Below are 57,671 nucleotides of genomic sequence, written 5' to 3'. Positions count from 1 at the left end.
GAGGCTCGAACAAGCAGAGATTCCCAACCACCTCCTTAATACAGCTGGGGTGCCCGGCCATTCTCCGTTGATGAAGCCAGCGCATGATATCATCGACGCGAACTTCCGCATCCTTGAAAAGCGTCTGCCGGATGTCGCCATCGCTCTGAATTCAGGATCTCTGCATGGGGCGCAGATGCCCTTACCGGAGAGCCACTGGAGCAGGCAAGCAACTGGGGTCAGCCGATTCGATCGCTCCCTCGAAGCCACGGTCGCCGGCGGAGCAACTGCACTCGTTGACCTTGGCCCCTCGCGCCATTTGGCGCGTTTCGCACATGAGGCGATCAATTCTAAGGGTCGGAAGACGAGTATCCCAGCGATTGTCCCAGCCGCGCGTGACGAGAACGATCAAGACTCCACCGACCGGCATGTCCTTTTGGAATGCCTTGGGGCACTCTGGGCCAAAGGTGTTGCGGTGGATTGGAAGCGGGCCAGTGATCAACTGGAGCCATTCGGAACTCGCCGACGCATCCCCCTTCCAACGTACTCGTTTGATGGCCACCGTTGCTGGCCGGACGGTCAGCATGCGGGCGCGACGCTTCCACGGCAGCCTGGGGAGCGAGAACGTCACAGGGGGGAAGTGTTCACCTATGCGCAGACCTGGACAGAGAAAATGCTTCCCCGCGCGCTCCCCGGTGGCGGAAGAACCAAGGCTCTACGTTGGTTAGTGCTCGCCGATCGGCCGTTTGGTGAGGTGGAGCGCGCGGGGGACGCGCTGGCAAACAGCATCACACGGCAGTTGGAGGATGCGGGTCACGAAGTAGTCCGTGTTTGCCGACGGGCCAAACCATCGAATTCGCCCGTGAAAATCAAGGGGTCTACAATCTTTATTGATCCCACCCGAGAAGGCCTAAAGGCGCTCTTCGACGCCGAGATCGCTTCAGAGCGTGCCGCTGACCGCATTCTCTGCCTCTGGCACCTCAACGGTGCTGCGGAAGCCAATGAGGATCCGAACACGGTACAGACCCATCTTTTGCGGAGCTACGAGGCCATACTCGACTTGGCGCGAGTTCTTTCCACATTGCCATTCCAGACTCCGGTTGACCTCTGGATCATTGGTGACCGGATCGTGCAGGTCGGTGATGAACCTGTAGATCCCGAAAAGGCGTGCGTCTTCGGCCCGGCCATCGTGTTACCGCAGGAAAACCCAATGGTTGATTGCCGGGTTGTGGATCTGAATATTGAGGACCCGGATGTAGGCCATCAGCTAGAGGCTGAAATCGGACGTGACGTGCCCAGTCCCGATGCGATAGTTGCGCTCCGCAGGAACCGACGGTGGGTGCCACATTTTCCCGAGGTAACCCTCACCGCACGAGTTCCCGGTGAGGAGATTTTCCGACCCGAAGGAGTCTATCTGATCACTGGAGCTCTCGGGCGAATCGGTCTTTCCTTGACCGAACACCTGGTAAAACTTGGGGCGACGGTCGTAGCGGTAACCCGCCGTGCTGCACCCGCCGCTTTGAGTTCCGGGCGCGTTGGTTTCCATGAGGATGGCTGGATGCGACGACTGGCCGCGCTTGAGAATGCGAACGGCCGGGTGATCCTTCGCCAGGCGGACGTATCAAATTTCGACAGCTTGTCGGTCGTGCTCGATACGACGGTTCGGGAATTCGGGAGGATTGACGGGATCTTCCACGCCGCCGGATTGGGCAACTTGAAGTTCCTTTCGGAGATGACGGACACGACCTCTGCCAATGAGTTCGCCACCAAAATCGTAGGGACACGCAATCTTTACGGTGCGATCCAGTGGGTACAGTCCGTCCACTCGCAATCTCCGGAGTTCGTGTTCCTTTTCTCGTCCCTTGGGTCCATTCTCGGTGGGCCGGCTATGGCCGCTTATGCCGCTGCCAACAGGTTCATGGACGCATTTGCGCGCCAGGTGCTGGGCAGACTTGGGGTTCGGTGGATCAATTCCAACTGGGATGACTGGGATTACTCCTACGATGAGCAGGTGACTGCCGCCTACCGCACATCTCAAGCCAGGGATCTGGCGCTCAGTTCGGGCGAAGGGATCGACGCTATCGAGCGCATCCTGGCGACCGTTGAGGACGGCCAGGTGATTGTAGCGACGCAACCCTTGCCCTCGCGCATAAGACAGTGGGTGGATCAGGCCCGGACAATAACGCCGGACGAGCAAGCTTACGAAAGGAAAATATCTCCGCCAGAAGAAATCGTAAATAGCAATGCGAACATAATGAGAGATGATGATCCGAGGAGCTTATTCCTACGAAAAGTCAAGCCGGTTCTAGGCGTCAAAGAAATAGGTCTGGGCGACAACTTTTTTGATTTAGGCGGCGATAGTCTTATCGCCACCGAAATCCAGATCTGTTTGAGGGGGAGTAATCTCTGGAGGTCGCCGCAATTGGAAGAGATATTCAACGCGGTAACATTCGAAGATTTATATGAGCGAATTTGCATGCGTAAACCACCGTTGCAATAACCAAAGCAGAAAGTGGTTAGCAGAGCTTTATTTCGCCCAGGGCGCCGAAGCTTATGCCCGTATACGGACCGCAAAGGCCGACCCAGCCAGGCGCAAAGCCCCGACGACCCTGTCGGGGCGCCTTCAGCGTCGACCGGTACTATGGCTATGGCGAGATACTCGACCTTTGTCGGGCGCTTCGTCCAACGTGCGTCGGTGTGAAATGACTTTTTCGATTGTGCTTCGAACTGCAGAAGCGCAGAACCCGACAGGAGCCATGACCGTAGGAGTATCAGAAGTCTTTGATCCTTACGGCGCGCGCATATCGTCCAAAGTGCGGGCATTATCGACCCTGCATGTTCGCACTAGCTCTGTTAACCGCATTAGTGTGCGCACCATCAAACCCGTGCGCTCGACCACCCACAAATGGCCATCTCGCCTTGTCGTCCGCGTCGGCATAACTCGGAACTGATGATTCCGCTTCGCCGACGCCGGCAGTTGATCGCCAGTTAGTTAGGAAGGCCAATTAGGTGGATGTTATAAGATTTGATCAGCAAAACATCCTCGTAGGCATTCGTAGGATAGAACGCGTGGACGAGGCTGCCTTGTTCGCTTCCGAAGTTGCTCCACTGGAGCACGCTGTTGCAAAAGTCCGTCGCCAAAGCGGTGCAGCACGAATTGTAGCCCGAACACTCCTTGGCACACTTGGACTTCCACTGATGCCTGTCTTAAAGACGCAATCTGGTGTTCCGATCTGGCCACCCGGAATTGTTGGCTCCTTGGCCCATCACGACACAGTGGCAGCCGCCGCCATTGCAGAGAAAAAAGCAATTCGAGCGCTTGGCATCGACATCGAGCCTAATAAGGCTCTTCCGGACGAGTTGATTGACTTAGTCGCAACTTCTAGAGAGAAAACCATTTATGATTCGCATCTGCTCCGGAGGCGAACCCTGTTCGTTCTTAAGGAGGCTGTCTACAAGGCATACTTCCCGCTAAGCAATGAAAATCTTGATTTTCAAGAGGTAGAGATTGATATCGATTCCAAAGTAGGTTACGTGCCAAAGGCAAATTGTCGGTTTTCCATTGAGCTTTACAATTCTGAAAACCTAATTGGGTTGGCGTATATAACTGGAGCAGAACACTAGCTTCAACTTAATGATGACTAAAAGCGGTGTGGCTGAGACTTGCGATTGAAGCGTCCTCGGTATTATTTTTTGATACCCACTATGCAGGCGAGTTAGTTATACTCGTTTCGGCTGGCAAGTTGGAGCGGGGGACCAATGTCCGAAGTGTCTGCGGATACGGTCTATGGTGGGGTTGCTTGTCTTTTGGAAGGTTGCGGGCCTGCTTTTCCATCCAGTCCAGCTCGTATTATGTGACGCCTCAGGCTCGCAATTTGTTGGCGGGCAGGCCAAGCCTTTGGTTCTAGGACCGCCCGCTGGGCGATGCCGTTTATGAACGCTATGAGATCCTCCGCCTCCATTTTCTCTTTGCTAAAATGAGAAGATTGTCCGCTTAGACCTGCGATGCAGGTTTTTACCTGATCCAGCCAAGCAGCATGCTCGGCAGCCTGCACTTTGCGTACCGTTGGATCTCTCAAGGACCGCGCCCAGAAGTGGTACCTCACCACGCTCTCGCGAGCGGCGATTGGATTGATAGGTAGAGCCTCGCATAACGCTAGGAAATAGTCTTTAGGATAGATAGACAAGCGCTGCTCAATCCTTGCGCTCATACTCTTCATTGCAAAGCGCAACGCAGCGAGCAGGAGGGTATTTTTGTCAGGAAAATAGTGGGTTAACGCACCGGTGGTCACGCCGGCCGCACGTGCTATTTTGACTAGGCTGACTTTGTCGAGACCTAACTCTGCTATAACCTCGCACGCCCTCGCAGCAAGTTGTTCACGTCGTAGATCATGGTCGACTGTTTTAGGCATACGTTTGGATCTAGTCCCAATAAACAACTCTGATTCCGCCCTTCACAACGCTACATCGTCCATCTCCCCGAAACTGCCTGCGCAAGCCAAGCGACTTTTTCAATGCATCAGAAAATGCAGGCATCACGATCAGGAAAGGCGGTTTGGAAGGCTACCGTTACGAGCTTTGTGACTATGCTTTGATCGCCTGACTCACTCCGGGAAGCACCGCAGCCGCACCGAACATGGCTGCAGGGATATGGAGCCAAAGCTCAGAGAGGGGGGTACCCTTGCGAAGAGCGGAGGACTTGGCGAGCGGACCCAGTTTGCAGAAAAGTCAGGAACCTTGATTCCGGTATGATGGATTGCAACCAGGGTCAGACCGACCACCAGCGCGGTGGCTGCGTCTGTGCGTGTCGTGCAGTCGTGGATCACAGTCACAATGGGGAACACACGTTGCCGGATGGCCTCCACGGCGTTCTGGGCGGAAACCACCGGCGGAGATATCGTATCCTGGGCCTCCCCTGCCAAAATCCCGTAGAGCACGACCGCCAAAACGACCGCGGCGAAGTTCCGGGCTATGACTTCGCCGGCGAGGTCGCCCGATCCAAGCCGCCCTAAACACCAAAATCCTGGCCCAGAGCCAGCTTGAGATGCGCGCCCGAGATTGGGCCGGTCAAATAGAGAATAGCCACTGAAGGCAGACCAAAAGCCGAAAGCGACGCCGGAACGCCAACCTCTCCAATGCAGGAAAGGAATCGAGCAGTATCGGGTTATGTTCCTCTCGATTGACAAAAGCTTAGAACAGGCTGTCCGTTCCCTACCTTCAAATACGATTTCCGGCCGAGGTTTTCGGCGTCTCCGGAAGTCGCGCCTCAGCGCGAGCTTCGTTCGCGGCAAGATCGATTGAGCTTGGTCAGTCACCAATTTGATCTTTTTACCCTTGGATGAGACACATGGTTTGGCTCAGGCTAGCGCTAGATAGGCGATTCGCCACCTCGATTGGCCGTTGTGATTTCGCGGCGGCAATGCGTCTGTTCAATCCTGACCATGTGGTTGTTTTCCTCAGCACGTCCTTTGGCCTGTTTGCGAATGGCACTGCACATTTGGTGCCAAATGAGAGACCAGTTTAGAACAACCAGATGACCTGGGGTACGTTGGGTTAATCCAGATCATATACTGCAACCTTGAAGTAGTTTGCGCATTCCGAAGTGATGGAAGCGCCGACGGCGTCCCACGGCCTAAACGGCTCTGTGTCGCATTTCCGACTTTGAGGGAAATCCGACACTGCACACCGGGGCCGGTAGGAGTTTCAGGCGCCAGCAAGCTCGCTTTCGCCTGTCAACTCCGCGTATCTTTGGCAGTTGGGTGCAGGTCTGGTTATGACGCATGTCGATCTTTGATCCACGACGGCGGAGGCCGCATGGCTGAATTACTCGACCGCGATCATGCGGGGACATCGACCTTGCCGGCTCACGTGACGCGCAGGACCAAGTTCACCAAGTCAAGGCGCGTACCAATTGACGCCAGCGTCACCTTGTGCTTTCGCGTACGAGAATCCGCGGGCGCTACGCTGCGTACGGGCGGATGCCTCCTTGTTCGTCGGCGCGTCAGTGGAGGCGCCAAGTTCACTGAGGCCGAAACAGCGAGAAACCCGCGACGCCTCGGCCGCTGCTAATAATCCCTCTGTTCAAATAACTGCGGTTGAATTGATCCGCTCTGCGGTTTGCATGGCACAGGCAGGGTGTGCGCCGACGGCATCTTAAGACCCGGATGCAGCGGCCGCCGGCCAATTGGCGAACCGGCAATATCTCCGTTGCTTGCAGAAAGCTGCCCTATTCGGCTGCGACGACAGGTGTGCAGGTGCCACGTCGCGAACAGCTCGATTCGCCTGGACGTCAGTATTGGGACTCAGAGCATTTCGCCTGGTGGTGCGGAGATGTAGCAGGACGCGTAGATATAGCCGGTCGTGCGCTCTAGTCGATCCTCCATGCCGAGCTTGCTCATAGTAGTCAGGATCGCCTGCCGTTCTGTTGGTGCGGAGAAGCGTCGCTGGCGTTGTCTGAACCGATTTACCAGCCTGGTTTCCAAACCGAAACCGCGAAGCGCAGCAGCAATGTTCTCATAACTGAAGGGATGCATCGCGAATGCTGCGACCCAAGGGCGTGACGCCGCCGATGCCTTATACACATGTGCAAAGGTTCGCTCCGTGGCGTAACCCACGCAGCCGGTACTGATGACGATATCCGCATCTGCGAGGGCGCAACGTTCCTTGTCCGTTAAGTCACGGGCTTCCAGATCAGCGGTGATGCCGACGTCCAACAGACCCAAGTCCCGCGCATAGCGGACAGCCCGGAACGACGGGTCCACGCCAGCGAACTGGATGTCGTCACGGAGACCGTGATTGTGAAAGAAGGCGCGATGTTCGATCTCGTCTCGGCGCGAGAGCGATCCTCCGGGTCTTAGATAGGCAGCATACAGATCGTCGAGATTGAGATCGGTGCGCAGCAAGGCAGCATTGATGCCATAGGAGCAACCGATATCAATGATCTTTATCTTGGTCTTGTTTCGAACGCGTCGATAATCGGCGAAAATCTTTTCGAAAACCGGTTTCGCCCGATCTGGAATTATATAATCTAGGGCCAGATGCGCGCGAAAATACGCGTGCGGCCACCTGCGATTATAGGCCACCGTGAAATCGTACTTCGCACCCTGAATGCTGCTGTGCACTGCACGTGCCGGTCCCATTGTCCACCTCACTGCCTCGCAGATTGCGGGTGAAAGCGCTTCTTCCATTCATGCGTTTGGTGTTGTCGAACTCCAGCGTCGAAGATGCGTGGCAAGCAAGCGCTCCGTCCGACTGAAAAAACCAATTCCTGCCAGGAGATGATCCCTACGTGTGGCTCGCACGGCGATGACCTTGGCCAACCGGTCTCTCTCCGATCCCAGTCGGGTGTCGGGTGTCTGCCTGAAGTAGGCGCGTAGCATTTCTTCCTCCATATCCGGCTCGGGGGGCAGTCATGATCTTGCCGGCGCTCTTGTCGGGCCCTGCGGCCAGGGAAGCTCAAAAATAGTGCCAACTACGCAGCCAGTGAGCCTCAGAGAGACATTGCACCGGGTAATCAAAGGCTTATCAAAGGTGAGCACGAAACAAAGCCGAACAGAACGGTTGCGGACTCGACCAAATCCGACAATAGGCGTCGGTTTCTCGGGAGGAGACTGATTCCTCGGGGGAACCGGAATTCATGCGCCTGCCCCGCGTGCCATACCCAATGTACGACGATGTCGGAAACGACTTAGCAGGCTTGGAGCTATCATATTTCTGGATGTGAAGAATTTGCGGGCCTCCAATCGGCTCGCAAATAACCGCGGCGCAGCTTGAGATTGCACTATTCGCCGACGCTGTGGCGCACTCGTGGAAGGTATCGGCTCTACTCAACCGCCCCGGGTTTGCCGAGGCCGTTTCGTTTGAGTCACGCCGCCATAGCTGGGTCTTCGAGCATGGCGTAGTAGCGTTCCTCGGCTTCGGCCGGTGGGATGTTGCCGATAGGCTTAATCAGTCGACCCAGCATCGCCGACGGCTAGGAAGACGCCGCCCGGCGGCCCTCCAAAATGACTGCCGTGGGCAAAATGTTTGCGAGCCGTTCCTTGCCGCACAGCTGCGAAGACGCAGAAGGTGGCCAGACTTTGTTGATCCGGCCCGCTCGGGGCGACGCAGCCTTGTCGAGGTGGGTGGACGATCGAACCGAGCGCTCCATAGGCGCTCTGGATGAGACCGCTCAGTTGTGACAGATTCCGATATGAAGTTTCTTTTAATAGTAATGTAACAACAACTTAAAGATCATCCTGTAGACAAACACCTCTGGGCCGCATATTGTAGTGCGGAGGAAGAACGTACTGTCCAGCCATTCTTAACGACAATATATATTATGACGGCTGACGGTGTGAATTTATCCTAATAGTTTATAGGAAACGGAAAGAATCGGAGTCAACGCATGACCGTGCTACCGAAAATATCACTGGCCAAACTCGCAGCAGATACAACGAGCAACGAAGAGCGCGCGCGCCTTCGCCTAGCCTGCGAGGAATACGGGTTTTTCTATCTTGAGCATGGCATACCGAAAGAACATATCACAGAAGCCATCCGAGCTTCCCGGCACTTCTTTGCGCTGCCGCAGTCGACAAAGGAGCGTTACGGTCACGCCGCCCAAGACGTGTACCCTGCCACCGCCCGTGGATACAGCCCGTTGCACGGCGAGGTGCTCCATCCCGAGGACGGCCCCGATCCAAAGGAAATGTTCGACCTCGGAATCGAGAACGAAGGCGACCAGCGTCCGTTTACCGGACGGACGAACTTTCCGGATGATGTCGAGGCTCCCGGCTTCGCGCGAAGCCTGCTTGCTTTGCAGGCTGCTGTGCTCGATGGGGTTGTCCCGCAGCTCGGCAGCGCACTTGCCGAGCTACTCGATATGGAACAGGGCTGGTTCCAACGCCATTTCAGCCCGCCGACAGTCCTGCAACGCGTGATCCGGTATCCATCTAGCGGCGGCACGGCCGGCAAGCATACCGACACTGGCTTCTTCACGCTTCTACTGCAGGAGGAACTCCCCACGCGCTCCTTGCAGGTGTGGTTTCAAGAGCGCTGGACGCCGGTACCGAGCCTGCCCGACAGTCTCGTCGTCAATTTGGGCGACATGCTTCAAGTCTTGAGTGATGAACGCTTCAAGAGCACGCCGCATCAGGTGGCACACAGTGGTCCGACCGACCGGATTTCACTGCCCTTTTTTGTCTTTCCGAACATTGACGCCCGCCTGACTTCGCGGCAGGGACGGCAGGCCTTCAGTGTCGCAGAAGTGATGCTACGCAACTTCAAGTCGCTCGAAGCTGGGGATGGCGTCGGACGTGCCCGAGAGTTGCAGTAAGGGAACTGGGAACTACGCTTGCCCCAATCGGCCCGGAATAGTTACCTGGTCTGCGTCGAAGAAGGGCTGACTCCCTCTTGTTGAAGAGTAGGGTCACTGATCTGGATTCGCGCCTCGACGACCTCGACCAACAGTGGGCGTTTGACAGCTACCGAGAAAAGAAGGGGCGACCCTGAGCCTGCGTTCTTCATCGGCAGCTCAATTGGAGGCGATCGCGCATTTGGATTTAGTCTTTTCATCAACGGACAGCACGATGGCGTGAGCCGGCGGGCAGACATGGAGGCCGACCACGTCGTGCAGCAGGTCGACACTGGGGATTGTCGGCGAGCTTTAAACCGCCGCCAGCGGTGCGCGAGGCCGTGCATCTTCCAGCTACGCCTGATGGCGCTGATGCCGGCGACCTTGACATCATGTCAGCAGTCTAGTGCGTCGTCTCGCCGGCGGTCGGTGAACCTCGGCGCCGCCACGCATTTGGCCAGTTGCGCACCGAGCGGCGGAACAAGCGAGGTGCGTCTCGTGTTGTGCAAGAGGCTCTGCTCTGCTTGGCGAGGGCGCCTGCGAGCCGCACGCCGGTTCGGACTTGCTGGTCTCATGCATGATTGGTTGGTACCAAGACCCATGCCGGTCAAAGGCACAATCCGGGGCTTGAGAGGCGTTTTGCGAAGAGTTGCGCGCCGTTTAGCGCCACCAGCTCGCAATGCACCCGACAGGTATGTCGTTGATAAGGTGCGCATTGCTTCGAATCGCAGTATCGTTTTGCCAAGATTCACAAGTGAGAGGTCCAAGAATTGGACAAGCAAGCACAGCATAGGATTAGAATGAGAAACGACGAGATTTATCTCGAATTACGGCAGCGAATTTGTCTCCTTGACTACCAGCCTGGTAGCCGATTAAACGAACGTAAACTGGCGGCTGAATTTGGTGTTAGCCGCACGCCTCTACGCACAGCCTTGCAACGGCTCGAATATGAAGGGCTGATCGTCAGCCAGCATGGTAACGGAACCACCGTCACCTTGATCGATCTCAGCTCGATTCGCGACATTTATCTCGTCCGCATGCGACTGATGGATGCTGTAGGAGATTCGGCGCCAGTTCCGGTAACGGAGGAAATTGTCTCCGAAATCCAGGAACTGGAGCGATCCTGCAGTCAGCTTCTCGAATATAAAGACAAGCGCAGCTTCGCTGAGGTCAATGTCCATCTGCATAGCATCCTGCAACGGATAATCAGCAATGGACCCCTGAGAAAGTTCAATGACATCTTATTTTTTCAGTCCATCCGGTTCTGGTTTCTTCTGCTCGAGCAGATGGATTTCCGGCAACAGGTCTACGATCTACTTGACGAATTTCGCATGCTGCGCGGCCTAGAGTTGCGGGACGTCCGGTTGGTCGCCACCGTTCACAAGGCGCATCTGGCCATGGTCATATCGCGGTTAGACGCAATGGAAGCCGACAGCTCTTCTGAGCTAATCGCAGGGTTCGTAAGGAAGTCCCCCGGAGGCTCAGCCTCGTTTCTCTAGGAGCGGCGGACGTTCAGGCTGTCATCGAGCCGAAGGTACGCCCGACGACCCAGCGGCGGGGTGTCTGGAAGCCCTTGTGGTCATCGGATCGCGGATGATCTTGACCACGAAGGGAGGATAGGTGGCTTTGTTCATGACTTTAAACCGCACGCTGCAGCAAGCGCCACCATCACCCGCACGGCATCCCACAATAGGCTGCTGTCGCTCCGCTCGTGGATCAGCGCCGCGGTGACGGTGCTGTCGAGCCGCATGACGCTGCCTGTTTCGACGCCGTCCTGGCGGGCGCTCGCCAGCAGCACGCGATTGATGTCTTCCCAGGTTTTCGGCCCGTATGGCGCTGATCGTCTTGTGCAGCACCGACTTTTTCGGGCTCCACCCCACGGCAGCCGGGCAAAGGCCCGGAACGAGGCGGAGTCTTCCAGATCGAAGGCCAGCTCCTGATAACTCAACTGGCGGTATTGCTTAAGCAGCGCGCAGCGCAGCACCGCTTCCCCCGGCAGGCCGTCGCGGTCGGTCCCCTTGACCCCATGCCGGCGTAGGTCCCACGTTACCATGTTCAACAGATCGCGATGCTCGTCTAGCCACTGCGACATCGCGCTGAGCTCACGGAGTTTGATCATCAACAGCGACCCGTCCACATGGGCGAGCAGGCCCGGAAATCGATCGGCAGCATCCGCCAAACGCACCGAAGCGGACCATGAGAGGGGAGCACAGAAGCGCCACAAGACGGGGCGGAACGCGAGCGAGTCATCAGACATGCGATCTGGCGGGCCGCGCCGCATTTCCGGATGGCGTTGATAGCGCTGAAAGCTATACACAGCTCTCGTTTCTCTTTCACAGAAACAGCCGCTTTTCGACGGCAACTAAGGGAAATTGAGCTTGATATCACATCAAGCACGGGATAGATGTATATAGCATGAGGCGGTTCCATCAATTAAGGTACGACATATCGGAGCACATTCGGCCGGCCATTGGGCCGAAATCAAGAGACGGGCTACCCCTTGTCCCGTGCAGCCGGGGAGCGGCATCAAGGTCGGCTGTAATGGTGGATTCGTGCCCGCGTCTGCAGAGGAAGTCTTCTGGGCAGGCAAAACCAGTAAGTGCGCCGACTGAATTTGTAACGATCTGGAGTCGTATACGATGCTTGAAGAAGCGCGCTTGAGGGTGCACGCCCTGCAGGATCGTCTGCGCAGCGAGGGAATTGACCTTGCAATCTTTACCGACGAGAGTTCAATTACTTATCTTGCCGGGTTCTGGGGTTACCTCGCCGTCGAATTCGGCCGCCCCACCTTCCTCCTCGTCCGCCGGGACGAGGAGCCTACCGTCATCACGCCGCTCATGGAGCGCGAGATGGTATCCAAGATGACGTGGGTCCAAGACGTCCGCGGCTGGGAAGATTCCGGCGTCAATCGCTGGGAAAACGTCCTTCGTGAGGCTGTCGGCAAGGCATCCAAGTCCCTTTGGATCGAATCCAATTTCGTTCCGGCGATCGTCCAGAATTTCCTTTACGAGGAATACAAGGGGCTCCCGCTAAAGAACATCTCCCGCATCCTCGGCGAGATGCGCATGGTCAAATCGGCAGCGGAAATTGAAGTGATGCGACAGGCCGGCCAAATCGCAGGTGCGATGATGGCAGCTGCCCACCAGTCACTCGAGGTCGGAGCGCCGGAGTATGAATCCGCTCTTGCCGTTATGGCCGCCGGCACCCGCAAGGCGGCCGGGTTCCTAACCGCTAAAGGTTGGGAGGCATTCGTCTCGCCCCTCATCCATAACCTGCAAATCATGCAGTCGGGGGCCGATACGTCGATGGTGCATCGCCGTTCGAGCACCAAACTGTTAGCGAAAGGTGACCCTGTATACTTCTGCTTCTGTAACATGGCCCAGTTCAAGCAGTACAAGCTTGGATTCGACCGGATGTTCTTCGTTAAGGAGGCGACTGACGAGGCGATCAAAGTTCAGCAGGCAGCGATCGACGCTCAACAGGCGGCGTTGCGCTCAATTCGCGCGGGTGTCACTGCGGAAAGTGTCGCGCAGGCAGCCAACGATTGCTACGCGGCATCTGGCTACACCACCGGCTATCGAACTGGCCGTTCGATCGGCGTCGCCTATCTAGAAGCTCCCGAGCTGAAGGTGGGCGACAAAACGATCCTCAGGCCGGGCATGACCTTTGCGGTCGACGGCGGCATCAGCCTCGACGGCCGTCTTGGGGGGCGGATTGGAGATTCTATCGTCGTTACTGAAACCGGCTTCGAGTACCTGACCGACTATCCGCGGAAGATCCTCTACTCCTGACCGGACATGATGATGAAGCAGAGCCTCAAAGTGGCTGTCCATCCGAGTCGCGCCCAGGCGAATTGTTCGCCTGAGATGCGGCTCGCGGAACTCGACAAGGCGCTCACTAGCATCGCCTCGTCCCTCGATCTCGGTGTGTGCCCGGAACTTTATCTCTCCGGCTATGGTGCTGGCGAACAGCACCATGCACTCGCCGAACCCGTCGGCGGGCCCTTTGCAAATGCCCTTGCGGCGCGGGCGCAAAACCATGGCCCCTGCATTGTGTACGGCTACCCGCAGGCGGCTGGCAGAGCTGTGTACAATTCGGCTGCTGCGATCGGAGCTGACGGCGCGCTTCTTGCGAACAATCGCAAGACCATCCTACCCAATGCCTATGAGCGTACTTGGTTCACGCCGGGTGATAGTGTTAAATTTTTTTCGCTAGGCGGCTGGAAGATCGCTCTGATTGTTTGTTACGAAGTTGAATTCTCGCGGGAGATCCCGGACCAGGGCGCCGATCTCATCGTGATGCCGACGGCGCTGACTGAGAACTGGAGTATTGTCCCCCATCAGGTGGTGACGACGAGGGCTTTTGAGAACGGTGTTTATCTCGCCTACGCCAACCACGCGGCTAAGGAGAACGATCTTGCCTATCTCGGGGCAAGTTGCATCCTCAATCCGCATGGGAAGGATCTAGCGCGAGCAGGAGCAGCCGAAGAGTTGATTGAGGCGGAACTTCTAGCTTCGCTGCAAGCGGCGCGGACCCTGCTTCCTTATCTTGCTGATTGCAAGCGTGTTGCGAAGTTGCGGGGTTTCTACATAGGCGGAAATTTGTTTATGGACCGCCTTTCGCGGCGCGCAAAGACATACGTTAGCATCGTGCTCGCGCACGCCGTGCTAGGCAGCCGTAACCGCGCCAAGGCCGGATTCGACCTTAGCCTTTCCGATCGACGTGCTCGGCGCTGGGTCGCAACTCGTCATTTTCAACATGCTATGCCAGAGCAAGATCGAGAGGCTGACCAGAGCGTTTGCGATCGCAAACAGAACCGCGAACTCTTATTATCGCCGACCCGCATTTGCCTTTCACGAAGGCACAAGCATCTCATTGCACGCAAAGAAACGGATGAAATCTAAGAGGGGAGTCGCCACATGAACATGCCCACAATCGGGGTTGTTGGAACTGGAGACTTCGCTGCCTATCTAATTGCTGCCCTGCGAAGGGGTGGCTTTCGCGGTCGAATTCTCCTATCGCCGTACAGCCGCGCTAAGGCGCAAATGCTTGCCGCCACCTATAGCTGCATCTTAGCTGCCGATAACCTGAGCATGCTCACCGAGGCCGACTGGATTCTTCTTGCGGTGCGGCCAGAACAGCTTGCCAACGCTCTGCCCAATCTAAGTTTCCGTCCAGGGCAGATTCTAGTTTCGGCCGTCGCCGGCGTCACTATTGCCGAGCTGCGTGCGGCAAAGGGCCACGACTTACCGGTGGTCCGCATCATGCCATCGAGTTACATTCAAACCATCACTGAAGGCCTTGTTCCCATATATCCTGCATCTTGCGAAGTCGAAGCCGTGCTGGCTGCGGCGGGCAAGGTCATGACTTTCGATACGGAGGACCAATTCGAACTTGCAATGGTCGGCGCCTGCCTCGCCGGATGGACGTATCGCTTTACCGCTGTTCTCGAGGACTGGTTCATACAGAACGGACTGCCAGCGGCTCAAGCGCGGCTGATTGTTGCAGGCAATATTGCGGGCGCTACCGGCGACGCCCTCGCGCGGCAGGATGTCTCTCTTGAGATCATTTCTGACGGGATCGCAACGCAAGGTACCTACACGAAAGCCGGCCTCGACCATCTTGTGAAAAGGCAGGCCGCTTTGCCTTGGCTAGAGGCGCTTGATATCGTCTGTAGAAGATTGCACTCCTTAAAGAGTTGATGCTTGCGGGCGGACGGCGGGATGTGACCTGCAGAAGGTAAAATTCGGGAAAGTAATGACGATGGGAAATGCGTGACAATGGGCAGCGAGGGAGAGGCAAGAAGGGCGGCTGCAACTGAAATACACGATCTGCTCCGAGATCGCATTTGTCTCCTGGAATACCGGCCTGGCGCAATGCTCCGGGAGAACGACATTGCTATCGAATTCAATGTCAGTCGAACGCCGGTCCGCGAGGCGTTACAGCGACTCTCAATCGAGGGACTAGTGGAGGTCAGAAATGGCGTCGGCACTTTTGTCACCACTTTGGATCCGGATCAACTGCGAGAGGTCTTCGAGTTCAGGATCCAGATGGCGCGGCTATTTGGTCGGCTCGATACGCGCGACGCGACAGCGGATGACGTAGCTATCCTTGAGGCTCTGCTTACCAGATCGCAAGCTCTCATGAATAACTTCGACACCCATGAGCACTGGATCATCAACCACCGACTGCATTTCGCCATCAGTAACCTAGTGCTAAACAGAACTTTTCTGGAGATGTGGCATAATCTCTATTTCAGAGCCGCGAGGGTCTGGTATGATATATCTCGGCACATCTGGCAAGATGCAGTGGGGATGTTACAAATGGAGATAACCGACCTTCTGACGGCGGCGCGTGAGAATGACATAGAGGCGATCGGCTACATCAAGCGCAACTACATCAATTTTTGTTGGAAGCGGATCGCTTCAAATTCATAACTAGGTTGCACCCTTCGAGACAATACTCTGCTGGGTTGAAAAATGGAGAGTCGACAAATTTCGCACTGCGCCGGGGCAGCCGGCTATGACCCGGAGTAAGTCGAATCTGCTCTAGCCGCCTCCATCGCGTCCAGCCGGGATAGCACCATCGCCAAATGCGATTTATGAACGGTGGCAACCAAACGAACATCCCGTAGCTCAAGGCTCCTTCGTATCATGCGCAGCTCATCAAGAAGATCTTCTACCTGCTGACGGAAATCCATTTTTTCGAGAAGAAGGAACCAGAATCTTGCGGATTGGAAAAACAAGATATCGTTAAAGTCCCTGAGTGGCCCATTGCTGCTCAAGCCGTGCAGTATCTTGTGTAAGTTGATAATTATTTCGGCAAACTGGCGTTTATCCTTGTTGGTAAGGAGTTGGCGGCAGACTTGCTCCAAATCTTGAATCTCGCGGATGATTCCGTCAGTCACCGGAAGCGGTGACGACTCCGCCATTGCGTCCATCAATCGCATGCGCACGATGTATACATCGCGCATAGAACTCAGGTCGATCGATGTAACTTCAGTACCGTTGCCATGCTGGCTAACGATCAGGCCGTCGTACTCCAAGCGTTGTAAGACCGTGCGAAGAGGCGTCCGACTTACACCAAATTCCGACGCAAGTTCCCTCTCATTCAGACGGCTACCTGGCTGGTAGTCGAGGAGACATATCCGGCGCCGCAGCTCAAGGTAGATCTCCTGCTTGCTCATTTTGCCAGCAAGCTGCCTCTCGGCTTCAGAGTTCCCGTCTCGACGTCCAGGAACGGTCGCGGCGCCATTCATAGTGGGTGACAAGGACGGGATGCGTGTCATCGGTCACTTTCTCTTAGAAGGCAGGAGCAGGGTTGAGCCTGATCGCATTAGGTTCCGATAAGCAAAACTGCGTGCGTTTGCCGTAAGAACGCAATCACGCTCTGTGCGGTTATACGCCCCGTAGCGGGGTTCTCTTCGCTGGGCCGATTTTGTATCGACATAGAAAAATCGGAACTGTCAGATTTCACATTTACGGTATGAGTGTTGAATACCAAACTTGGATCTGCCCAAATTTCCATCTCCGTGCGGTTCGGTCCGAGCCCTGCTAAGCTCAGCGCGGCAGCGACATTCACATTGGCGGGGAATTCCTTAGCCACTTCGGTTACCGTTCCTCGTAAGACGCAAACCGCTTCGGTAAGGTTCTTCAGATCCAATCCATTTCGAATAACATAAGGTGCGGTTGCAAGGCTTCTTGGCGGCTTTCGGGTGCGGATCTTCACCTCATGGAGCTCACCAACAGCCACCGCTTTGATGGCATCGAGCCCGAGCATGGCTCCGGATGGAATCACAATTCGCCCTCCTGTTCGGCGCGCCAACTCCACAAGATCTTCGCGACCGAGCAGTTGGCTGGCAGACATGGCGACCAGCGCCTTCCCCGCTTCGAGGACGGGCAGCGCGACGGCGTTAAAGATCTCTGGTGGGAGGGCCTCCAAAACGGCGTCACATTTGGTGGCTAGCTCCTCAAATGAAACGCAGGGGACAACTCTTTTCAAAGTCGCATTGAACTCCGCCACCCGGTGTTGGCTCCGCGCCGAAATAGCGACCAATTCGCACCCAGAAATCTCCCCTCGATCCAACGCACGTGCAACTGACGAGCCGATAGCGCCAATCCCGGCAATTCCAATTCTCATATGAACTCCGATGTTAGTCAGCCGCCTTGACCGCGCTTAGGAACTGCTGCGTTCGTTTGCTTTTAGGATTAGAAAACAGCTCATCGGGATTATCCTGTTCCTCGATCTTCCCCCCATAGAAGAAGCAAACACGATCGGAAATATCCCGTGCAAATCCCATTTGATGAGTGACCATAAGCATCGTCAGACTGTGCTTGAACACCAAGTCCCTAATTACGTTGGTAACCTCGCCGATTACTTCGGGATCGAGTGCGGACGTTACCTCGTCAAACAGCATCACCTTTGGCCGCATTGCCAAGGCCCGTGCGATCGCTACACGCTGTTGCTGACCACCAGAGAGGCGGGAAGGGTGTTGGTCTTTCTTATCGATCATGCCGACCATGTGCAGGAGTTCTTCGGCGCGCTCGCGCGCTTCCAGACGCGAAAGTCCCAGGACTTGAACCGGACCCTCCATGCAGTTTTCTAGCGCCGTCATATGCGGAAACAGGTTGAAATGTTGAAAGCACATGCCGATCGAAGAGCGTGCTTTACGAAAGTACTTTGCGTCTGCCGGTACTAACACGCCGTTTTTCGGCATATGCGTAAGGGGCTTGCCATCCACATAGATGACGCCGCCGTTGATCGTCTCGAGGGTCATGAGCATGCGCAGGACGGTCGTTTTGCCGGATCCCGACGGCCCTATGATGGTAACCATTTCACCGGGTGCGACGTCCAAGTTCAGGTTGTCGAGAACGGTCAGTTCACCATAGCTTTTTCGAACGTTGATGAACCGGACCATCGGTATGTCTGGACCGACGAGTTCGAGGGGATACGACGAGAGTTCTTCCATCATTCCATACCTAACTTACGGCGGATCCATGCCTCGAACCCGCGAATGCAGCTAGCGGACGTCAGTGAGATGACTAAGAAAACGACGCCAACGATCGTGTAAGGCTCAAGGTAGCGATAATTCTGGCCGCCAACAGCGTTTGCCGCCTGCATCAATTCGCCGACGCCGATTACAGACAGCATAGGCGTATCTTTGAATATGCTAACCAGATAGTTTCCCATTCCCGCAATAGAGGGCGGGAGAGCCTGCGGCAAAACAATGCGCCTGTAAGTTTGCATCGTCGTTAAGTTGATCGCGGTGCACGCCTCCCACTGGCCCTTCGGGATTGACTCGATGCCACCTCGGTACACCTCGGAAAGGTACGCCGCGTAGTGCAAGCCGATAGCGACCATGCCGGCTACCCAAGGGCTCAGGGAGACCCCATATTCGGGCCCAACATAATATACAAAGAAGATTTGCAGAACGAGCGGAGTGGACCGGATGAACTCCACAACCTCCCGGACGATGATTGTTAGAGAGTGAGATGGCGTGCGCTGGGCAAGCGCAAACAAGAGGCCAACGGCAGCTGCAATGGCGTAGCCGATGCCGGCCGCCATAAGAGTATTGACGGTTGCCCAAAGCAATTTGGGCAAGATCTCGGCTGTAAATTCCCAATCCCACTGCATCGTTCAGGCCCTGCCCATCCGCCGCGCCATGATGCGTTCGAGCCAGCGCATGCTAGGCGTGATGAGAAAACGCGCGAAGATATAGTAGATGACCAGCGCGGTGCCGAACGTCCATGTGGAGAGATAGGTTGAGCTGTTCAGCTGGCGCGCTTCGAACATAAGATCAGGAACGGCTATCAATGCGACCAGCGCTGTGCTTTTCAGCAGCTCGATCACCAGATTCCCCCAGGCCGGCAGCATAGTTGCGACGGCCTGCGGGATGATGATTCTGCGCATGCGTTTGGCCGGCGACATTGAGAGTGCATAAGACCCTTCCCACTGGCCACGCGGGACCGACTGTATGGCGCCCCTCACGAGTTCAGCGCCGTAGGCGCCAAGATTGAGGCCGACCGCCAGGAACCCTGTAAGAAAATTGTCCAAACTGATGCCAAAGAGGGGCAACACATAGAAGAGCCAAAAAAGCTGAACCAGCAGAGAGGTGCCGCGAAAAAATTCGACGTAGATCACAGCGACACTCTTTACGGCCTGATTCGACGATAGCAACATCAGACCGAAGAGGTGTGCAAGTAGTGTGGCAAGAGCCAAGGAGAAAATAAATTGAATGCCGGTTACCAGCGCACCGTCTACGAAGCGGCTCCCATAATCGGCAAGGAACGAGGTATATGTCATAGAAGCTCACTTCAACAATGTTGACGAGCTGCGCCCAAAGCAGCTCGTCAACGTCTCGCAATTACCGATTGGCACATACCCATTCGGTTTTCACGTCACCCGGGAGCTGAGCTTTTGTGTATTGAAACTTTCCTACTGCCTCAAACATCTCCGGCGAACCGAGATACTTCGCTTGCGCCTCGTTGTATGCCTTCAGGAAATCCTTGTCCTCTTTCTTGAAAGCAATCGCCACCCAATTGAACGTCCAAGCAGGAAGGGCCGCTGAGTTAGTTACCTCAATCTCGCCTGGCGCGCTGGCCGCGAGATCTTTCATTGCGAAATCGTTACCAGCTCCAGCGTCCGCGCGGCCTGCTTTTACGGCAGCCAGCACTTCGGTGAGGCTCGGTACCTGCATGATCTTGCTGTCCGGAACGCCCTCCTTCTGCGCAGCGTCGACGTTCACAAAGCCGGAAACCGTCACCATAGCGGCATCCTTTTGTTTGATGTCCTGGTAGGTCTGGATTCCCTTCGGGTTGCCTTTCTTGATAATGAAGGAGTCTCCGAATTTGCCCATTGGCTCGGCAAAGCTGACGTTCTTGCAACGGTTGCCGGTGATATACATGCCACCAGTAATAATGTCGAAGCGGCCTGCCTGGAGCCCTGGGATCAAACCGCCCCAATCGGTCACGACGGGCTCGATGTTAGTATACCCCATAGATTTGAGCACGCCGAGCGCTAGCGCGTTTGCAAATCCAAGCGGTTCGTTCTTGTCTCCCGGATAGGCCCAAGGGATTTCATGCGCAAAGCCAACGCGGATTGGCTTCCCCGCGGCCGCACGGTCAGTCAACTCGTCTGAGCAGGCTTGAGACACGCCAGCGAATAGTGCGGCAGTTGCGGCTATTGCAGCGAAGAGATTTTTCATTTTCATCGGTTCCCCTTTTCAGGTTAGTGCAAAATCGTCTTAATGGTGTACCACTGCCGCTTCATTGGGGCAAGGGAATCTTTGTTCTGGCCCGGCTTGCCCTCGCAAAGGCCGCACGTTTTGGCATTCTCAAAAATATCTCCTTACAAAACTTGCGGCCCGGCGGTAGGAAAGGTATACCTATCAGTGACGCAGCAGTTTGCAGCAACAGGGAAAGCCCATGACCTACCTATCTCCTTTTCCGAAGGACGAGCTTAATCGCCGCGTCGCGAACGCGCGTCAGGCGCTTGCGGAGAGCAACCTCGACGGAATCGTCATTTCGGTTCCCGAGAATATCTATTATCTGACAGGTCTCGATCATTGGGGCTTCTTCGCCGCGCATGTGCTCGTGCTGAACCAAAGCGGGGAAATGGCGCTAAGCTGTCGCGCCATGGAGCGAATAACGGTCGAGAATCAAGTGGAGAACGCGAGGTTCTACGGGCATAAGGATCACGAAGAACTTTCAGACTATGTCCACCAGGCAATGAAGGATCTGGGTCTTGCGGCCGCCCGCGTCGGGATCGAGAAGCGCAGCCTTTTTCTCACACCCCGGCATGCCGAACGTATTCAAGACGACGGCACCGGCGTTACCTGGGTGGATGCCTCCGGAATTCTCGACGACCTCCGCCTGGTTAAGTCGCCGCTCGAGATGGAATACACAAGGAGAGCGGCCCACGCGGTCGATCTGGGCACTTTGGCTGCTGTCGAAGCGGTGCGCGACGGCGCATCGGACTATGAGGTAGCTGCGGCTTACCACAACAAAATGATCCTTGAGGGCAGCGAGTATCCTGGTTTTGGCCCGTTCATTCGTCCGACAAGCCGGCTAGGTGAGGAGCACACGACCTGGCGCGGAGAAGTGTTCCGCAACGGCGACGCCGTGTTCCTCGAAACCTGTGCTTCCTACCGCAAATACCAATCCCCCATGGGCAGGCTTGTCTATGTCGGTAGTGCGCCGAAAGGCGTCGAAGAGTCCGCGGAACTTGCTATTCGCGGCATGAAGGCAATCTGCGAGGCGCTCCGCCCGGGCGCGAAAGCCGCGGATGCCTACGATGCCTGGCACGAAGTGGCTGCGAGTGCAGGTCTGGTCGACTACCATCGCCACCATTGCGGCTACCTGGTAGGGATTGGTTTCCCGCCGAGCTGGACTGGCGGCTCAATGGTGACAAGCCTATTCCCCAAATCGACCCGCAAGATCGAAGTCGGAATGGTCGTTCATGCTCATTCCTGGTTCACCAACACCAAAGTGGTGGATTATTTCATTTCCAACACTGTGATGGTGACTGAGGATGGCGGCGAGATCCTGACAAATAAGACGCCCGAAACTCTGATCGTGCGCTGACTTCTGTAGGCGTGCGCTGACGGCCATGGTTAAGCGCACGCACTTAGCGAACATTGTCCGAGGGCCTCATGCAGAAACTTACGAAAGCTACGCTAACCGGCATATGCACCCAAATGGCATCGCACAGCTGGTCAGAAGGGGAAATAAACGAATTGGTCGATCCCCGACTGGGGATCATCACCGGGTTTCAAGATCTCCTGAATGAGCTTGAGCAGCTGAGGAGGATTGACCTCGGAACCACGCCGCCCGCAATGAGCGTTCAAGGTGCAGACAGGCATGACTGACAACATCGCTTTTCAAAGTGTCAAGCGTCTGAAGTCAATGCTTCACAGCGGCCAGATAACTCCGGCCGAACTTGTAGATGCGTTCGCAGAGAGGATCGACCAGCATAACGCGCGATCGAAAGCATTCATCACGACAACGATCGATGCCGCACGAGAACAGGCGTTGGGCATCTGTCGCGATGATTTGGACAGCTCCCCGTTCGCTGGCATACCTTATGCTTCCAAAGATTTGTTCGACGTCAAAGGTGTCCTGACGTCCGCCGGCTCGCGGGTCTTCCATGATCGCGTTGCAAAGACCGACGCGCATGCCATTGCAAAGCTGCGGTCAGCCCACGCGATCAGTCTCGGTAAAACGAACCTGCATGAATTCGCCTACGGCGCGACTGGCGAAAACGAGGTGTATGGTACACCCGTCAATGCCTACGACCCCACGCGCCTTGCGGGCGGCTCATCAAGTGGCTCAGCCGCTGCGGTGGCATTTGGTCTCGTGCCGGCAGCACTCGGAACTGACACAGGGGGCTCCGTCCGAGCGCCGGCCGCGTTAAACGGGCTTGTCGGTTTTAAGCCAACGATCGGGCGGATCTCTACTTACGGAGTGGTGCCCTATTGTTGGACGCTGGATCACGTCGGGTTGATGACGCGGACGATCGCTGATTGCGCTGATCTCCTGACTATCGTGTCAGGCTACGATCCTGGAGACCCCAGTTCAATCAATCGACCCGTCGACAACTACGCTGAAGCGCTGGATCAGGACATATCAGGCCTGCGCATTGGGATCCCGAGCAACTTTTATTACGAGCGTACCGACGAGGAGATTCTCCAAGCTCTCGATCACGTGAAAGATCATTTGGTGGCCTGCGGCGCAAAGCTGGTGCCGGTGACTTTTCCGGACATGGAACATAGCCGTACAGTCTCTCTCACCGTGCAGATGCCTGAGGCACTGAGTGCGCATTCGGCCTATTTGCAGGAGCGCGGCGAGCTTTATGGCGCAGATTTTCGGGCTGGGTTGGCGTTGGGTCAGTGTATCTTGGCTGAGCACTACGTTAGGGCAAAGCGGTTCGTCGAGATCTACCGGCAGCAGACAAATAGTCTTTTCAGCGAAGTCGATCTGATACTCACTCCCGCAACACCCGAAATTGCTCAGAAAGTTGGCACCGTCAAAGTCACGCGAAACGGCGTCAACGAGGCGATCGGGAACGCGATAACCCGGTTCACCACATTCTTCAACATGACGGGCCACCCGGCGCTGACAATGCCATGTGCGATGCACACACAAGGTGTCCCGATCGCAATGCAATTGGTTGGTCGGTACTTTGACGAGAAGACTGTCCTGCGGGCTGCATACGCAGTTGAGCAAAGCGATCGGTTCTTCATCCCGTTGCCGAAACTGGGCTCTTGAGATTGGCTTCCCACCTTCCAGGAACGCGGCGGCTTGAGGTCTGCGTCACGCGATAGCCGGGTAGGTATGTGCGAAGGTCTGCCTCTTGCACTACGGCTGCTCGCTCCGCGCTTTGATGGAATAACGTTTGCTTCGCCGCAGGCAATCGGGGCGCGGGACGAGGCGGACCGGCTGGCCATCTCCAGCATCAGTTCACCCGCAATCGCCTCGAAAGTCCCATTCGGCGTGTCAAAAGCTCTGATGCGACACCGGAGCTGTCAAACGGCTTCCAAAACTGACCCCCGATCGGCGTCCAATTTTGACCCCCTTATGGAATGCGCGGCGGTCAGCGTTCGCCCGGGCGGAGCTGGTCAGGGTTGCGCAGCCCGGGCGAGCGCGGATTGCGCTTGGCAGCTGATGGGGTGATCAGGCGCGGTTCTTGAAGCGCCAGGACTCGTTTCCGGTCTCGATGATCTCGCAATGATGGGTGAGACGGTCGAGGAGCGCTGTCGTCATCTTGGCGTCGCCGAAGACGGCGGGCCATTCGCCGAACGCCAGGTTGGTGGTGACGATGATCGAGGTCCGTTCGTAGAGCCTGCTGATCAGGTGGAAGAGCAATTGCCCGCCGGCTTGCGCGAACGGGAGATAGCCGAGTTCATCGAGCACGACGAAGTCGAGCCGGGTGAGGTAATCGGCGATACGGCCCTGCTTGCCGCCGCGGTGCTCTGTCTCGAGCCGGTTGACGAGATCGACGACGTTGAAGAAGCGGCCACGTGAGCCGTTGCGGATCAGGGCGCGGGCAATGGCGATTGCCAGATGCGACTTGCCGGTTCCGGTGCCGCCGATGAGCACGGCGTTGCGCTGGTCGGCGACGAAGGTGCCGTTGGCAAGGTCCCGGACCAGCACCTCGTTGACCGGCGTGCCGTCGAAGTCGAACTCATCGATGTCCTTGGCGATCGGCAGCTTGGCGACAGTGAGCTGGTATTTGATGGAGCGGGCCTGCTTCTCGGCGATCTCGGCCGACAGCAGATCGCCGACGATCCTCGGCGGCTCGTGCTGGCGCTTGATGCCTGTCGCCATGACCTCGTCATAGGCGCCGCGCATGCCATAGAGCTTCAGCGTCCCCATCAGTTCCAGAACCTGCGTGCGTTCCATCAGCTTGCCCTCCTGAGGCCGTCGTAGCGGGCGCAGTCGGCCTGCGGCTCATGCTGCAGGCGAAGCGCGTCCGGGGTGAGGATGGTGACGGCCGGCGCGGGGTCGCGCCGCCGCGCCAGAATGTTGATGATGACGGCGCAGGAGCAGACGTTCTGATCGAGCGCCTCCTGGCAGGCGGCTTCCACGGCATCAATGCCGTCGGTCAACACCGTGGCCAGGATCGACACCATCTGACGATCGCCGTCATGCGCCGCCTTCAATTTGCGTCGGATACGCTCCATCGCCGAGGGCAGAACCCAGCCCTGGAAGGGCGCACCGTTGCGCAGTGCACCGGGCTTGCGGGCAAGGACCGGCATGTAATGCCAGGGATCGTAGATCGTCTCATTGCGGCCGAAGGAGCGGGCATGTTCGGCGACGACCACGCCGTCCTGGCGGATGACGATCTTGCCGGCATAGGCATGGATCTCGACCGGGCGGCCGACCGCAGTCGACAGCACCGAGTATTTGTTGTTGTCGAAGCGCACCGTGCAGGTCTTCGACACCGAGGCCGGCACCGTATGGAACCCGTCGAAGGGACCGCGGTATTCAACCAGCTTGCCACGCTCCTCCTCGAACACATTCCAGATCGTTCGTTCCGGTTGCTCGACGTGACGATGCGCCTTGGCGTAGGCGACGCACTTGTCATGCAGCCAGGCGTTCAATTCCTCATAGGTCTTGAAGCGCAGTCGCGGCGTGAAGAAGCGCTCGCGCACCAGCCCGACCTGGTTCTCGACCTGACCCTTCTCCCAGCCCGAGGCCGGCGTGCAGGCGACCGGCTGCACAAGATAATGGCTGCACATCTGCAGGAAGCGGCGATTGTATTGGCGGTCCTTGCCAACGAAGATCGTTTCCACCGCCGTCTTCATGTTGTCGTAGATGCCGCGCATGCAGGCGCCCCCAAAGAAGGCGAACGCCCGGTCGTGGGCGTCGAACACCATCTCCTGCGTCTCGCGCGGATAGGCCCTGACGAACATCATGCGGCTGTGGCAGAGCCGGACATGGGCGACCTTCACGGTCACCGTCACGCCGTTGATCAGGACGATCTCGTGGCTCCAGTCGAACTGGTAGGCCTCGCCCGGCGCGAAGAACAGCGGCACATAGGCGTCCGCCATCGCCGACCCCTGCGCCTTCGCCCAGCTCTTCGCGTAGCGGCGGACGGCGTCATAGCCACCCTCGTAACCGAGGCTGCAAAGCTCTTCGTAAATCCGGATCAGTGTCAGTTGCTCGCGCGCCGCCTTGCCACGGTTGCCATTCAAAAACCCGTCAAGCTGATCCTGCCACGGACCGATCTTCGGCTTGGGCTGCCGCTCGCGTTCGTAGGAGAACGATGTCTCATTGGATCTGAGAATCTTGCGGACGGTGTTCCGCGACACATGCAGCTCGCGGCAAATCCGCTTGAGCGACCATCCCTGCACATGGAAGGCGCGCCGAACCCGGGCAATCGTATCCACCGACTTCATCCCCACACCATCCGCTCGCCACGACGAGCTGATGGTCGCAAATCAAAGCATCAGGGGGGTCAAAATTGGACGCCGATTCCCCGGCTTATGGGGTCAATTTTGCACGCCGATTCACACCGGAGCTGCCCTATCTGGCTCAAGAACTCTCGACAGCGAACTCCTGCAATAGCCAGTCATGGAAACGCTGGGCCGGGGAGCGCAGATTGCTCGACTGAACCCGCAACACATGGCACAGCGACAGTTTTTCCGCAGGCCCGAAAGGCGCGACCAGGCGACCTGAATCCAGATAGGGTTGACAATAGTCGGTGAAGGTTACCGTGATGCCCACGCCCTGTGCTGCTAGCTCAAGTGCGCACACTGCGTTGTCAACCTTGAGCTGAGTCGAACTGGCGCAGAAATTCTTGGCCTTGGCCCATCGATCCCACAATTGATGCTTTCCTTGAATGACCAGCGGGGTCGCCTCGGCCAAGACCTGCTCAGGTGTCTTGCCATGCAGCAGTGAGGGTGAGCAGACCATTGTCATCCGGTCTCGCGTCAGCCGCCGCATCGATTTGTCGGTCCGCACCGTCTCCACGACCTGGATGTTGAGATCGGCAAGTTCGACGTTTGGGTCCGTCCATATGGTCGAATTGAGCCGAAGTTCGGTGTCGGGATTTTGCGCTTTAAAGCGGGGCAATCGCGCGGATAGACAAAGCACGACAAAGCTGAGCGGTGCGGACAGCGTCACTGTCCTTGGCACAGGGCGGCCGTAAATACCTTGCGTCGCGGCTTCCGCCAGGTCCAGCGCTTCGATTACGCCGGGCAGATACGCTTCGCCGACGGCGGTCAGCTTCAGCCCGCTTGGAAGTCTGTGAAACAGAGGCCGCGCAAAAAATTGTTCCAGTGCGCGAATGCGCTGGCTAATTGCGGCCTGGGTACAATTCAGTTCAACGGCGGCTTCTGTGAAGCTCAGATGGCGGCCAGCTGCCTCGAACGCCTGCAGATAGATCAAGGGCGGCAAACTGCGCGGTATCATGAATCGTTATTGGCTCATAACGAAAGCCATGTCAAAGCCTGAGAATCGCTTTCTTGCGAAACGTCGGAACAGAGAGGATTCTCCCACGCAAAGCAGAGGAAAATTTATGCATGCCTCGTTTCAGATGTACTTCGCTTACACCTGTCCTTTTGTCGATATTCCGGCCACTCTTGAGCTGAATAAAAGCGGGTGACGTAGCGATCTGCGGCGGGGCGGGCGCCCGCTGCTACTATCTGTTCTGATGTCACGACGATGTCGCCGCGTTAAGAAGCACTACCTTGCTGGGCGGCGAACCGCCCCTAAACCGCGGCCATGATGTGAGCGATCCTCACGGGCTTAGTGGCCCCGCTTAACCATAAGACCGTACGCGCGTACTGCGGATGCGATCATGCAAAGTGCCCATTTTCGGCCCGCGCTGCTCAAGAGAGACCTTTGACATGGTGTTTGCGCTTCTTAAATATGGCTTTTCACGACGCTATCCCGAACGCGATGAGATACCGCGCACGCCCGATCTGCAATCGCACTACGACGTCGTCATCATCGGAGGTGGCGGCCACGGAACTTCATTGGCCTACCACTTGGCCAAGCACAATGGGATCACCAGGATAGCAATTCTCGAGAAGGGTTATCTTGGAGGCGGCAACACGGCCCGCAACACCACGGTGATCCGCTCGAACTACACGGATCAGCGGTCGATCCGGTTCTATGCGAAGTCGCTAAGGCTTTATGAATCGCTCGCCAACGAGCTGGATTACAACATGATGTATTCCCGCCGGGGACAGCTGACGTTGTCCCACTCGGATAGCGTTTCGCGGTCGCTTCGTCTGCGCGCGGACGCCGGCGTCTTTTGTGGCGAGGCAAACGAGATTGTCGATCGCCAGCAGATCAAAAGCTTGGTGCCCTCACTCAATCTCGATATCAAAGGTATGCCGATTCTTTGCGGTCTTTGGCACCCGAACGCAGCCATCGCGCGTCACGACGCAGTCGTATGGGGTTACGCTATCCGTGCGAGTGAGCGTGGAGTCGAACTTCATCAGAGCACTGAAGTCCTCGGGATGGAAGTCGCCGGAAATAGGGTGACACGTCTTCGCACTAATCGCGGCAATGTTTCAGCAGGGACCGTGGTGCAGTGCGTCGCAGGCTACTCTTCCGTCGTCGCAAAAATGGCTGGGCTGAAGCTGCCGATCCGCAGCTATCCACTTCAGGCAATGGTGACACATCCTGTCAAACCGTTCCTCGGTCCGATGGTCTCCTCAACCGCCTTGCATTGCTACATCTCGCAATCTGCCAGAGGCGAACTTGTCATCGGAGGCGGATCGGACCCATACGAACTCTATAACACTCGTTCGACCCTTGAAATCAAAGAAGCTCTTGCTGCCTCGGCCTTGGAAATGTTCCCGTTCATTGGAGAACTGAAGGTCCTGCGACAGTGGGCGGGCATCACCGACATGACACCGGACTACAGTCCGATCATGGGGCAAGGACCGCTCTCCAACTACTGGTTGGACGCCGGTTGGGGCACCTGGGGCTTCAAGGCAACGCCGGCTAGCGGATTCTTCTTGGCGAAGGCCATCTCGGAAAACCGCATCCCTGAAGAGATCAGGCCATTTCAGCTGGACCGGTTCGACCGTTTCGATTTGGTCAATGAAATGGGCGCTACCGCCGCGAGCCATTGAGGAACTGAACGTGAAGTTGATGACATGCCCTTTGAACGGGCCACGCAACATAACCGAATTCCAGTGCCACGGAGAGGTGCATCGGCAACCCGATCCAGCAGCCGTGAACGACAAAGAGTGGACTGATTACATCTGGCTGTCCAACAACACGGCGGGCGTCGTGCGTGAGTGGTGGTGCCATACACCGACAAACTTTTGGTTCCTGGCGGAGCGCAACACAGTCACCGACGAGATTCTGGCTACATTCCCCGTACCGGCAGATGGACCTTTTGGAGGAGCGTCATGAAAAGCAGGACACGCCGACAGGGGCTCCTTATCGACGCATCGACGACAATCAAGTTCACGTTCGACGGACGAGAGTTTGAAGGCGTCGCTGGGGATACAATCGCCTCAGCACTGGCCGCAAACGACGAATGGATATTGTCGCGGTCTTTCAAGTATCACCGGCCACGGGGTATCCTGACAATGGCCGCTCAGGATGCAAACACACTCGTTCAAATTGGAAACGAGGTAAGCGTCTTCGCGGATCGCCACCCTATTTGTGACGGGCTGGGGGTACGGGCCCAGAATGTTGGCAATTCGGCGCGTAGGGATAGCGGGTTCGTCATGAACAAGCTTTCGCGCTTTATGCCGGTCGGCTTTTACTATCGCACCTTCTATAAACCTAAAGGAATATGGGAAAGGGTCTGGGAACCCATCCTTCGGGCGAAAGCTGGTCTGGGTAAGCTCGACGTCACGAAACCCACCGAAGGATACTACGACAAGGCTTATGGCTGGTACGACGTGATCGTCGTCGGCGCAGGCCCTGCCGGTATGGCGGCGGCGATCGCTGCGGCTGATGCAGGCGCATCTGTATTGCTGGTTGACGAGAACCCGCAGATAGGTGGGGCGCTAAACTATGCGCGATTGGCAAGCGAGCGCGATCTTGTAGGCGAGTCGAACGGCAACGGCAACATCGAGATCTGGACCGACGCGATTTGCAATGCGTGGTATGCCGATAACTGGCTGCCGGTCATTCGTGGAAATCGACTCCACAAGCTGCGCGCAAAACAGGTCATTTTCGCAACTGGGCTGATCGAGCAGCCATCACAGTTTCGCAACAATGATCTGCCGGGCATCATGCAGGGCACGGCAGCTCAACGTCTCATTCGGTTGTTCGGCGTAAAACCGGGAAATCGTGCGGTAGTACTCGCCGCCAATGATGACGCCTACGGTGTCGCGCTTGATCTTCTTGATGCAGGTGTCGATCTGACGGCGGTCTGTGACCTCCGTAGGACTGGCCACAGCGGACCACTGCGTTCACAGATGATGGATCGCAATGTCGAGGTGCTGGACGGATGGTGCATCTATGAGGCACGTCCGGAAAAGGGCCATGTGCATGTCCGTGGCGTGGAACTTGCCGAGATTGATGCGAGCGGCGCTGCAGGCAAAAGGCGTCGGAAGATCGACTGTGACCTGGTGTGCATGTCCGTGGGGTATGTTCCCGCCTATCAGTTGCCGCTGCAAGCGGGTGGCAAGCTTGCTTACGATGACGCGGCTGCGCGTTTCACAATAGGCGGACAGAGCCAAGGAGTTCTGCTTGCCGGATCGCTCGACGGAATTTTTGACCTCGAAGATTGCATAGCTCATGGTGCGGCGCAGGGCACAATGGCTGCGTTAGATTGCGGTTTTGACGTCAAAGCTCGACCCACGCTTCCGACAAAAGGTCAAGGTTCTCCAAATCACCCCTGGCCGATCTTCCCGCATGCTAAGGGGATGGACTTCATCGACTTTGATGAAGACCTTCAGGTTAAAGACATCAAAAACGCCATTGCCGACGGTTACCGTGAACTCGAACTCGTAAAGCGCTTTTCAACGGTGGGTATGGGTCCCAGCCAAGGCCGCCATGCCGCCTTGGCGACAGCGATGATAGTGGCGAAGGAGACTAAGCGCACCATCAGCGAGGTTGGCGTCACGACCGCTCGCCCTCCCGTTACCACGGAGAAAATCGCGACCTTGGCTGGACGAAAGTTCACGCCGATGCGCCGAACGCCGATGCATGTGCAGCATGCGGCTAAGGGGGCATCGTGGCTCCTGGCCGGCAACTGGATGCGGCCAGCATTTTATGGTCGCGGACAGGACGACAAGAAGCTCATCGCCGAAGAGGCGCTGAATGTCCGAAACAATGTCGGCATGATCGACGTGTCGACGTTGGGCGGGCTGGACATCCGTGGTCCTGATGCGGCAGAGTTTCTGAACCGGATGTACACCTTTGCCTACGTGAAGCTTCCTGTTGGCAAGACACGCTATCTCCTCATGACGAACGAAGCAGGCACCGTGATCGATGACGGCGTCGCATGCCGTCGCGGAGAACAATACTTCTATGTCACGGCGACCACGACGGGCGTGGATCGCATTTACCGTAACATGTTGTGGTGGAACGCCCAGTGGCGCCTCGACGTGGATATCGCGAACGTCACCGCCGCATATGCGGGCGTTAACCTGGCAGGCCCCAATGCCCGCAACGTTCTGGAAAAGCTGACCGATGACATTGCCCTGTCGTCCCAGGACTTCCCGTATCTTGCCTATCGGGAAGGAAGGGTGGCGGGCATCCCCGCACGTGTATTCCGCGTCGGCTTCATCGGAGAACTTGGTTACGAGATCCACGTTCCGTCACGCTTCGGCTCAGACCTTTGGCGCGCGATATGGGGGGCGGGACAAGCCCTTGGAATTCGGCCCTTCGGTCTCGAAGCACAGAGACTGATGCGGCTCGAAAAGGGACACGTCATCATCGGTCAGGACACCGACGGCATGACGACGCCTGAGGAGCTGGACATGAGTTGGGCCGTCGCCAACTCCAAGCCCTTCTTCATTGGAAAGCGCAGCCTCGAGCTTCGCAGCAAGACATTGTCGAGCCGAAAACTCGTCGGCTTTGCGCTTGATCGGATGCCGGCCTCCGGGCTTCAGGAATCCAACCTCGTGGTGAAAAAAGGTTCGATCGTAGGGTTCATTACGTCGATCGCTTATTCGCCCACTCTCGAAAAGGTCATCGGTTTGGCCTATGCGGACCGCCTCGATGCGAGCCTCGGAAGCCGGATTTCGCTGCGATCGAGTGACGGCAGCGAGCACCACGCCGAAGTCGTTTCTCCTCATTTCTACGATTCCGAAAATCTGCGGCAGGAGATGTGAACATGGGCGCTGTTGCAAAAAGCCCGTTCGGTCATCGGTTTAACGGCGCCGCCCCGGTGCGAAATAATGAAGGCGTCGTCATCCGTGACCTTTCCGGGGTCGGGCGGACAGGTTTCAAGGGTGCAGGCACGACGGAGTGGCTGACTTCGAAGGTCCGCATCCTCCCGGATCGTCCCAACAGGGCCGTTGTCCTTCCGGACGGCACGTTGATCGCGCGCCTGGGGAAAGAGGAGTACCTCATCCTGGATAAAAGTGGTGCTTCAAGCGTCTGTGACGAGTTGGAGGCAGCCTGGAATTTGGAAAGCTTAGAAGCCGGGCGGATCGGCTACCCGCTCCCTCGCGCTGACAGCCACAGCTGGCTCTATCTGGAGGGAACCTCTGTTTCTCAGATGATGGCGAAGATCTGCGGGGTTGATCTGCGTGAAGGCACGTTCGGACCAGGAGAGGTGGCGCAAACGGTTGTTGCGCGGATCGGTGCAGTCTTGATCCGTCAAATGGGTGAGGGGCCCTACGGGCTGCACATGCTGACGGATTTCGCCTCGGCCGATTACCTCTGGGATGTGCTGGAAGATGCCTCTGCCGAGTTTGGTGGTGGCTTTGTCGCAGCCGGGAGATAGTAAAATAGCAACGTATCACTTCAATTCGGACAACGGAGCTCCGGTCTGTGAACAGGTAATGAAGGCGCTGCTGAGCTGTAACAGCGGCGTTGAGACTGCCTACGGCGCAGACCAGTTCAGCGCGAGATTAAAGCCCGCTTATTCCGACTTCTTCGAGCGCGAGGCATTCGTGTTTGCGGTGCCCACGGGCACCGCCGGAAACGGTCTTGCCCTTGGCGCCATAACGCCCCCCTACGGCACCATCTTCTGCCACGAGGCCGCACACATCGTGACGACAGAGGCGGGCGCGCCCGAGTTCTACAGCGGGGGTGGCCGAATGACTTTGCTCCCCGGCGAACATAAGAAGATTTCGGCAGAGACTCTGAAGGAGGCCCTGCAAAACCATGGGATCGGCAATGTGCACCACATGGCCGCAAGTGCGATCAGTCTCACTCAGGCGACGGAGGCGGGAGTCGTCTACGAGCCAGCCGAAGTGCAGGAATTGAGCGCGATCGCTCACAAGGCAGGGATGAAAGTCCATCTCGACGGCGCTCGCTTGGCAAATGCCATGGTTCATCTCGGCCTGAGCCCTGCAAAGATAACCTGGAAATCGGGCATCGACATTCTGACTTTCGGGACCACCAAGAACGGAACAATGAACGCCGAGGCCATCATCACCTTCGATCCTGAGATCGCTGCAAGGCTGGCGTTCATGCATAAGCGAGCGGGCCACCTGTTCTCGAAGATGCGCTACATGTCGGCTCAGCTTCTGAGCTACCTGGATGAGGATTTATGGCATCGGAACGCGTTGCAGGCGAACCAGAATGCAGCCCGGATTGTGAATGCCCTGAGACATTTCGAGGATGTCGAGGTAGTGCATCCCGTGCAGATCAATGAAGTGTTTGCCATACTGCCTACGAGCCTCACAGAGGCTCTCCGCGATAGGGGCATTCACTTGCGGCCGTGGAACCTGAAAGGGGCCGGTCAGGGGGTTCGCTTGGTGATGTCCTATTGTGACAGCCCGGACGAAATCCAGCTGTTCGAGGAAGCCTGCAGCTCAGTTCTCACCACTTGGCGGGCCGAACGCGATCAACTCCTGTCGGCGTCAGATCCAACTGATCGGCAAGTGCCAAGACGAATTACAACGCAATTCTAAGGAAAGCAGTACCATGCTTGAATATTCCATGATCGTCAAGGCTGCCCAAGTGCTTGCTGGCGTCGCCCGGGTCACGCCCTTGCTGGAATCCGAACTCCTCAATCGAAAAATTGGGTTCCGTCTTCTTGTCAAAGCCGAGTGTTTGCAGCGCACGGGCTCTTTCAAGATACGAGGAGCCTACGTAAAAATTGCGTCCTTGACCGAGGGGGAGCGAGCCGCTGGTGTTGTAGCATTCTCCTCCGGTAACCATGCACAAGGCGTTGCGGCCGCGGCAACCGAGATGGGCGTTCCGTCGACAATCGTCATGCCGGAGGATGCCCCGGCGGTCAAGTTGCGCAATACAGCGGAGTATGGCTCAAAAGTCATTACCTACGACCGCGTGACAGGAGACCGGGCGAAGATCGCACGAGACCTAGCGGCCGAAACGGGGGCAACCCTGATCCCTCCATATGACGACTACGTGTTGATGTCAGGGCAAGGCACGATTGGTTTGGAGATCGCCCATCAACTGGCAAAATTGAATACATCCGCGGACGCTCTCGTATGCCCGGTCGGTGGCGGCGGGCTCATCGCGGGAATAGCGACTGCGATGGCGGACCTCTCTCCCGCCACAAGGATCTGCACTGCCGAACCGGAACACTTCGACGATACCAGGCGATCCCTCCTCGCTGGCGAACGCGTTGGAAACGAGCCGGGATACGATTCGATTTGCGACTCCATCGTCACCCAAATTCCTGGTGAAAAGACTTTCCCGATCAATAAGAAACTGGTTGCTGAGGGATACGCGGTCTCTGAGGCCGACGTGATTGCGGCGATGCGGACCCTGGCAGACGACCTGAAAATTGTTGCCGAACCGGGCGGCGCTGCTGCCGTTGCCGCGGTTTTGCGGGACCGAGAGAAGTGGAAAGGCAAAACGGTGGTGGCCGTGGTGTCCGGTGGGAATGTCGATCTTGATACCTGGCGCGCATATCTGATGAACGGCTGACGCGGCTCAAGTTGAGTTCTGCTGTCTTTTACGGCCGCTCGCGTCAGCCCAATAATCAGCTTGCTCTTTTGGTGTGCCCGCTTTTCAAAAAAGCGGACGATATCGTTCAACTTTGCAAAGGCTACCTATGACCACGTACGTCCTGACCGCAACCTGCCAGTCTACGAGAGGAATCGTTGCAGCCATCTCGGGTTTTCTATGCGAGATGGGCTGCAATATCGTCGATAGCTCGCAGTTCGATGACCTTAGTACCGGGCGCTTTTTCATGCGTGTCTCTTTCGTCTCAGAAGAGGGGATTGGAGCCGATGCGCTCACCGAGGGTTTCAAACCAATTGCCGAGAAGCTTGGCATGGAGGCGGAGCTCCATCTTCATACACAAAGGATGAAAGTGCTCTTGATGGTATCTAGGTTCGGGCACTGCCTAAACGACCTCCTTTACCGTTGGCGTATCGGTGCGCTTCCGATCGACATTGTCGGGGTCGTCTCAAACCACTTTGACTACCAGAAGGTCGTGGTGAACCACGACATTCCCTTCCACCATATCAAGGTGACGAAGGTAAATAAGCCGCAAGCCGAGGCTCAGCTTTTGGACCTTGTGGAGCAGACGGGTACCGAGCTCGTGGTACTCGCACGCTACATGCAGGTGCTGTCCGACGCCATGTGCCGAAAGATGTCCGGCAAGATCATCAATATCCATCACTCGTTCTTGCCGAGCTTCAAAGGCGCAAATCCATATAAGCAGGCCTATGAGCGCGGCGTAAAACTGATCGGGGCGACCGCCCATTACGTCACCACTGATCTGGACGAAGGCCCGATTATCGAACAGGACACGGTCCGCATCAACCACGCCCAAAGCGCAGAAGACTACGTCTCGATCGGCCGCGACGTGGAGAGCCAGGTGCTCGCGCGCTCAATCCACGCGCACATCCACCATCGCGTCTTCTTGAATGGCAATCGCACAGTCGTTTTCCCCGCCAGCCCCGGCAGCTACGCTTCGGAGCGCATGGGATGACAAGCGCTGTGATCATTGACGGGAAAGCTGTTGCGACATCGGTGATCGATTGGGTGAAGGTAGCGGCTGCGGCGCTGGAGAAGGACAATGGCGTCAAGACCGGCTTGGCCGTCATCATCGTCGGCAACGATCGGCGAGCCACACCTATGTTGGCTCGAAGAGCCGCATTGCGAAGGTGTGCGGTTTCACGTCGGTGCAGCATACGCTGCCGACCGAGACCACACAAGAGGATCTTGCTGCTCTGGTGCGGAGGTTGAATGCCGATCAGACTTGCATGGCATCCTGGTGCAATTGCCGCTGCCCAAGCATCTCGATAGCGACGCGATCATCCAATCTATCCAGCCGGAAAAGGATGTCGATGGCCTGAGCGCCGTCAATGCCGGCAAGCTTGCGATCGGCGACTTGAAGACCGGCCTCGTCCCCTGCACGCCGGCTGGGGCCATGGCCTTCGTCCGCCGCATTCACGGCGAGGATCTGTCTGGTCTCAATGCCGTCGTCATCGGCCGCTCGCACCTGTTCGGCAAGCCGATGGCCCAGCTGTTGCTGAATGCCAATGCGACCGTGACGATCACCCATTCGCGTACAAAAAACCTTCCTGAAATCTGCCGCCAAGCCGATATTCTCGTGGCGGACGTCGGTCGGCCGGAAATGGCAAAGGCAAACTGGGTGAAGAAGGGTGCAACCGTGATCGATGTCGGCAGCAATCGCATCGCGGCACCTGAGCGCGGCGAGGGCAAGACACGACTGGTCGGCGACGTCACATTCAGAGAGGTTGCCGAGGTCGCAGCGACGATAACGCCTGTGCCTGGCGTCGTGGGGCCGATGACCATTGCGATGCTAATGGCGAATACAATTATCGCCTCCCACGAGCCGCCGGAAAAACTTCGAGCAAAATGCGCTTTAGAAGCGGAATCGGTTCCGAGCGCCGTAGACGACTTATGCCTGGTACGAGGAAGCACCCGTATGGATAATGAAGCTAATTGCAAAAAGCTTGTGGCGAATGGCAATTACCTTGTTGCGAAACGCCATCGTGATTTGGTGTTCACCTCAGGAATGACTCCGAGGTCTCAGGGCGTGATGGCCCACAGTGGCACGATAACGGCTGAACGTCCCATCGGGGAGTTCAAAGACGCCGTCGAACTTGCGGCCTCTAACGCCCTCGCGGCCGCGCGCAGTCTGCTTGCATGTGACGAGGAAATCAGTGGCATACTTGCTTTGACCGTCTTCATCGCAACAACCGGCGACTTCAGCGGACATTCACGCCATTTTGCATCGGACTACCTGACGGCAGAGTTGGGCCCGGGCAGCGCAGGCACGAGAGCGGCGATAAGTGTAATCTCGCTACCGGGTGGAGCTGTCGTTGAGATTCAGATGACGGCTATGGTCGAGGCGGGACGACCCTCGGGCGAGCGCGAGTTTATGGGAGCAGGTGATCGGATGTCATCCCAGCCGAGCTGAAGGTTCCTTTACTGACCGGCAATTGTTTGGAACCGTCCCGCAGCAACACCTTGCAAATTAGGCTGCCTGACCTGCTGCCTTCGCGGATGGCCACGTTTTCCTTTCAGTCAGGGCCGAAGTACAGACTACACCCGGTGCAGCCGCGTCCGCCCATGGAGGTTGATCTCGGACATGCGCGAGCGATGGCAGAGCCCTAGCCTAAGCCTAGGCTCCTTTTAATCGCCCGTCCGCGATGCCTTGCGCGAGCGGACGGCATGGACAATGGCCGCAGCCATCACGACCGCGCCTCCGGCGATGCTCGCGAACGGCGGCAACTCCGCGAGAAAAATCCAGGCGAAAAGGACGGCGAACGGCACTTCGGCTGATCCGAGCACGCCGGCTTCGGATGCCGGAATAAGACGCGTGCCCTCCGTCCACAGGATCATTGCGCATGCAAAAGTGAAGCCGAAGCCCACCATGCGCCACGCATCCGCAGCCGAGACAGTTAGCGGATCGACGATCAGCCAGCCAGCGGCAAAGAGGACATATCCAGAGATTGCGCCTACCCAGACGACCGGCGTGTCGCGGAATGCCCGGATCATCACCATGTAGAGCGCAGTGCCGACGGTCATGCAGACTGCGAAAAGATCGCCGCCCAGATGTCCTCCGCCGAGCCCTCCTGACACGATGATGCCGACGCCGACGAGACTAAGGAAGGCCACCGCGATGGTGCCCACTTGCGGGCGAACCCGCAGTATCATCCATTCAAGCGCGGCGGCAATCAGCGGGACCGTCGCGTAGATGATCGCGACATTGGCGACATAAGTGTATTTGAAGGCGGCGACGAAAGCCAGAGCGCACAGGGACGCGACGGCAACCATCGCCAAACCGCGCCAGCCGATCGCGAGGCTCACTCCGCGCCGGCCGGAGCGCCATAGTGCGTAAGTAGTGATCAGCAGACCGCCCACAAGGCCACGCCAGCAGGCGATCGTCCAAGGGTCGCTCGAGATCGACTTGGTGAAGATGCCGGCCATGGCGAAGAAAGCTGCCGAGGCGACGACCAGCGCAGTGGCAAGGGAGCGCTGTTCCCTCGCCTTTGGCGCGGTCGGGCATGGAACAGTGATGTCGCATGTCATGTTCAAGCTCACCTCTTCTTCGCGCTGAACGGGACCGGGACCTTTGAAGCACATAAGCAAGCGCTTCCGACTTCATGGATCCGAGGATTTCGGAGGCTGCGGCCCTCGCTGCGATATGCCAGTCGAGACGAAGACCACCTCGGAAGACACCTCAAGCTCAAACTGCATCTCGTTCGGTGACAATTCTCATCGTTCTCTCCGCCGAGCCAAGTTCTGGAGAGGGAGCAACACCTCATCCACCAGATCGGGACTGAGCGCTGAATTTTGGCAACGGTTCGGACCGGCGAAACCCGATTTCAGCATCGCAACAACATCGGTTATCGTTGCAATGTACTAGCAATTCCATTTAAAATTCGCTTGCGGACACATCTTCCAAGCAATCTCGTGAGGCGAGTAAAGACGTATGGTCGACAGGCGGCTGTTCACCGTCATGGAAATGTAACGGTCTTATATATAATGTGCATGCTACTCTTAACGCTTAGCGGTCCTTCGCTGGCAAGGCTTCCAAAAGCATGTCACGCGCTAGTCCCGGTTATTATATGGTCCGCACGTGGCCGATGCCTGCGACTGTCAAATGAGCCTGGAATCGCTTCACAAGTTGATCAATAACTTGAACTATCAGGATGTAAACAACAGCAACGACCAGCAAAGGCGTGAGGGGATCCAAATATACTTTGCCGAAGACCGTGGGCCCCCCCATCAGGTCATGGACCGTGATCGCACTTGTGATAGCAGATGCCTTGACTACTGCGACAGTTTCATTGCCCAAGTTTCCCAGGATAGACCTGAGTGCGAGCGGAGCGTGGACGCGAAAGAATGCCCGCTTTCTGGTCATTCCGAGAGCAACGGCCGCCTCGAGCAGTCCGCGTGGAACCATTTTGAGGCCCCCACGGATAATCTCAGCAAGATAGGCGGCATTGTTGATGCTAAGGACAAATGCGCCCGTTCGAAAAGGCGAACTCAGCACGAGATCCCAAAACAGTCCACCGCGCAACCATGCAATTCTTGGCATACCATAGTAGACCAAAAATAGCAGGATGAGCAGCGGCACGCCGCGAAAGACGAAGACATACGTCTTCGCGGCGACGCGCACGGGCACGCTGCCATATTCGTGTAACGTCGCCAGTGCACCGCCCAGGAGGAACCCAAAGATCATACTCAGCACAGTTAGAGCGCAGGTCGTCACCAGCCCATTGAGAACAGTCCACCAGAATGCAGATGTTTCCAATATTGCTAGATTTAGCATCACCGGGACCTTTCAACGGCCGCCTCAAAGCCATGTTGAATAAGGCCCGACACCGCAGAGATAGCAAGATACATCGCCGCGGCGATCAGGTAGCAAAACAATGGTTCGCGGGTCGATCCAGCAATTATGCTCGTGGAACGGCTGAGCTCCTGAACTCCGATGAGCGACGAGAGCGCGGAGATCTTCAGCATGACCAGAAACAGGTTGCCCAGGGCAGGGGTGGCCGAGCGCAATATGAGCGGCACGACTATGCGTCGGCGAATCTGGAAGCGGGTCATTCCGATCGCATAGCCCGCCTCTGTGTAGCCTTTAGGAAGTGTGCTCATCCAATCCCTGAAGATGACAGCCGCATAGGATCCTGACTGAACTGACATCGCAAACGTCGCCGCAACTACGGGGTTCATTCCCCCAACCTGATAACCAACGCTCTTACCTATAGCGGCAAGCACAATCGTGGAGCCGTAGAAGACAATGAAGATTACGATTATCTCCGGCAGGCCGCGGAATACATTAACGAACGCGGCCGCCGCTGTCGAAATCGTGCGGGCCGACGAGAAGCTGGCAAACGCTACCACAAGCCCGATGACGATGCAGATAGGGAAGGACACAGCAGCTAGCCCAAAGGTGAGCACAGCGCCTTTAAGCCAAAAGTTGAAGTAGGGGGCAACGAGTTCAATCATCGCACGTCGCCACCTTGTTGAGATTGATCATGGAGTTGTGAACTTCGCGTTGAGATATTTCATTCCGATTTCGTCCAGCTTGCCAGAGGCAATGACGGCATCAAGACCCTTGTTGAACTTGTCTACGAGGACCTTTGAACCCTTGCGGAAGAACCAGGCACGGCCTGCGCCGACGAACTTTGAGTCGTAAGTCGGTTTATCAACGAGCTTATACTTTCCAGTGCTGATAAACTGATATTGAAGCTGCTGGTCGTCGTTCATAAAAGCTGCAATGCGGCCGGCATCCAGGTCGAGCACTGCAGCATCAGGACTGTCATAGCCCCGGATGTCAGTATCGTCCCCGAGCATTGCCTTGATGTATTCGTAGTAAGGCTGGGTCCCGGTGATCGTGCCGATCGACTTACCCTTCAAGGCCGGAATGCCGCCAGAGACATCCGTGTCGGCGGGTACCAGGAATGCGTACCCAACTTTGTAAATAACACGTGTCGCGTCATACTTCTCCAGACGCGCTTTGGATACGGTCACTGTGGTGCCTACCATGTCGATCGTATCGGTGTCGAGAGCCGTCCAGATGCCATCCCAAGGCACATTGGAAATCTCGCAATTCTCCTTGATCTCCGCACAAACCGCCTTAGCGAGATCAACTTCAAAACCTGTGAGCTCCCCGTCGGGCGCAACCCAAGCATTTGGCTTGTAGGACGCGTCGATACCGATCTTAATAGTATCTTGCGAGTGCGCCTGCGACATTGCCATTGCGGATAAAACAGTCGATAGTAGAATTGTTGAGACTCTGCTGATCATGATAGCCAGTTCCCTATTTTGCCATGGATTATTGTGGTCTATATCTTTTTAAGAAGGAGGTGAGAGCCGGCGACTTTGGACGTCTAAATACGTCGTCTGGCTTTCCTCTTTCCTCGATGTTTCCCCCTAGAAGATAGATAACCTCAGATGACACCTCGAGCGCGAACTGCATCTCGTGTGTTACGATCACCATTGTTCTGCCTTCGACAGCGAGACCTTGCATGACGCGAAGGACCTCGCCGACCAGCTCGGGGTCGAGCGCTGACGTGGGTTCATCGAAAAGAAGAATTTCCGGCTCCATCGCGAGTGCTCTGGCAATCGCCACGCGCTGCTGCTGTCCGCCTGAGAGTTGAGATGGGTAGTGACCGCCTCGGTCGCTCAGCCCCACCTTATCAAGATAAGCTCGGGCCCGTTCGAGCGCTTCCTTCTTGGGCACGCCAAGCACCTGAAGCGGACCCTCCATCACGTTCTGGAGGGCGCTACGATGCGGCCAGAGATTGAAGGATTGAAAGACCATGCCAACCTTGCGCCTGAGCAGGACGAGATCGGCGTTCTGTTTGCGGGTCCTGCGCCGGCTCGGAATGGCCGGAAAGCTGGCGCCATCCAGCACTATCTCGCCTTCTGATGGCTCTTCAAGGAAGTTGATGCAGCGGATCAGAGTGCTCTTACCGGACCCGGAACTGCCGATCAGCGTAAGGATGTCACCTTTGAAGGCTGAAAGGTCGATGCCCTTCAGAACTTCGAGCGGACCGAATGACTTTCGGAGATTGCGTACCTCTAGGATCGGTTGGCCGTCTGATTTGGAACTGAGCTCCATCGGATTCGTAACCACCTTCAATTGTAACTATGTTGCGTCGCTGCCTATGGTCAGCATCATGGGCGCTAGGTCTCAGCCCTCTGGCGCGACATGCCTTTTTTCAAGTGCCTATGATATAATGCATATTAGATAATGAGAGTCAACATGAGCTTCGGGAAAAGCGGCCTTGGTCGGTCGCCGATAGTGCGATCGCGAGCGATCACTCAGAGGGATCCAGCAGTCCATTACTTCTGCTTCATTTTGCGTGGAGCGGCGAACGGCGGCACATGCCGCGCTCTGGTCAATGATCCGGCAGCAATGCTACCCGAGCGCAAATCGATGGCCGGTGCCCGCCCGCCCGGCGTGTCACGATCGGACACCGAACGCCGAATTGGGCCGCGCCATTGCCGGAAGCGAATTCAATCGAGGATCATCTTCGGCTAGCGCTGCGCGTATAAAAGAAGCTAGCGGAAGATCGCCAGAGCCACTGACCACGGTTTTCCTACCGCAAGATTCTGCAGGCATGATGAGCCCTCTCGGCTTATTATCCTCCAGCAAGCGCAGCTGCAGGTCTCGAGGCGTGGCCGTCGGCGTAAGGCTGCAGGGCCTGCTGTCGCGCCGCGTCGCGAACCAGCCGCAAATGTGCCTCCAATTGGGAGCGCTGAACGGCCGCTGTCCAGACCGCGCGATTTGTTACGCCGCCCGCTGTTAGGCCGAAGATGAATGTTACAATCGATCGAAGAGCGCTGTCGAAAACCTTCGCTGGCCATTCTTTACTCTCTGGCCAGCTGACGCGGATTACCTGCGCATATATGTTCCCGCCCTCGCGATGTAGTGCAACATTGAGCTTACGGAATTCAGGTGCGGTGGCAATTACTCCCCAGAAATTGACCCAGATTACGCTGTCTTCAAATTGAGAAGTTGATGCTGGAATGGCGACATCAAGCAGGGTCGCAAGATCCGTCTCACCTTTATCAAGCAATCGCGCGAACTTCCGTTCCATATTAAGGAACGGAACTCGCATAGCAGCTGCGATTATGTCTGCCTTTCCGTCAAAATAATGAGTGATCATTCCCGTCGTCACGTTGGCGGCGTTGGCGATGTCTATCATCGTTACGCTGGAAATACCTTTCTGGGCTATTGCCTTACATGCAGCCTTCGCAATACGAAGTCTCGTCTGCTCAACATCGATAATTTTTGGCATAGCTCTCCGAACCGATCCATTCTGTTGCAACGTCCTGTACACATCCGCACGTTGAAACGTCATGCCTGAATGCCCCAATCTCCGCCATGGCGAGATAATGGTCAATATATAATCGTAAACTAGGGGCGATCCAATCTCTTCTTGCAAACGACACGTCCTTAGTCCGCTTTCGACCGTCTTGGAAGCGCTACGCGACGCATGTGGCTCGGAGGTGTCAAAATCCGCTTTTCGGCAGGAAAACCGGCGCTATGCTCGTGGACGAGCGCGCAGATCGCCCTGGAAGGGCCATATGAAGACATGACCAGAACCTTTTCCACAGAAATTGTCAGGGCATAGCTGGGCCACGAGCTAAATCAAATCAACGCTAAAGCCTTAATGGAATTGGCATTCTGAAACAAGATGACCTGCTCCGCCCGCCCGCGAAGATCGAGTATGGTCTGAGCGGCCGCCATGATTGTCTTAATGAGCGGCGCAGCGAGGGCCGCATTTGGAAGAAGGCCGCCGTCTGCCTAAGCTGAATAGGCTCAGAAGAGGCAAAATACCGACTTCGCCGGAACGTCATTTCGTTCCCAACTTTTGGTCTGGGAAGTTCGATCCAGTGCATTCGTCGCGCTGTCGAAAGCCCTTGACGTCGCGCCATTCTAAATATAACGTCCATTATGTAACGTGCACAATATGCTCATGGGCGGGTCAAGCGCTTCGCTGAAAGCCTGTCGAGACGAGACGCAATTGGTGCAAATCTTGTCCGCAGGGATCTTGGCGCTGAGCAGAATTTAAGCGGAGGAATGGCTGCATGGATTTGGAGCTAAGCAATAAACGCGTTGTGATCACGGCCGGCGCAGGTGGTATTGGCAGGGCAGTGGCGGAGCGGTTTGCTGCCGAAGGAGCAAAGGTGCTTGTCTGCGACGTCGATACCGACGCGATAAAGAACGTTCAAGCAAGCACGGGCATTCATGCGCTCAACGCTGACGTCTCGAGTTCCGAAGCGGTGGCTAAGCTTTTCGACGAGGTTAAGCGGCTCCTGGGTGGCCTTGATATCTTGATCAACAATGCGGGTATCTCCGGACCGGCTAAGCCGGTGGAGGCTATGCGTGATGAGGAATGGAGGAGCACGCTCGCGGTAAACTTGGATGGTTCGTTTTACTGCGCGAGAACAGCAATTCCACTCATCAGGCAGGCCGGAGGAGGATCCATCATCAGTATGTCTTCGATAGCCGGCATTCTGCCTTTTCCCCTTCGATCGCCTTATTGCACCGCGAAATACGGTGTGATCGGACTTACCGAGGTTTTGGCGAGAGAGCTGGGCCCGGACAACATCAATGTGAACGCGATCTGCCCCGGCAATGTGGATTCTCCTCGAGCTGAAAGGGTGAATCTGATGGCTGCACAGGCGCGTGGGGTGCCGGTCGAAGAGATTAGACAGGCTGCCCTGAGTCAAACGTCAATGCGGAAGCTGGTCAGCGTCCAGGAGATCGCCAGCATGATCTTATATCTCTGCAGTCCTCATGGACGAATAATCTCGGGGCAGTCCGTCGTAATCGACGGCCAAACCAACGCCACCGAATTCTAAACAAACCAACCAACTCCAACCAGAATGGTGAGCGGCGGTGCGAAGCATCGTCCAACCCCATTCCACGATCATATCCAACCCCATTCCACGATCATATAAGGAAAAGATCGATGCCCCTGTCTATGAACCGCGAGGTGTTTATCACGTGTGCTGTAACCGGTGCAGCCGATACTGCCTCCAAGTCCCGTCACGTGCCCCGTTCGCCGGAAGAAATCGCGAAGGCCTCTATTGAAGCTGCCAAAGCGGGCGCTGCAGTCGTCCACATTCATGTTCGCGATCCGCAAACGGGCGCGCCCTCTCGCCGAAACGACCTTTATAAGGAAGTCACCGACCGGATACGACAGGCGGACACCGACGTTGTCTTGAATATCACCGCTGGCATGGGTGGCGACCTGATTTTCGGTAGCGTCGAGCAGCCGTTTCCCGTCGCTCCGCACAGTGACTTCGTTGGCGCCTCCGAAAGGTTTGCTCACATTCTCGAGTGCACTCCTGAGATTTGCACCCTTGATAATGGCACCATGAATTTCGAACTTGGGGATTATGTGATGACAAATCCGCCATCGACACTGCGCGCGATGGCGAAAATGATGACAGACTTCGGTGTTCGGCCGGAAATTGAGGTTTTTGACACAGGGCACCTGTGGTTTGCGAAACAGCTCGTCGAGGAAGGGCTCATCGAGGACCCGGTTCTGGTTCAGCTTTGCATGGGCATTCCGTGGGGAGCCCCCGATGACCTCAGCACTTTGATGGCCATGGTGAATACGATCCCGTCGAGCTGGACTTTCTCCGCGTTCTCTATCGGCCGCGACGCATTGGCTTACCCCGCGGCAGCTGTTTTGGCGGGTGGCAATGTGCGCGTCGGTCTTGAAGACAACCTTTATGCTGGAAAGGGTCAGTTCGCAACGAATGCTCAGTTGGTCGAGAAAGCCGCCAATGTGGTCGAAAACATGGGCGCCAGGATCATCGGGCCAGAGGAAGTTCGTCGTAAGCTCAAGCTCACAAAGCGATAAGTCTTTTGGACGGCCAACCGCTTCAGCAGGGCCCTGCGCTCTGCTGTTGTGACTGTCTGAAACGATCACGCAACGAACTGAGAAAGAAATCTTATGTCTCATATTAGAAAGGCGGCCGCCATTGGCGGCGGTGTTATCGGCGGCGGCTGGACCGCCCGCTTTGTTTTGGCTGGTATCGACGTCAACGTCTACGATCCTCATCCCGAGGCCAAGCGGCTCGTTTCGGAAGTAATGGCCAATGCCGAATACGCCTACTCGCTGCTAACCAACGCGCCGCTTCCCAAACGCGGAGTTATGACATTCTGCGCCACTCTTGAAGAGGCGGTTAAAGAGGCGGACTGGATCCAGGAGAGCGTGCCAGAGCGATTGGACTTGAAACGCAACGTACTGAATCAGATAGACTTGGCCGCCGATCCCAAGGCACTCATCGGATCTTCTACTTCTGGCCTCATGGCGACTGACCTCCAGAAAGACATGAAACATCCCGAGCGGATGTTCGTCGCACATCCGTTCAATCCTGTTTATTTGCTGCCTCTGTTAGAGCTCGTTGGCGGTAGACAAACGAACCGCACAGCTCTTGAAGATGCTAAAGCTCGGTTGACGACCATCGGCATGACGGGGCTGATAATCAACAAAGAGATCGATGCATTCGTCGCCGACCGTCTTATGGAGGCTTTGTGGCGCGAAGCCCTTTGGTTGATCAAGGACGACATCTGCGATACCGAAACGCTCGACAATGTCATTCGCTACTCGTTCGGCCTCCGTTGGGCGCAAATGGGCCTTTTCGAGACTTACCGCGTCGCCGGCGGCGAAGCGGGCATGCGCGACTATCTTTCCAAGTATGGTCCGTGCCTCCAATGGCCGTGGACGAAGCTAACCAACGTCGTTGACCTCAACGCTGAGCTTGTCGAGAAGATCGCGAGCCAGTCCGATCATCAGTCAGGACAGCGAGGCATTCGAGATCTTGAGCGAATCCGCGATCAGAACCTGGTCGGAATTCTGCATGCGCTGAAAGTGGGGGATGACGGTCGTGGTTGGGGAGCCGGCAAGCTTCTGGCCGACTTCGAAGCTCATCTTTGGAAGATCGCTCCGAAAGCGGCGAACGTTTCCGGCGACGGGCCCATAAGGCTTCTCGACGTGAAAGTCCCGGCTGCTTGGATAGACTACAACGGGCACATGACCGAATACCGGTACACTCAGTGCTTTGCTGACGCTACCGAAGTACTGCTTCAGCAAATCGGAGCCGACGAAGACTACGTCAAGGGTGGCCATAGCTATTACACCGTCGAAAGTCATGTTCGGCTTCTTGCCGAGGCAAAGCTGGGCGATGCGTTGTACGTCACGGCTCAACTGCTGCCATCCGATGGTAAAAGGATTCACAGCTTCCTGTCCTTGTTCAGAGCATCCGACGACACGCTCTTGTCTACTTACGAAAGCGTGATGCTTCATGTTTCCCTCACAGAAAGACGGGCACTCGCGCCGCTGCCCAGCATTATCGAAAAGCTGACGCCGCTTCTTGAAGCGCATTCTTCCCTGCCGACGCCTGAAGCAGCGGGACGGTCAATCGAGGCGAAGCCGGGCCTCGCCTAGCGGCACACCGGCAGTTGGACGATCAAATGGGAAAGAATCTAACACGACTTATGTCGCCCAAGTCTGTTGCCATCCTGGGCGGGCGGGCGGCCGATTTCGTCGCGGAAAATTGCCGGGTAATCGGCTTCCACGGTCCGATGTTTCGAATCCATCCGGAGAAAGCCGCCGCAGGTCTAGAAGGCTTCTGGCCGTCGTTGGATGCTTTGCCCATCGTCCCCGACTGCGCGTTTTTGGGTATAAACCGCGAAGCGACTATCGAGGCGGTTCGGCAATTGCGGGAACTCGGTGCCGGCGGCGCAGTCTGCCTGGCATCCGGCTTCGCAGAGCGCTCTACTGGAGATGGTATCGACTACAATAGAAGGCTGTTGGAGGCTGCTGAAGATTTCCCCTTCCTAGGCCCCAACTGCCTTGGTTTTGTCAACTTCTTCGATCGCATTTCGCTGTTCCCCGATCCCGCGGTCCCTCGGTCTGTGGAACGAGGCGTCTGCGTGATTTCACAATCCGGTACCGTCGCTTGCGACGTGCTCTTTTCCAATCGGCATTTGCCGATTGGAAAAGTCTTTTCGGTCGGCAATCAGTCGTCAGTAAGTTCGGTTGATCTCGCATACGCGGCTCTCGAGGATCCAAGAGTGACGGCCATCGGGATGTACCTCGAATCTATGGGTGATCCAGCTGCATTTAGAGATCTGGCGTGCGCTGCGGCAAAGCAGGTTCCGATTCTGGTCCTAAAACCTGGCCGCTCGGAGTCCGCCCGTAGCATCACTTCTAGCCATACAGGTGCGATGGCTGGTACCGAACGGTACTTGGACGCGCTCCTCCAAAGGGTTGGCGTGGGACGGTGTGACAGCATCGCCGAGTTCGTTGAAACGTTGAAGCTGCTTCATGTGCACGGCCCGTTTGCCGGAAACCGCCTCGCCATTTGTGGGGGATCAGGCGGCGACATGGCCATCGCCTCTGATTTGCTTCAAACGCTCGACGTGGAATTGCCGCCCGTTAAAAATGAGACGAGGAATGAACTAGGCCGGCTCCTCGGGGATCACGTTCCAGTTAGGAATCCGTTGGATTTCCAAACCCTCATTTGGCATGACGAGAAGAAACTAGGCAATATGTTTACTGCGTTGCAAGATGGCGACGCCGACCTGTATGGCTTCTTTTTGGACCATCCTGACCTGGAAGCGCAAGCCCACAGGGAAGAGCTTCCCATAAGAGCTTTCTTAGCTGCCGCGCGAAAATCCGGACGAAAGGCTTTCGTTGCCAGCACGCTGCCTGAATCGACACCGGCGTTTATCGCGGAAATGGCGTTGAAGTCAGGCGTTGCTGCGATGCAGGGCATGTCCGAGACGTTCCGAGCCTTCGAAATCGCGGCGGCAATGGGATTGGCATGGGCGAACCTTAACCCACCGCATCTCGAGCGGCGTCACCTGGCGGGGGAGACCCGCAATTTGAACGAGTTCGAAGCTAAGCAGATGCTATCGTCGGTCGGGATCAAAACGCCGAAATCCGCCGAGGTGTTTGCGAATGAAGCATCCCGGACGGCGGCGGCTATCGGCTTCCCGGTGGCGATGAAGGTGTCATCGCAGTCTATCCTGCACAAGACTGAGCTCAATGGCGTTGCGCTCAACATCGACAGTTTGGAAAAAGCCGACAAAGAAGCCTCCAGACTTGGTGCAATCACCGACAAGATTTTGGTTGAGGAAATGATCCGCGAGGGAGTTGCTGAGTTCATCGTCGGCATCAATGTCGATGAAGAATTTGGCGCTGTTATTGTCGTCGGGGCAGGCGGCGTACTTGCTGAAATCCTGGAAGACTCGGTCGTTATGCTCCCACCTTTTTCAAGGGAAAATGTGCTGAGCGCTCTCAAGACCTTGCGGTCCTTCCGGCTGCTGTCGGGATATCGCGGTCGCCCATTGGGAGATGTCGACGCCCTGATTTCGGCGGTTATGTCAGTCGCTAAGCTCGTTCAAGAACCGGCGGCTCATATTTTCGAGCTTGAGATCAATCCGATTATTATTCGAGCACAAGGCCGCGGCGCAGTTGCCGTTGACTGCCTTGTCAGACTGAAAGGCGAGGAGTGAGCATGTCAGGACCACTAAAGATCGAACAACGTGGCGCGGTCCTCGAGATCGTGTTGGACCGACCAAAAGCGAACGCCATCGACGCCCCTACTTCGCGTCTAATGGGAGAAACGTTTCGAGAGTTCCGCGACAGCGACAATCTGAAGGTTGCAATTCTCACCGGCGCAGGAGAGAAATTTTTCTGTGCCGGATGGGACCTTAAAGCCGCTTCGAATGGCGAGTCGCCGAACGCGGACCAGGGAGTGGGGGGCTGGGCGGGACTTACCGAGCTCACGAACCTCAACAAGCCGGTTATTTGCGCGGTTAACGGCATTTGCATCGGCGGTGGACTGGAGGCCGCATTGGCAGCCGATATCATTCTGGCGGCGGAACACGCGTATTTTGCGCTCCCAGAGATCAACGTCGGCGTCGTACCGAACCTTGCAGCCGTTAGTCTGCCGCGCCGAATTCCACGTAACGTCGCTCTGGAATTCATGTTCACCGGACGCAGAATGGACGCTCCCGAGGCGAAGCGCTGGGGTCTGGTTCATGACGTTCTGCCGCTCGAAGATTTGATGCCAAGAGCACGGGAACTGGCAGCTCTTCTGGCGGACGGCCCGCCGCTCGTGTTTGCTGCGATCAAGGACATCATTCGTCGAACCGAGGACATCCCGGAGCAGGCTGCATTTGATTACAGCCGCTCTCTGGCGTCGGTTCAAAAATGCTTCAATTCTGAAGACCAGTTGGAGGGCGCTCGCGCGTTTGTCGAGAAGCGCAAGCCCGAGTGGAAGGGCATCTAGCAGTCGGCACCGATCGCAACTCACCGGATGCGGCCGGCACAGGTCGCTCCCACTGACATGGTGGAAATCGTCACCTTGTCCGATGTTATTGAAGCTTACGGAGGGCTCAATGGATCTCGCGTTTACAGAAGAAGAGCGAAGGTTTCGTGAAGAGGTGCGTGAACTCTTCCGTAACAACATACCGCTGGAAACTCAGCGCAAACTAAGGGAGGGTCAACGCCTCTCAAAAGATGAAATTGCTGTCGGTACCCGTGTCCTCCACAAGATGGGTGTGCCAAGCTGGCCGAAGGAATATGGCGGCGCTGGCTGGTCTCCCATTCAACAGTATATCTATGAAGAAGAGCGGCAGGCCCTGCTTGCGACACCGATGGCGTTTGGATATGGCGTTGATCTGGTCGGTCCCGTCATCTACACCTTTGGCAACGAAGCGCAAAAACTGCATTTCCTACCGCGTATCATCAACGCGGAAGATTGGTGGTGCCAAGGCTTCTCCGAGCCTGGCGCCGGGTCGGACCTAGCTTCGCTTAAAACGCGCGCTGTGCGCGACGGCGATCATTATGTTGTGAACGGCCAGAAAATATGGACTACATGGGCGCACCATGCCGACTGGATCTTCTGCTTGGTCAGAACCAATCCTGATGTAAAGAAGCAGGACGGCATCTCATTTCTCCTCATCGACATGAAAACGCCTGGCGTCGTTGTGCGCCCGATCAAGCTGATCGACGGTAGTTACGAGGTCAATGAAGTCTTCTTCTCTGACGTGCGTGTCCCGGTTGAGAATCTGGTTGGCGAGGAGAACAGAGGCTGGACCTATGCCAAGTTTCTGCTCGGCAATGAACGCTTCGCCGATGCTGGCTTGGGCATCATGAAGGAACGCGTCCAGCGCGCTAAGACTCTCGCTTCGCAGTGCCTCGTGCGGGGAGAGCGCCTCATTGACCAACCGGCCTTTCGCCAGAAGGTAGCCGCGGTGGAAGTTGAGATGAAGGCTTTCGAAATCACTCAGCTGCGGGCGGTCACTAATTCTTCGGCGCAACAGGCCGGTTCACAGGATCCGGCCGGCTCCATCCTTAAGCTAAGGGGCTCGGAGATTGAGCAGGCGGCGGCATTGCTCTTGATGCATGCAGCCGGCCCATACGCCCTTCCCGATATCCCGGAGGGGCAATCCGAACACCTGGACGGGCCGGCGATTGGGCCGGAATGGGCGGAGACGACCGCGCCGACCTATTTTTACAGCCGCGCCGCGACGATCTACTCCGGGTCGAGTGAAATTCAAAAGAACATCATCGCAAAGGCGATTCTCGGCCTCTAGTCCGAGCCCCAAGCTCTACTGCCTTTGTATAGGAGATTTGATAGTGAACTTTGATCTCACGGAAGAGCAGCGGCTGTTGAAGAACAGCGTTGAACGACTGATGCTCGACAAATACAGTCTCGCAGATCGCAGCGGGTACCAAACGCAAGGCGCCGGCTACAGCGAGTCCATGTGGTCAAGCTATGCTGAACTTGGACTTTTGGCGTTGCCGTTTCCCGAGGAATATGGCGGGTTCGGCGGAGGTGCAGTCGAGACGATGATCGTTATGGAGGCCTTCGGTGGGTCTCTAGTGCTGGAACCCTATTTTCCCACAGTGGTGCTCGCCGGTGGGCTACTACGGCATGGCGCGAGCGACGCGCAAAAGGCAGAACTCATTCCAGCCATCGCCCAAGGCGAAACGAGTTACGCATTCGGCTATTTGGAATCCCAGTCGCGCTATGACCTTTTCAATGTCGAAACCGAAGCCAAGAGAGATGGGAACGGCTGGATCCTGAACGGTATGAAAGGGCTCGTGCTGCACGGCGATAGAGCCCGCAAGATCATCGTAACGGCGAGAACCGCAGGCGGTCCGCGGCAGGAGGATGGAATTGGTCTGTTCTTGCTCGATGCTAATGCGGAGGGCCTGAGCCGTCGCAGTTATCCGACACATAGCGGCTTGCGTGCGGCCGACATAACCCTCAAGGATGTACGGGTCGACGCGACAAATGTAATCGGTGATCCGGCAGGTGGATACCCAATCATGACGCGGGTAGCTGGCGAGGCCATCGCGGCGCTGTGCGCCGAAGCTGTTGGTGCCTTTGGCAAGATGCAGGCGATCACGCTTGACTATCTCAAGACACGGGAGCAGTTCGGCAAGAAAATCGGCAGCTTCCAGGTGCTGCAGCATCGGGCGGTGGACATGCTTGTGGAGTTGGAGCAATCGCGCTCCATGGCCATGTACGCCGCGATGATGGTCGGCGAAAGCGACGCAACAGAGCGTAAGCGGGCCACCGCGGCGGCAAAGGTTCAGATCGGTCGGTCAGCGAAAGCGATCGGACACGCGGCAATCCAGCTACACGGTGGCATCGCAATGACCATGGATTACAGCATTGGCCACTACTTCCGGCATGTGACCATGCTCGACACGCTTTTAGGCGATGCAGACTATCACCTTATGCGACTTGCCGAGCTCCGCGCTACAAGTCGTCAGTAAGTAAAAGAAGCGTTTGCCTTTGCCAGATCTGGGCGTCCCATAAGGTCCACGACATGCTTGCGTTGACCAGAACGAGTCACGTCTTTTTGCTTACCAAGGCCATCGCTTGCGCGCCCGCATGTTCACCGAAGTCCAGATACCGCTCGGCGAAGCATAAACCTGTATCAGAGTTCCGAAATGTTGGAGGAGTGAGTTGACTAAAGTCTTTAAAGACGCCGGTTCTGCACTGAATGGCTTGCTGTTCGAAGGTATGTCCATTGCGGCAGGGGGCTTCGGCCTTTGCGGCATTCCGGAACTGTTGATCGATGCGATCCGCGAGGCTGGCACCAGGGATCTGACGATCGCCTCGAACAATTGCGGTGTCGACGACTTCGGTCTCGGCGTGCTGCTGAAGACGAAGCAGATCAAGAAGATGATCTCGTCCTATGTCGGGGAGAACGCCGAGTTCATGCGCCAATATCTGAGCGGCGAACTGGAGCTCGAGTTCAATCCGCAGGGAACGCTTGCGGAACGCATGAGAGCGGGCGGCGCCGGTATCGCGGGCTTCTATACCAAGACAGGCGTTGGCACGGTCGTCGCCGAGGACAAGGAGCATAAGGTGTTCAACGGCGAGACATACGTCCTTGAGACTGGCATCATCGCGGACCTGTCGATCGTCAAGGCCTGGAAGGCGGACGCAACAGGCAACCTGGTCTTTCGCAAGACGGCCCGCAACTTCAATCCGCCGGCGGCGACTTGTGGCAAAATCTGCGTCGCCGAAGTCGAGGAGATCGTGCCGGTCGGCAGTCTCGATCCGGACCAGATTCAGTTGCCTGGAATTTATGTGCATCGCCTCATCCAGGGCGAGCACCAGAAGCGCATCGAGCAACGCACGACGCGCGCAGCAGCGTAAGGGGAGGGAAGACATGGCTTGGGATCGAAACCAGATGGCTGCGAGAGCGGCTCGCGAACTTGAAGATGGTACCTATGTCAATCTCGGCATCGGCATTCCGACGCTGGTCGCCAATTATATTCCCGAAGGTGTTCATGTGACGCTGCAGTCGGAAAACGGCCTGCTCGGCATCGGCCCGTTCCCGACCGAAGACCAGATCGATGCCGATCTCATCAATGCCGGCAAGCAAACAGTGACGGCGCTGCCGCATTCGGCCTTCTTCGATTCCGCGCAGAGCTTTGCGATGATCCGTGGCGGCAAGATCGCCATGGCGATCCTCGGCGCCATGGAAGTGGCCGAGAACGGCGACCTCGCCAACTGGATGATCCCCGGCAAGCTCGTCAAGGGCATGGGCGGCGCGATGGATCTGGTTGCCGGCGTCAAGCGGGTCGTGGTCGTCATGGATCACACCAACAAGGCCGGCGAATCCAAGGTACTGAAGGCCTGCACGCTGCCGCTGACCGGTAAGAGCGTTGTCGATCGGATCATCACCAATCTTGGTGTGCTCGACGTCGTCGATGGCGGACTGAAGCTGGTCGAGCTTGCCGACGGCGTCACCGACGGCGAGATCCGCAGCGCCACCGAAGCGACCATCGTCAACTAACGCCAGCGGCTTTTGCCGAGAAGCTGGAGCCGGCTCTCGGTCGGCTTCGTAGAACCATAGAGGAGACCACTATGAGCACCCCATCGATCGTGATTGCCAGCGCGGCCCGCACTGCGGTTGGTTCGTTCAACGGTTCGTTTGCCAGTACGCCGGCGCATGAACTTGGCGCGGCCGTCATCAAGGGCGTGCTGCAGCGCGCCGGTGTCGATGCCGGCGAAGTGGACGAAGTCATCCTTGGTCAGGTTCTCTCGGCAGGCGAAGGCCAGAACCCGGCCCGCCAGGCCGCCATGAAGGCCGGCATTCCGCAGGAAGCGACCGCCTGGGGCATGAATCAGCTCTGCGGCTCCGGCCTGCGCGCCGTCGCACTCGGCATGCAGCAGATCGCCACCGGCGACGCGAAGATCATCGTAGCCGGCGGTATGGAATCAATGTCGATGGCGCCGCACTGCGCGCACCTGCGCGGCGGCGTGAAGATGGGCGACTTCAAGATGATCGACACGATGATCAAGGACGGCCTGACCGATGCCTTCTACGGCTATCACATGGGCACAACCGCCGAAAACATCGCCAAGAAGTGGCAGCTCTCCCGTGACGAGCAGGACCAGTTTGCGCTTGCCTCGCAGAACAAGGCGGAAGCCGCCCAGAAGGCTGGGCGTTTCGCGGACGAAATCGTCCCCTTCGTCGTCAAAGGCCGCAAGGGTGACGTTACGGTGGATCAGGACGAATATATCCGCCATGGCGCGACGCTGGAATCGATGACCAAGCTGCGCCCCGCCTTTGACAAGGACGGCACTGTCACCGCAGGCAACGCCTCAGGCCTTAATGACGGGGCCGCTGGCACCTTGCTGATGACCGAAGCGCAGGCTTCCAGGCGCGGTATCCAGCCGCTCGCCCGTATCGTGTCCTGGGCAACCGCCGGCGTCGATCCGCAGGTGATGGGCACCGGCCCCATCCCGGCCTCGCGAAAGGCGCTCGAAAAGGCTGGCTGGTCGGTCGGTGATGTAGAACTGGTTGAAGCCAACGAGGCGTTCGCGGCGCAGGCCTGCGCGGTCAACAAGGATCTCAACTGGGATACCTCGATCGTCAACGTCAATGGCGGCGCGATCGCCATCGGTCATCCGATCGGCGCATCGGGCGCCCGCGTGCTCAACACTCTTCTCTTCGAGATGAAGCGCCGCGGCGTGTCCAAAGGTCTCGCAACACTTTGCATCGGTGGCGGCATGGGAGTCGCCCTGTGTCTTGAGGGCTTGTGAGTCCAACTCATCTGCTGCGTTCGCGTCGGCATGGAAAGTTGAAGATTTATACGGATAATATGCCATGAAAATTCTCGTCCCCGTCAAGAGGGTGGTTGACTACAACGTGAAGATCCGCGTCAAGCCGGATGGCACGGGCGTCGAACTTGCCAACGTCAAGATGTCGATGAACCCGTTCGACGAGATCTCGGTCGAAGAGGCGCTTCGTCTGAAGGAAGCCGGCAAGGCCGAAGAAGTGATCGTCGTCTCGATCGGTCCGGCCAAGGCCGAAGAAACACTGCGCACCGCGCTCGCCATGGGTGCCGACCGCGCCATGCTGGTCGAGACCGACGATGCGGTCGAGCCGCTCGCCGTCGCCAAGATCCTGAAGGGCGTTGCTGACGCCGAACAGCCCGGCCTCATCATCGTCGGCAAGCAGGCAATCGATGACGATAGTAACCAGACCGGCCAAATGCTCGCAGCCCTCCTCGGCTGGGCCCAGGGCACGTTTGCCTCCAAGGTCGAGATCGGTGCGGACAGGGCAACCGTGACCCGCGAAGTCGACGGCGGCCTGCAGACCATCGACATCAAGCTGCCGGCGGTCGTCACGACGGATCTGCGCCTCAATGAGCCGCGCTATGCCTCGCTGCCGAACATCATGAAGGCAAAGAAGAAGCCGCTCGACAAGAAGAGCCCGGCAGACTTCGGCGTGTCCACCGAGCCGCGCCTCAAGGTGCTGAAGACCGAAGAGCCGTCGGGCCGCAAGGCAGGCGTCAGGGTCAAGTCGGTCGCCGAGCTCCTCGAGAAGCTCAAGACCGAAGCTAGTGTCCTCTAAGGTTCGAGAAAGGAATAACGACCATGGCCATTCTTCTTCTGGCTGACCACGACAACGCAACCCTTTCCGACCAGACTGTCAAGACGCTGACGGCAGCGGTTAAGATCGGCGGCGATGTGCATGTGCTGGTTGCCGGCAAGGGCGCCGCGGCAGCCGCCGATGCGGCCGCCAAGCTCGCGGGCGTTTCCAAGGTTCTGCTCGCCGACAGCGATGAACTCGCCAATAACCTTGCCGAACCGCTGGCCGACCTGACCGTATCGCTGGCAGCCAGCTACGACACCATCATCGCGGCTGCGACCTCGACGGGCAAGAACGTCGTGCCGCGCGTTGCAGCGCTCCTCGACGTCGCACAGATCTCGGAAATTATCGAAGTCGTCTCTGCCGACACCTTCAAGCGTCCGATCTATGCTGGCAATGCCATCCAGACGGTTCAGTCGACCGACACCAAGAAGGTCGTCACTGTCCGGACCTCTTCGTTTCCCCCGGCCTCCCAAGGCCTAGCTGCTGTCGTCGAGTCCATCTCGACGGCAGCTCTTTCTTCCAAACTCTCGACCTTCGTTAAGGACGCCATGTCGGCATCCGACCGTCCGGAACTCACTTCTGCCAAGATCATCATCTCCGGCGGCCGGGCGCTGGGTTCTGCAGAGAAGTTCAAGGAGGTGATCCTGCCCGTCGCCGACAAGCTGGGAGCTGCCGTCGGAGCCTCGCGCGCTGCCGTCGATGCCGGCTATGCGCCCAACGACTGGCAGGTCGGCCAGACCGGCAAAGTGGTCGCCCCGCAGCTGTATATCGCCTGCGGTATCTCGGGCGCCATACAGCACCTCGCGGGGATGAAGGATTCGAAGGTTATCGTCGCGATCAACAAGGATGAGGAAGCGCCGATGTTTCAGGTCGCCGACTACGGCCTCGTCGCTGATCTTTTCGACGCCCTGCCGGAGTTGCAGAAAACCCTGTGATGATTGGGGTGATAAGCTTGCGAGACGCGAACATGAATTCAACGTGGTGATCGTCGGCCGTGTCCTGAGGGCTGCGATCCGCCTGAAGAAGGTGATCTGAAGCAGTCGGCGTGCTCATCAAGGGTCGATTGGGTACGCCGAGCCTGCGAGAGGCGCGACTAAGCATGAGCTCGAAAAATCAGTGTGGGCGAAGTTCGGATTGGCCGGTCAAAGCTGATCCGCGCTGCATCACACAGCCAAGCTGGAGTGCTGTTGGTCTGACCAAGACAACCGGCGTGTCCGCTTGTCGTCCGCTGAGACGAACTGGCCCGTGCTTAAGTGGGGCAGGCGAAAAGAACTATCAGACCGTCTGCCTCATCGCCCATGCAACCCGCATTTGGACACAGTAGAAAGGAAGAGTAATGTACAAGGAAATCCTATACTCGGTCACTGACTATGTGGCGACCATTACGCTCAACCGTCCAGATCAACTG

Annotated in this window: 45 protein-coding genes and 3 pseudogenes (1 of these 48 running past the window's edge); 30 read left to right on the top strand and 18 right to left on the bottom strand. The window is 57.0% G+C overall.

Going from position 1 to position 57,671, the window contains the following annotated elements:
* Together NKJ93_RS30595 and NKJ93_RS30590 are read left to right on the top strand one after the other, a co-directional pair.
* Positions 1–2,479, top strand: the end of a protein-coding gene (locus tag NKJ93_RS30595) for an SDR family NAD(P)-dependent oxidoreductase (protein WP_352592952.1). It extends 4,796 nt beyond the left edge of the window; only the last 2,479 of its 7,275 coding nucleotides appear in the window; its start codon lies off the left edge, out of view; it ends in the stop codon at positions 2,477–2,479.
* A 569-nt stretch (positions 2,480–3,048) separates the two neighbouring features.
* The gene (locus NKJ93_RS30590; protein ID WP_352592949.1) at positions 3,049–3,603 is read left to right on the top strand and encodes a 4'-phosphopantetheinyl transferase family protein; all 555 of its coding nucleotides are present in this window, start codon (positions 3,049–3,051) and stop codon (positions 3,601–3,603) included.
* 161 nt (positions 3,604–3,764) lie between these two features.
* Here the strand turns inward: NKJ93_RS30590 and NKJ93_RS30585 are convergent, their stop codons facing one another.
* Together NKJ93_RS30585 and NKJ93_RS30580 are read right to left on the bottom strand one after the other, a co-directional pair.
* Positions 3,765–4,391: a TetR/AcrR family transcriptional regulator gene (locus NKJ93_RS30585; RefSeq protein WP_352592947.1), complete on the bottom strand. Its 627-nt coding sequence runs from the start codon at positions 4,389–4,391 to the stop codon at positions 3,765–3,767.
* A 1,890-nt stretch (positions 4,392–6,281) separates the two neighbouring features.
* Positions 6,282–7,118, bottom strand: coding sequence for a hypothetical protein (locus NKJ93_RS30580; protein WP_352592944.1), 837 nt, complete (start codon positions 7,116–7,118; stop codon positions 6,282–6,284).
* A 1,247-nt stretch (positions 7,119–8,365) separates the two neighbouring features.
* Between NKJ93_RS30580 and NKJ93_RS30575 the strand changes: the two genes are divergently transcribed.
* Both NKJ93_RS30575 and NKJ93_RS30570 read left to right on the top strand, forming a co-directional pair.
* On the top strand, positions 8,366–9,292 hold the full coding sequence (locus tag NKJ93_RS30575) for a 2-oxoglutarate and iron-dependent oxygenase domain-containing protein (RefSeq protein ID WP_352592942.1): 927 nt from the start codon (positions 8,366–8,368) through the stop codon (positions 9,290–9,292).
* A gap of 818 nt (positions 9,293–10,110) precedes the next feature.
* Complete coding sequence (locus NKJ93_RS30570) at positions 10,111–10,809, top strand: GntR family transcriptional regulator (protein WP_352592939.1); 699 nt, start codon at positions 10,111–10,113, stop codon at positions 10,807–10,809.
* A gap of 158 nt (positions 10,810–10,967) precedes the next feature.
* Here the strand turns inward: NKJ93_RS30570 and NKJ93_RS30565 are convergent.
* A pseudogene (locus NKJ93_RS30565) lies at positions 10,968–11,414 on the bottom strand (ISNCY family transposase); the annotation flags it as partial.
* A 535-nt stretch (positions 11,415–11,949) separates the two neighbouring features.
* Here NKJ93_RS30565 and NKJ93_RS30560 point away from each other — a divergent pair.
* The 4 genes from NKJ93_RS30560 (at position 11,950) to NKJ93_RS30545 (ending at position 15,747) form a co-directional block, all read left to right on the top strand.
* A complete protein-coding gene (locus NKJ93_RS30560; RefSeq protein WP_352592936.1) occupies positions 11,950–13,101 on the top strand; it encodes a M24 family metallopeptidase in 1,152 nt (383 codons plus the stop codon).
* 12 nt (positions 13,102–13,113) lie between these two features.
* Positions 13,114–14,214 (top strand): nitrilase-related carbon-nitrogen hydrolase, encoded by a 1,101-nt coding sequence (locus NKJ93_RS30555; RefSeq protein ID WP_352592933.1) that lies wholly within the window; start codon positions 13,114–13,116, stop codon positions 14,212–14,214.
* 15 nt (positions 14,215–14,229) lie between these two features.
* A complete protein-coding gene (locus NKJ93_RS30550; protein ID WP_352592930.1) occupies positions 14,230–15,012 on the top strand; it encodes an NAD(P)-binding domain-containing protein in 783 nt (260 codons plus the stop codon).
* A gap of 78 nt (positions 15,013–15,090) precedes the next feature.
* Positions 15,091–15,747: a GntR family transcriptional regulator gene (locus tag NKJ93_RS30545; protein ID WP_352592927.1), complete on the top strand. Its 657-nt coding sequence runs from the start codon at positions 15,091–15,093 to the stop codon at positions 15,745–15,747.
* 83 nt (positions 15,748–15,830) lie between these two features.
* Here the strand turns inward: NKJ93_RS30545 and NKJ93_RS30540 are convergent, their stop codons facing one another.
* From NKJ93_RS30540 to ehuB, 6 genes are all read right to left on the bottom strand, one after another.
* Entirely contained in the window at positions 15,831–16,598 is a 768-nt protein-coding gene (locus tag NKJ93_RS30540; protein WP_352592924.1) for a GntR family transcriptional regulator, read from the bottom strand.
* A gap of 47 nt (positions 16,599–16,645) precedes the next feature.
* Positions 16,646–17,449, bottom strand: a complete 804-nt coding sequence (locus NKJ93_RS30535; protein ID WP_352592922.1) for an aspartate dehydrogenase — start codon at positions 17,447–17,449, stop codon at positions 16,646–16,648.
* A gap of 13 nt (positions 17,450–17,462) precedes the next feature.
* The gene (ehuA, locus tag NKJ93_RS30530; protein ID WP_352592919.1) at positions 17,463–18,278 is read right to left on the bottom strand and encodes an ectoine/hydroxyectoine ABC transporter ATP-binding protein EhuA; all 816 of its coding nucleotides are present in this window, start codon (positions 18,276–18,278) and stop codon (positions 17,463–17,465) included.
* Positions 18,278–18,943 carry an ectoine/hydroxyectoine ABC transporter permease subunit EhuD gene (ehuD, locus tag NKJ93_RS30525; RefSeq protein WP_352592916.1) on the bottom strand — a complete coding sequence of 222 codons (666 nt, stop codon included), beginning with the start codon at positions 18,941–18,943 and terminating at the stop codon, positions 18,278–18,280. Before ehuD ends, ehuA begins: the two co-directional genes overlap by 1 nt.
* Before the next feature lie 3 nt (positions 18,944–18,946).
* Positions 18,947–19,612: an ectoine/hydroxyectoine ABC transporter permease subunit EhuC gene (gene ehuC / locus NKJ93_RS30520; RefSeq protein ID WP_352592913.1), complete on the bottom strand. Its 666-nt coding sequence runs from the start codon at positions 19,610–19,612 to the stop codon at positions 18,947–18,949.
* A 61-nt stretch (positions 19,613–19,673) separates the two neighbouring features.
* A complete protein-coding gene (ehuB, locus tag NKJ93_RS30515; RefSeq protein ID WP_352592911.1) occupies positions 19,674–20,513 on the bottom strand; it encodes an ectoine/hydroxyectoine ABC transporter substrate-binding protein EhuB in 840 nt (279 codons plus the stop codon).
* A 220-nt stretch (positions 20,514–20,733) separates the two neighbouring features.
* Here ehuB and NKJ93_RS30510 point away from each other — a divergent pair, with 220 nt between their 5' ends.
* Together NKJ93_RS30510 and NKJ93_RS30505 are read left to right on the top strand one after the other, a co-directional pair.
* On the top strand, positions 20,734–21,891 hold the full coding sequence (locus NKJ93_RS30510) for a M24 family metallopeptidase (RefSeq protein ID WP_352592908.1): 1,158 nt from the start codon (positions 20,734–20,736) through the stop codon (positions 21,889–21,891).
* A 276-nt stretch (positions 21,892–22,167) separates the two neighbouring features.
* Positions 22,168–23,574: an amidase gene (locus NKJ93_RS30505; RefSeq protein WP_352592905.1), complete on the top strand. Its 1,407-nt coding sequence runs from the start codon at positions 22,168–22,170 to the stop codon at positions 23,572–23,574.
* A 405-nt stretch (positions 23,575–23,979) separates the two neighbouring features.
* Here NKJ93_RS30505 and istB read toward each other — a convergent pair whose 3' ends face one another.
* The 3 genes and pseudogenes from istB to NKJ93_RS30490 all read right to left on the bottom strand — a co-directional run bounded on the left by istB (position 23,980) and on the right by NKJ93_RS30490 (position 27,198).
* Positions 23,980–24,708: an IS21-like element helper ATPase IstB gene (istB, locus tag NKJ93_RS30500; protein ID WP_027038551.1), complete on the bottom strand. Its 729-nt coding sequence runs from the start codon at positions 24,706–24,708 to the stop codon at positions 23,980–23,982.
* Positions 24,641–26,207 (bottom strand): annotated as a pseudogene (gene istA, locus NKJ93_RS30495) (IS21 family transposase). The gene istB and the pseudogene istA overlap by 68 nt, the downstream one beginning before the upstream one ends.
* Positions 26,208–26,343: 136 nt before the next feature.
* Positions 26,344–27,198 (bottom strand): LysR substrate-binding domain-containing protein, encoded by an 855-nt coding sequence (locus NKJ93_RS30490; protein WP_352592902.1) that lies wholly within the window; start codon positions 27,196–27,198, stop codon positions 26,344–26,346.
* A 461-nt stretch (positions 27,199–27,659) separates the two neighbouring features.
* Between NKJ93_RS30490 and NKJ93_RS30485 the strand changes: the two genes are divergently transcribed.
* The 8 genes and pseudogenes from NKJ93_RS30485 to folD all read left to right on the top strand — a co-directional run.
* Positions 27,660–28,898, top strand: a complete 1,239-nt coding sequence (locus NKJ93_RS30485; protein ID WP_352592899.1) for an FAD-dependent oxidoreductase — start codon at positions 27,660–27,662, stop codon at positions 28,896–28,898.
* Positions 28,867–29,184 carry a sarcosine oxidase subunit delta gene (locus NKJ93_RS30480; protein WP_352592896.1) on the top strand — a complete coding sequence of 106 codons (318 nt, stop codon included), beginning with the start codon at positions 28,867–28,869 and terminating at the stop codon, positions 29,182–29,184. The genes NKJ93_RS30485 and NKJ93_RS30480 overlap by 32 nt, the downstream gene beginning before the upstream one ends.
* Positions 29,181–32,066, top strand: a complete 2,886-nt coding sequence (locus NKJ93_RS30475) for a 2Fe-2S iron-sulfur cluster-binding protein (protein WP_352592894.1) — start codon at positions 29,181–29,183, stop codon at positions 32,064–32,066. Before NKJ93_RS30480 ends, NKJ93_RS30475 begins: the two co-directional genes overlap by 4 nt.
* A gap of 2 nt (positions 32,067–32,068) precedes the next feature.
* The gene (locus tag NKJ93_RS30470) at positions 32,069–32,683 is read left to right on the top strand and encodes a sarcosine oxidase subunit gamma family protein (protein ID WP_352592891.1); all 615 of its coding nucleotides are present in this window, start codon (positions 32,069–32,071) and stop codon (positions 32,681–32,683) included.
* Entirely contained in the window at positions 32,625–33,818 is a 1,194-nt protein-coding gene (locus NKJ93_RS30465) for a threonine aldolase family protein (protein WP_352592889.1), read from the top strand. Before NKJ93_RS30470 ends, NKJ93_RS30465 begins: the two co-directional genes overlap by 59 nt.
* Before the next feature lie 13 nt (positions 33,819–33,831).
* Positions 33,832–34,803 carry a threonine/serine dehydratase family protein gene (locus NKJ93_RS30460; RefSeq protein ID WP_352592886.1) on the top strand — a complete coding sequence of 324 codons (972 nt, stop codon included), beginning with the start codon at positions 33,832–33,834 and terminating at the stop codon, positions 34,801–34,803.
* Positions 34,804–34,930: 127 nt separating this feature from the next.
* Complete coding sequence (gene purU, locus NKJ93_RS30455) at positions 34,931–35,815, top strand: formyltetrahydrofolate deformylase (RefSeq protein WP_352592884.1); 885 nt, start codon at positions 34,931–34,933, stop codon at positions 35,813–35,815.
* Positions 35,812–36,682: pseudogene (gene folD / locus NKJ93_RS30450) on the top strand (bifunctional methylenetetrahydrofolate dehydrogenase/methenyltetrahydrofolate cyclohydrolase FolD); the annotation flags it as partial. The gene purU and the pseudogene folD, both read left to right, overlap by 4 nt.
* Before the next feature lie 806 nt (positions 36,683–37,488).
* On the opposite strand, the gene NKJ93_RS30445 reads toward folD, so the two are convergent.
* The 6 genes from NKJ93_RS30445 to NKJ93_RS30420 form a co-directional block, all read right to left on the bottom strand.
* Positions 37,489–38,388 (bottom strand): DMT family transporter, encoded by a 900-nt coding sequence (locus NKJ93_RS30445; protein ID WP_352592881.1) that lies wholly within the window; start codon positions 38,386–38,388, stop codon positions 37,489–37,491.
* A 535-nt stretch (positions 38,389–38,923) separates the two neighbouring features.
* On the bottom strand, positions 38,924–39,634 hold the full coding sequence (locus tag NKJ93_RS30440) for an ABC transporter permease subunit (protein ID WP_352592878.1): 711 nt from the start codon (positions 39,632–39,634) through the stop codon (positions 38,924–38,926).
* Positions 39,634–40,314, bottom strand: coding sequence for an amino acid ABC transporter permease (locus NKJ93_RS30435; RefSeq protein ID WP_352592875.1), 681 nt, complete (start codon positions 40,312–40,314; stop codon positions 39,634–39,636). The genes NKJ93_RS30440 and NKJ93_RS30435 overlap by 1 nt, the downstream gene beginning before the upstream one ends.
* A 27-nt stretch (positions 40,315–40,341) precedes the next feature.
* Complete coding sequence (locus NKJ93_RS30430) at positions 40,342–41,115, bottom strand: substrate-binding periplasmic protein (protein ID WP_352592872.1); 774 nt, start codon at positions 41,113–41,115, stop codon at positions 40,342–40,344.
* A 28-nt stretch (positions 41,116–41,143) separates the two neighbouring features.
* Complete coding sequence (locus tag NKJ93_RS30425; RefSeq protein WP_352592869.1) at positions 41,144–41,932, bottom strand: amino acid ABC transporter ATP-binding protein; 789 nt, start codon at positions 41,930–41,932, stop codon at positions 41,144–41,146.
* Between the two features lie 523 nt (positions 41,933–42,455).
* Positions 42,456–43,115, bottom strand: a complete 660-nt coding sequence (locus tag NKJ93_RS30420; RefSeq protein ID WP_352592867.1) for a TetR family transcriptional regulator — start codon at positions 43,113–43,115, stop codon at positions 42,456–42,458.
* Between the two features lie 793 nt (positions 43,116–43,908).
* Here NKJ93_RS30420 and NKJ93_RS30415 point away from each other — a divergent pair.
* The 12 genes from NKJ93_RS30415 to NKJ93_RS30360 all read left to right on the top strand — a co-directional run bounded on the left by NKJ93_RS30415 (position 43,909) and on the right by NKJ93_RS30360 (position 57,198).
* Positions 43,909–44,685, top strand: a complete 777-nt coding sequence (locus NKJ93_RS30415; RefSeq protein ID WP_352592864.1) for an SDR family oxidoreductase — start codon at positions 43,909–43,911, stop codon at positions 44,683–44,685.
* Positions 44,686–44,795: 110 nt separating this feature from the next.
* Entirely contained in the window at positions 44,796–45,695 is a 900-nt protein-coding gene (bcoG, locus tag NKJ93_RS30410; protein WP_352592861.1) for a 3-dehydrocarnitine:acetyl-CoA trimethylamine transferase BcoG, read from the top strand.
* Positions 45,696–45,788: 93 nt separating this feature from the next.
* Positions 45,789–47,285, top strand: a complete 1,497-nt coding sequence (locus NKJ93_RS30405; protein WP_352592858.1) for a carnitine 3-dehydrogenase — start codon at positions 45,789–45,791, stop codon at positions 47,283–47,285.
* Positions 47,286–47,311: 26 nt separating this feature from the next.
* The gene (locus NKJ93_RS30400) at positions 47,312–49,360 is read left to right on the top strand and encodes an acetate--CoA ligase family protein (protein ID WP_352592855.1); all 2,049 of its coding nucleotides are present in this window, start codon (positions 47,312–47,314) and stop codon (positions 49,358–49,360) included.
* A gap of 2 nt (positions 49,361–49,362) precedes the next feature.
* Positions 49,363–50,139, top strand: coding sequence for an enoyl-CoA hydratase-related protein (locus NKJ93_RS30395; protein WP_352592852.1), 777 nt, complete (start codon positions 49,363–49,365; stop codon positions 50,137–50,139).
* A 109-nt stretch (positions 50,140–50,248) separates the two neighbouring features.
* A complete protein-coding gene (locus NKJ93_RS30390) occupies positions 50,249–51,448 on the top strand; it encodes an acyl-CoA dehydrogenase family protein (protein WP_352592849.1) in 1,200 nt (399 codons plus the stop codon).
* Positions 51,449–51,491: 43 nt separating this feature from the next.
* Positions 51,492–52,640, top strand: a complete 1,149-nt coding sequence (locus NKJ93_RS30385) for an acyl-CoA dehydrogenase family protein (RefSeq protein WP_352592846.1) — start codon at positions 51,492–51,494, stop codon at positions 52,638–52,640.
* 193 nt (positions 52,641–52,833) lie between these two features.
* Positions 52,834–53,532, top strand: coding sequence for a CoA transferase subunit A (locus tag NKJ93_RS30380; protein ID WP_352592843.1), 699 nt, complete (start codon positions 52,834–52,836; stop codon positions 53,530–53,532).
* Positions 53,533–53,545: 13 nt separating this feature from the next.
* Positions 53,546–54,175 (top strand): 3-oxoacid CoA-transferase subunit B, encoded by a 630-nt coding sequence (locus NKJ93_RS30375; protein WP_352592840.1) that lies wholly within the window; start codon positions 53,546–53,548, stop codon positions 54,173–54,175.
* Between the two features lie 71 nt (positions 54,176–54,246).
* On the top strand, positions 54,247–55,428 hold the full coding sequence (locus tag NKJ93_RS30370; RefSeq protein WP_352592837.1) for an acetyl-CoA C-acetyltransferase: 1,182 nt from the start codon (positions 54,247–54,249) through the stop codon (positions 55,426–55,428).
* Positions 55,429–55,492: 64 nt separating this feature from the next.
* Positions 55,493–56,242: an electron transfer flavoprotein subunit beta/FixA family protein gene (locus NKJ93_RS30365; RefSeq protein WP_352592834.1), complete on the top strand. Its 750-nt coding sequence runs from the start codon at positions 55,493–55,495 to the stop codon at positions 56,240–56,242.
* Positions 56,243–56,265: 23 nt separating this feature from the next.
* Positions 56,266–57,198, top strand: coding sequence for an electron transfer flavoprotein subunit alpha/FixB family protein (locus tag NKJ93_RS30360; protein ID WP_352592831.1), 933 nt, complete (start codon positions 56,266–56,268; stop codon positions 57,196–57,198).
* Positions 57,199–57,671: the final 473 nt, after the last annotated feature.

It is taken from the genome of Mesorhizobium sp. M0028, from assembly GCF_040323855.1.
GTDB lineage: Bacteria > Pseudomonadota > Alphaproteobacteria > Rhizobiales > Rhizobiaceae > Mesorhizobium.
Note: the sequence above shows the minus strand (reverse complement) of the source record. Positions and strands in the feature narration are given on the sequence as shown.

What these genes read in the sequence shown, in the direction of transcription:
- NKJ93_RS30460 (WP_352592886.1), top strand. Translation starts at nt 33,832, where the DNA reads ATGCTTGAATATTCCATGATCGTCAAGGCTGCCCAAGTGCTTGCTGGC.
- istB (WP_027038551.1), bottom strand. Translation starts at nt 24,708, where the DNA reads ATGGAACGCACGCAGGTTCTGGAACTGATGGGGACGCTGAAGCTCTAT.
- NKJ93_RS30375 (WP_352592840.1), top strand. Translation starts at nt 53,546, where the DNA reads ATGGCTTGGGATCGAAACCAGATGGCTGCGAGAGCGGCTCGCGAACTT.
- NKJ93_RS30435 (WP_352592875.1), bottom strand. Translation starts at nt 40,314, where the DNA reads ATGATTGAACTCGTTGCCCCCTACTTCAACTTTTGGCTTAAAGGCGCT.
- NKJ93_RS30510 (WP_352592908.1), top strand. Translation starts at nt 20,734, where the DNA reads ATGACCTACCTATCTCCTTTTCCGAAGGACGAGCTTAATCGCCGCGTC.
- NKJ93_RS30445 (WP_352592881.1), bottom strand. Translation starts at nt 38,388, where the DNA reads ATGACATGCGACATCACTGTTCCATGCCCGACCGCGCCAAAGGCGAGG.
- NKJ93_RS30535 (WP_352592922.1), bottom strand. Translation starts at nt 17,449, where the DNA reads ATGAGAATTGGAATTGCCGGGATTGGCGCTATCGGCTCGTCAGTTGCA.
- NKJ93_RS30395 (WP_352592852.1), top strand. Translation starts at nt 49,363, where the DNA reads ATGTCAGGACCACTAAAGATCGAACAACGTGGCGCGGTCCTCGAGATC.
- NKJ93_RS30425 (WP_352592869.1), bottom strand. Translation starts at nt 41,932, where the DNA reads ATGGAGCTCAGTTCCAAATCAGACGGCCAACCGATCCTAGAGGTACGC.
- NKJ93_RS30480 (WP_352592896.1), top strand. Translation starts at nt 28,867, where the DNA reads ATGAAATGGGCGCTACCGCCGCGAGCCATTGAGGAACTGAACGTGAAG.
- bcoG (WP_352592861.1), top strand. Translation starts at nt 44,796, where the DNA reads ATGCCCCTGTCTATGAACCGCGAGGTGTTTATCACGTGTGCTGTAACC.
- NKJ93_RS30550 (WP_352592930.1), top strand. Translation starts at nt 14,230, where the DNA reads ATGAACATGCCCACAATCGGGGTTGTTGGAACTGGAGACTTCGCTGCC.
- NKJ93_RS30465 (WP_352592889.1), top strand. Translation starts at nt 32,625, where the DNA reads ATGTGCTGGAAGATGCCTCTGCCGAGTTTGGTGGTGGCTTTGTCGCAG.
- NKJ93_RS30580 (WP_352592944.1), bottom strand. Translation starts at nt 7,118, where the DNA reads ATGGGACCGGCACGTGCAGTGCACAGCAGCATTCAGGGTGCGAAGTAC.
- NKJ93_RS30440 (WP_352592878.1), bottom strand. Translation starts at nt 39,634, where the DNA reads ATGCTAAATCTAGCAATATTGGAAACATCTGCATTCTGGTGGACTGTT.
- NKJ93_RS30370 (WP_352592837.1), top strand. Translation starts at nt 54,247, where the DNA reads ATGAGCACCCCATCGATCGTGATTGCCAGCGCGGCCCGCACTGCGGTT.
- ehuA (WP_352592919.1), bottom strand. Translation starts at nt 18,278, where the DNA reads ATGGAAGAACTCTCGTCGTATCCCCTCGAACTCGTCGGTCCAGACATA.
- NKJ93_RS30560 (WP_352592936.1), top strand. Translation starts at nt 11,950, where the DNA reads ATGCTTGAAGAAGCGCGCTTGAGGGTGCACGCCCTGCAGGATCGTCTG.
- NKJ93_RS30555 (WP_352592933.1), top strand. Translation starts at nt 13,114, where the DNA reads ATGAAGCAGAGCCTCAAAGTGGCTGTCCATCCGAGTCGCGCCCAGGCG.
- NKJ93_RS30390 (WP_352592849.1), top strand. Translation starts at nt 50,249, where the DNA reads ATGGATCTCGCGTTTACAGAAGAAGAGCGAAGGTTTCGTGAAGAGGTG.
- NKJ93_RS30430 (WP_352592872.1), bottom strand. Translation starts at nt 41,115, where the DNA reads ATGATCAGCAGAGTCTCAACAATTCTACTATCGACTGTTTTATCCGCA.
- NKJ93_RS30420 (WP_352592867.1), bottom strand. Translation starts at nt 43,115, where the DNA reads ATGCCAAAAATTATCGATGTTGAGCAGACGAGACTTCGTATTGCGAAG.
- NKJ93_RS30365 (WP_352592834.1), top strand. Translation starts at nt 55,493, where the DNA reads ATGAAAATTCTCGTCCCCGTCAAGAGGGTGGTTGACTACAACGTGAAG.
- NKJ93_RS30485 (WP_352592899.1), top strand. Translation starts at nt 27,660, where the DNA reads ATGGTGTTTGCGCTTCTTAAATATGGCTTTTCACGACGCTATCCCGAA.
- purU (WP_352592884.1), top strand. Translation starts at nt 34,931, where the DNA reads ATGACCACGTACGTCCTGACCGCAACCTGCCAGTCTACGAGAGGAATC.
- NKJ93_RS30405 (WP_352592858.1), top strand. Translation starts at nt 45,789, where the DNA reads ATGTCTCATATTAGAAAGGCGGCCGCCATTGGCGGCGGTGTTATCGGC.
- NKJ93_RS30545 (WP_352592927.1), top strand. Translation starts at nt 15,091, where the DNA reads ATGGGCAGCGAGGGAGAGGCAAGAAGGGCGGCTGCAACTGAAATACAC.
- NKJ93_RS30505 (WP_352592905.1), top strand. Translation starts at nt 22,168, where the DNA reads ATGACTGACAACATCGCTTTTCAAAGTGTCAAGCGTCTGAAGTCAATG.
- ehuB (WP_352592911.1), bottom strand. Translation starts at nt 20,513, where the DNA reads ATGAAAAATCTCTTCGCTGCAATAGCCGCAACTGCCGCACTATTCGCT.
- NKJ93_RS30585 (WP_352592947.1), bottom strand. Translation starts at nt 4,391, where the DNA reads ATGCCTAAAACAGTCGACCATGATCTACGACGTGAACAACTTGCTGCG.
- NKJ93_RS30570 (WP_352592939.1), top strand. Translation starts at nt 10,111, where the DNA reads ATGAGAAACGACGAGATTTATCTCGAATTACGGCAGCGAATTTGTCTC.
- NKJ93_RS30400 (WP_352592855.1), top strand. Translation starts at nt 47,312, where the DNA reads ATGGGAAAGAATCTAACACGACTTATGTCGCCCAAGTCTGTTGCCATC.
- NKJ93_RS30475 (WP_352592894.1), top strand. Translation starts at nt 29,181, where the DNA reads ATGAAAAGCAGGACACGCCGACAGGGGCTCCTTATCGACGCATCGACG.
- NKJ93_RS30540 (WP_352592924.1), bottom strand. Translation starts at nt 16,598, where the DNA reads ATGACACGCATCCCGTCCTTGTCACCCACTATGAATGGCGCCGCGACC.
- ehuC (WP_352592913.1), bottom strand. Translation starts at nt 19,612, where the DNA reads ATGACATATACCTCGTTCCTTGCCGATTATGGGAGCCGCTTCGTAGAC.
- NKJ93_RS30575 (WP_352592942.1), top strand. Translation starts at nt 8,366, where the DNA reads ATGACCGTGCTACCGAAAATATCACTGGCCAAACTCGCAGCAGATACA.
- NKJ93_RS30415 (WP_352592864.1), top strand. Translation starts at nt 43,909, where the DNA reads ATGGATTTGGAGCTAAGCAATAAACGCGTTGTGATCACGGCCGGCGCA.
- NKJ93_RS30360 (WP_352592831.1), top strand. Translation starts at nt 56,266, where the DNA reads ATGGCCATTCTTCTTCTGGCTGACCACGACAACGCAACCCTTTCCGAC.
- ehuD (WP_352592916.1), bottom strand. Translation starts at nt 18,943, where the DNA reads ATGCAGTGGGATTGGGAATTTACAGCCGAGATCTTGCCCAAATTGCTT.
- NKJ93_RS30470 (WP_352592891.1), top strand. Translation starts at nt 32,069, where the DNA reads ATGGGCGCTGTTGCAAAAAGCCCGTTCGGTCATCGGTTTAACGGCGCC.